Source organism: Pseudomonas grimontii, from assembly GCF_007858185.1.
GTDB lineage: Bacteria > Pseudomonadota > Gammaproteobacteria > Pseudomonadales > Pseudomonadaceae > Aquipseudomonas > Aquipseudomonas grimontii.
The window spans coordinates 1-57,671 of record NZ_VFES01000020.1 but is presented as its reverse complement, the minus strand read 5'-3'; the positions used below and the strand labels follow the sequence as shown (position 1 = coordinate 57,671).

43 protein-coding genes (1 of these 43 running past the window's edge) are annotated in these 57,671 nt (G+C 60.9%); 24 read left to right on the top strand and 19 right to left on the bottom strand.

The genetic code is table 11. The features are described 5' to 3' along the window. From FIV39_RS25745 to treR, 5 genes are all read right to left on the bottom strand, one after another. Positions 1-420: the 5' end (the start) of an autotransporter family protein gene (locus FIV39_RS25745; RefSeq protein ID WP_090400659.1), read on the bottom strand. Its footprint begins 1,884 nt before the window's first position; 420 of the gene's 2,304 nt are visible here — the first part of the coding sequence; its start codon is at positions 418-420; the stop codon falls past the left edge of the window. A gap of 327 nt (positions 421-747) precedes the next feature. Continuing rightward, a complete protein-coding gene (locus tag FIV39_RS25740) occupies positions 748-1,527 on the bottom strand; it encodes an alpha/beta hydrolase (protein ID WP_090400658.1) in 780 nt (259 codons plus the stop codon). Positions 1,528-1,720: 193 nt separating this feature from the next. Beyond that, complete coding sequence (locus tag FIV39_RS25735; protein ID WP_090400657.1) at positions 1,721-3,793, bottom strand: TerD family protein; 2,073 nt, start codon at positions 3,791-3,793, stop codon at positions 1,721-1,723. Positions 3,794-4,028: 235 nt separating this feature from the next. Continuing rightward, positions 4,029-7,082: a membrane-targeted effector domain-containing toxin gene (locus FIV39_RS25730; protein WP_090400656.1), complete on the bottom strand. Its 3,054-nt coding sequence runs from the start codon at positions 7,080-7,082 to the stop codon at positions 4,029-4,031. Positions 7,083-7,148: 66 nt separating this feature from the next. Then, on the bottom strand, positions 7,149-7,853 hold the full coding sequence (treR, locus tag FIV39_RS25725; protein ID WP_090400655.1) for a trehalose operon repressor: 705 nt from the start codon (positions 7,851-7,853) through the stop codon (positions 7,149-7,151). 222 nt (positions 7,854-8,075) lie between these two features. Between treR and treP the strand changes: the two genes are divergently transcribed. The 5 genes from treP (at position 8,076) to FIV39_RS25700 (ending at position 15,617) form a co-directional block, all read left to right on the top strand. Continuing rightward, positions 8,076-9,518, top strand: coding sequence for a PTS system trehalose-specific EIIBC component (gene treP, locus FIV39_RS25720; RefSeq protein ID WP_090400654.1), 1,443 nt, complete (start codon positions 8,076-8,078; stop codon positions 9,516-9,518). Positions 9,519-9,612: 94 nt separating this feature from the next. Further along, entirely contained in the window at positions 9,613-11,259 is a 1,647-nt protein-coding gene (gene treC, locus FIV39_RS25715; RefSeq protein ID WP_090400653.1) for an alpha,alpha-phosphotrehalase, read from the top strand. Between the two features lie 164 nt (positions 11,260-11,423). Further along, complete coding sequence (locus FIV39_RS25710; RefSeq protein WP_090400652.1) at positions 11,424-12,644, top strand: maltoporin; 1,221 nt, start codon at positions 11,424-11,426, stop codon at positions 12,642-12,644. A 163-nt stretch (positions 12,645-12,807) separates the two neighbouring features. Then, the gene (gene ptsP, locus FIV39_RS25705) at positions 12,808-15,333 is read left to right on the top strand and encodes a phosphoenolpyruvate--protein phosphotransferase (RefSeq protein WP_090400651.1); all 2,526 of its coding nucleotides are present in this window, start codon (positions 12,808-12,810) and stop codon (positions 15,331-15,333) included. Between the two features lie 2 nt (positions 15,334-15,335). Further along, a complete protein-coding gene (locus FIV39_RS25700; protein WP_090400650.1) occupies positions 15,336-15,617 on the top strand; it encodes a PTS transporter subunit EIIB in 282 nt (93 codons plus the stop codon). 140 nt (positions 15,618-15,757) lie between these two features. Here FIV39_RS25700 and mltF read toward each other — a convergent pair whose 3' ends face one another. Next, positions 15,758-17,218, bottom strand: a complete 1,461-nt coding sequence (mltF, locus tag FIV39_RS25695; protein ID WP_090400649.1) for a membrane-bound lytic murein transglycosylase MltF — start codon at positions 17,216-17,218, stop codon at positions 15,758-15,760. A gap of 286 nt (positions 17,219-17,504) precedes the next feature. On the opposite strand from mltF, the gene purL reads away from it, so the two are divergent. Further along, the gene (purL, locus tag FIV39_RS25690) at positions 17,505-21,401 is read left to right on the top strand and encodes a phosphoribosylformylglycinamidine synthase (protein ID WP_090400648.1); all 3,897 of its coding nucleotides are present in this window, start codon (positions 17,505-17,507) and stop codon (positions 21,399-21,401) included. Between the two features lie 4 nt (positions 21,402-21,405). Beyond that, positions 21,406-21,717: an NGG1p interacting factor NIF3 gene (locus FIV39_RS25685; RefSeq protein WP_090400647.1), complete on the top strand. Its 312-nt coding sequence runs from the start codon at positions 21,406-21,408 to the stop codon at positions 21,715-21,717. A 132-nt stretch (positions 21,718-21,849) separates the two neighbouring features. Here FIV39_RS25685 and FIV39_RS25680 read toward each other — a convergent pair whose 3' ends face one another. The 8 genes from FIV39_RS25680 to FIV39_RS25645 all read right to left on the bottom strand — a co-directional run bounded on the left by FIV39_RS25680 (position 21,850) and on the right by FIV39_RS25645 (position 36,184). Further along, positions 21,850-27,591, bottom strand: a complete 5,742-nt coding sequence (locus FIV39_RS25680) for a membrane-targeted effector domain-containing toxin (protein WP_186731561.1) — start codon at positions 27,589-27,591, stop codon at positions 21,850-21,852. Between the two features lie 81 nt (positions 27,592-27,672). Next, entirely contained in the window at positions 27,673-29,379 is a 1,707-nt protein-coding gene (gene nagE, locus FIV39_RS25675) for an N-acetylglucosamine-specific PTS transporter subunit IIBC (protein ID WP_090400645.1), read from the bottom strand. Positions 29,380-29,405: 26 nt separating this feature from the next. Continuing rightward, positions 29,406-31,916: a phosphoenolpyruvate--protein phosphotransferase gene (gene ptsP / locus FIV39_RS25670; protein WP_146371642.1), complete on the bottom strand. Its 2,511-nt coding sequence runs from the start codon at positions 31,914-31,916 to the stop codon at positions 29,406-29,408. A 36-nt stretch (positions 31,917-31,952) separates the two neighbouring features. Beyond that, positions 31,953-32,975 (bottom strand): SIS domain-containing protein, encoded by a 1,023-nt coding sequence (locus FIV39_RS25665; protein ID WP_090400644.1) that lies wholly within the window; start codon positions 32,973-32,975, stop codon positions 31,953-31,955. Then, entirely contained in the window at positions 32,956-34,062 is a 1,107-nt protein-coding gene (gene nagA, locus FIV39_RS25660) for an N-acetylglucosamine-6-phosphate deacetylase (protein WP_090400643.1), read from the bottom strand. The genes FIV39_RS25665 and nagA overlap by 20 nt, the downstream gene beginning before the upstream one ends. Before the next feature lie 10 nt (positions 34,063-34,072). Then, a complete protein-coding gene (locus FIV39_RS25655; RefSeq protein WP_090400642.1) occupies positions 34,073-34,831 on the bottom strand; it encodes a GntR family transcriptional regulator in 759 nt (252 codons plus the stop codon). Positions 34,832-35,094: 263 nt separating this feature from the next. Further along, positions 35,095-35,598: a L,D-transpeptidase family protein gene (locus FIV39_RS25650; RefSeq protein ID WP_027605448.1), complete on the bottom strand. Its 504-nt coding sequence runs from the start codon at positions 35,596-35,598 to the stop codon at positions 35,095-35,097. Positions 35,599-35,635: 37 nt separating this feature from the next. After that, on the bottom strand, positions 35,636-36,184 hold the full coding sequence (locus tag FIV39_RS25645; RefSeq protein WP_090400641.1) for an NUDIX hydrolase: 549 nt from the start codon (positions 36,182-36,184) through the stop codon (positions 35,636-35,638). Between the two features lie 146 nt (positions 36,185-36,330). On the opposite strand from FIV39_RS25645, the gene FIV39_RS25640 reads away from it, so the two are divergent. From FIV39_RS25640 to purT, 5 genes are all read left to right on the top strand, one after another. Then, positions 36,331-36,933 carry a CoA pyrophosphatase gene (locus tag FIV39_RS25640; protein WP_071489281.1) on the top strand — a complete coding sequence of 201 codons (603 nt, stop codon included), beginning with the start codon at positions 36,331-36,333 and terminating at the stop codon, positions 36,931-36,933. Between the two features lie 35 nt (positions 36,934-36,968). Then, a complete protein-coding gene (locus FIV39_RS25635) occupies positions 36,969-37,493 on the top strand; it encodes a gamma carbonic anhydrase family protein (protein ID WP_090400640.1) in 525 nt (174 codons plus the stop codon). Further along, a complete protein-coding gene (locus tag FIV39_RS25630) occupies positions 37,490-37,705 on the top strand; it encodes a DUF1289 domain-containing protein (protein WP_090400639.1) in 216 nt (71 codons plus the stop codon). The genes FIV39_RS25635 and FIV39_RS25630 overlap by 4 nt, the downstream gene beginning before the upstream one ends. Before the next feature lie 310 nt (positions 37,706-38,015). Beyond that, positions 38,016-38,483, top strand: a complete 468-nt coding sequence (locus tag FIV39_RS25625) for a VUT family protein (protein ID WP_027605452.1) — start codon at positions 38,016-38,018, stop codon at positions 38,481-38,483. 69 nt (positions 38,484-38,552) lie between these two features. After that, positions 38,553-39,734, top strand: coding sequence for a formate-dependent phosphoribosylglycinamide formyltransferase (gene purT / locus FIV39_RS25620; protein WP_090400638.1), 1,182 nt, complete (start codon positions 38,553-38,555; stop codon positions 39,732-39,734). 98 nt (positions 39,735-39,832) lie between these two features. Here the strand turns inward: purT and FIV39_RS25615 are convergent, their stop codons facing one another. The 3 genes from FIV39_RS25615 to FIV39_RS25605 all read right to left on the bottom strand — a co-directional run bounded on the left by FIV39_RS25615 (position 39,833) and on the right by FIV39_RS25605 (position 43,407). Then, the gene (locus tag FIV39_RS25615) at positions 39,833-41,143 is read right to left on the bottom strand and encodes an MFS transporter (protein ID WP_090400637.1); all 1,311 of its coding nucleotides are present in this window, start codon (positions 41,141-41,143) and stop codon (positions 39,833-39,835) included. Positions 41,144-41,343: 200 nt separating this feature from the next. Then, positions 41,344-42,582, bottom strand: coding sequence for a transporter associated domain-containing protein (locus FIV39_RS25610; RefSeq protein ID WP_090400636.1), 1,239 nt, complete (start codon positions 42,580-42,582; stop codon positions 41,344-41,346). Positions 42,583-42,594: 12 nt separating this feature from the next. Next, positions 42,595-43,407: a cytochrome C assembly family protein gene (locus FIV39_RS25605; protein ID WP_090400635.1), complete on the bottom strand. Its 813-nt coding sequence runs from the start codon at positions 43,405-43,407 to the stop codon at positions 42,595-42,597. A 234-nt stretch (positions 43,408-43,641) separates the two neighbouring features. On the opposite strand from FIV39_RS25605, the gene ffh reads away from it, so the two are divergent. From ffh to FIV39_RS25555, 10 genes are all read left to right on the top strand, one after another. Continuing rightward, the gene (gene ffh / locus FIV39_RS25600; RefSeq protein ID WP_024077237.1) at positions 43,642-45,018 is read left to right on the top strand and encodes a signal recognition particle protein; all 1,377 of its coding nucleotides are present in this window, start codon (positions 43,642-43,644) and stop codon (positions 45,016-45,018) included. A 251-nt stretch (positions 45,019-45,269) separates the two neighbouring features. Continuing rightward, complete coding sequence (gene rpsP / locus FIV39_RS25595; protein WP_003238923.1) at positions 45,270-45,521, top strand: 30S ribosomal protein S16; 252 nt, start codon at positions 45,270-45,272, stop codon at positions 45,519-45,521. Positions 45,522-45,526: 5 nt separating this feature from the next. Beyond that, entirely contained in the window at positions 45,527-46,063 is a 537-nt protein-coding gene (gene rimM / locus FIV39_RS25590; RefSeq protein WP_053135622.1) for a ribosome maturation factor RimM, read from the top strand. Continuing rightward, positions 46,045-46,818 carry a tRNA (guanosine(37)-N1)-methyltransferase TrmD gene (gene trmD, locus FIV39_RS25585; protein ID WP_184743990.1) on the top strand — a complete coding sequence of 258 codons (774 nt, stop codon included), beginning with the start codon at positions 46,045-46,047 and terminating at the stop codon, positions 46,816-46,818. Before rimM ends, trmD begins: the two co-directional genes overlap by 19 nt. Before the next feature lie 45 nt (positions 46,819-46,863). Then, positions 46,864-47,214 carry a 50S ribosomal protein L19 gene (rplS, locus tag FIV39_RS25580; protein ID WP_003175895.1) on the top strand — a complete coding sequence of 117 codons (351 nt, stop codon included), beginning with the start codon at positions 46,864-46,866 and terminating at the stop codon, positions 47,212-47,214. Positions 47,215-47,394: 180 nt separating this feature from the next. Continuing rightward, positions 47,395-48,291 (top strand): site-specific tyrosine recombinase XerD, encoded by an 897-nt coding sequence (gene xerD / locus FIV39_RS25575; RefSeq protein ID WP_090400634.1) that lies wholly within the window; start codon positions 47,395-47,397, stop codon positions 48,289-48,291. Between the two features lie 142 nt (positions 48,292-48,433). Next, a complete protein-coding gene (locus FIV39_RS25570; protein ID WP_003175893.1) occupies positions 48,434-49,165 on the top strand; it encodes a thioredoxin fold domain-containing protein in 732 nt (243 codons plus the stop codon). Between the two features lie 129 nt (positions 49,166-49,294). Next, positions 49,295-50,599, top strand: coding sequence for a homoserine dehydrogenase (locus tag FIV39_RS25565; protein ID WP_074847565.1), 1,305 nt, complete (start codon positions 49,295-49,297; stop codon positions 50,597-50,599). Positions 50,600-50,702: 103 nt separating this feature from the next. Then, a complete protein-coding gene (thrC, locus tag FIV39_RS25560) occupies positions 50,703-52,112 on the top strand; it encodes a threonine synthase (protein WP_090400633.1) in 1,410 nt (469 codons plus the stop codon). 294 nt (positions 52,113-52,406) lie between these two features. Next, the gene (locus FIV39_RS25555; protein ID WP_090400632.1) at positions 52,407-52,691 is read left to right on the top strand and encodes a DUF3509 domain-containing protein; all 285 of its coding nucleotides are present in this window, start codon (positions 52,407-52,409) and stop codon (positions 52,689-52,691) included. Between the two features lie 170 nt (positions 52,692-52,861). Here FIV39_RS25555 and FIV39_RS25550 read toward each other — a convergent pair whose 3' ends face one another. Together FIV39_RS25550 and FIV39_RS25545 are read right to left on the bottom strand one after the other, a co-directional pair. Next, positions 52,862-53,746 (bottom strand): TIGR02285 family protein, encoded by an 885-nt coding sequence (locus tag FIV39_RS25550; protein WP_090400631.1) that lies wholly within the window; start codon positions 53,744-53,746, stop codon positions 52,862-52,864. Then, positions 53,746-54,945, bottom strand: coding sequence for a CaiB/BaiF CoA transferase family protein (locus tag FIV39_RS25545; RefSeq protein WP_090400630.1), 1,200 nt, complete (start codon positions 54,943-54,945; stop codon positions 53,746-53,748). The genes FIV39_RS25550 and FIV39_RS25545 overlap by 1 nt, the downstream gene beginning before the upstream one ends. A 148-nt stretch (positions 54,946-55,093) precedes the next feature. Here FIV39_RS25545 and FIV39_RS25540 point away from each other — a divergent pair, with 148 nt between their 5' ends. After that, positions 55,094-55,636 (top strand): YaeQ family protein, encoded by a 543-nt coding sequence (locus FIV39_RS25540; protein ID WP_090400629.1) that lies wholly within the window; start codon positions 55,094-55,096, stop codon positions 55,634-55,636. Between the two features lie 98 nt (positions 55,637-55,734). Next, positions 55,735-57,444 carry a single-stranded-DNA-specific exonuclease RecJ gene (recJ, locus tag FIV39_RS25535; protein WP_090400628.1) on the top strand — a complete coding sequence of 570 codons (1,710 nt, stop codon included), beginning with the start codon at positions 55,735-55,737 and terminating at the stop codon, positions 57,442-57,444. Positions 57,445-57,671 lie beyond the last annotated feature (227 nt).

Genomic DNA, 57,671 nt, shown 5'->3' with positions numbered 1-57,671 from the left:
GCCAGTCACAGTGATGTTGCCGTTGTTGTTCACTTCACCAGCGATCTTTGCCAGATACAGGTCCAGCCCGACGACGGCGTTGCCGCTCACCGTAATGTCGCCATTATTTACCAAGTCGCCACCGACGTTGGAATTGAGGGTCATGGCGATACCGGACGGGAAGTCGGTGGGGTTGGCAGCCGTCAGGTTGATGTTGCCCTGGTTGACCAGGTTGCCCGCCAGCGTCACGTTGTTCAGCGCTACACCTGCGTTTTGCGACGTCCCGGTGAAGGTGGCGTTATTAAAAACATCATCGGAGCTGCTGTAACCCCCGGTGCTCAGGTCGTGGTTGAGGTCGGGTGCGGGTGCGGCATGGACCGTGGCAGTGGTAGCCGCGACGGACAGCGCCAACAACGAGCGGCGCAGGTGGGAAATGTTCAAGGCAGTATCCTTACAGGGCAGAAACTGACAGGGAACAACCCACGCGTCAGCGTCTGTTTTAGGCATCCCTGCCAGCTTGTCAGTGAAGTGCTGATTCAAGCGCGTTCAAATTTACACGATGCTTGTAGGGCAATTCATCATAAAAACAACAAATGACGAGAAAAAAGCTAAAAAGTGCGACGCTACAGATGTTTTTTGAGCCTTTTCTGGGTTGTTCAGCAATAATCTGAACTTTAGAGGGGTGTTGCGGTCTCGCCCGGAGCAGGCATTAGGGGGAATAGCATTCGGATGTTTTTAACCGGTCTACCCACCCTGAATTCCAGCATTTTAATGTGCTAAAGGAGTTTTAGCCCATTGGCTCCATATCGCTTCCCACCCACTATCATGGCTCACACCTGGTACATGGACGCTTTGGGAGAGGGGCGAGCCAAGCGCCTGTTGGTACCTGTCAGCTAAAGTAGCTGGAATAATCAGGTCTGCTTCTCCGATGAGATGGCGCTGGGGTATCAAGGCGAGTCGATTACGATAGTCCAGCGGGTCCAGTGAACCGTCGAGTGGCGACAGTCCTTTCATCTTCGCCCACAGACGTGGACTGAGATTGCCAGCAAGGGTTTGCACCTGGGTAACATCATTGCGCTGCGCCGCTAACAATAATGCTAGAGCGGCTCCACCTGAATACCCCACTAGTTCGAACTCACTATTGCCATATCGCTGTTTTATTTGGTCCAACGCCTGGCTGAGGCGGGTGACCACTTCCTGAGAAAATCGTCGATGGGTCCAGAGTGCTGATTGACAGGCTGCGGCCATGACGAACTGGCAGGGGCGTGCCAGGTACGCATTCGGTGTCGGATCATCGACCGCCAGCCGTGGCACTAGCAGATTGTGCGGGCTCGGATCCAGGCTGGGTTGAGTGGCCGTCGCCCAGGCGTGGCCATCACCTTCCAGGTAAACACGCAGGCGAGTCATCTTTTCTGCAGTGCGCGGCGCAAGTATGACGAGGGGGAAGGCGTGTCCCGGCAGGACCTCCAATTGCCGGTCGTGCTCTTCAGCCAGTTGTTGCAGTGCCTCGCGCGGCGATTGGCAGGCGATGAGAAGCGCGCTGATCATCACCATCCAGGCTTTATTGAAACCGGCCAATTTCCGACGATAGGGAAAGTGTCTACTCATCATATGTCACAACACAGCTTGGCAATGGAGGCATCGGCAGCAGTCAGTTATGACTGGCTGGCATTTTTTTTGGGGTAGAAAGTTCCGACGCAAGCGCTGTTGTTTTCAATGAACGGCAGGGCTGGCATAGGTATTAAAGGAACTGAGATCGAATCAAATCCGTATCGAACGGTGTTATTCCTTGATCAGGCGCAAACACCGCCTGTGCCTGCTGCGTTGAAGCCACTCGTTCTCCCCGTGCTCGAGCATGTAAATCGAACAGCGTCTCCAGATCCGGCCTTGGGGTGTGTACCAAAGCTCGCAGCATCAACGATACCCCACTGAGGTTGTTCTGGACGTTGTTCCACCACGGAGACGAAGTGAGCCCCAGGTCGGCCCAAATCATGCGTCGCTCCTGCAGGTCCATCACGAATGGCAGGCAGATTGCTGTGTTGGAAGCGATATCGATACGGTCGAACACGGAGCGCGGCTCGAACACTTCACCCGACGCCACGTCGACGCGGGCCATCCAGCCAGCGAAGCATTCTGGAAGATCGCAGTACGGCTGTTGGGTGAATGAGTTGATAGACGTGACGACATAACGGACACCCTTCTCGACAAGGACGTCGAGGTCAAGGTCGATGAACTCCGAAGCCCCCTTGGGCGCATCGACGATGTCGCCACTGTGGTAGCCACCGAAGCCCTTCAGGTTGTAGTACGCGACTGTTTGTTTGAACACGAAGTTGGCGTCGAAAAATGCTGCGGACAAGTCGATGTCCGTGCGTTCACGCCCGTTTTTCCACCACAGGAACAGGCGGATGAAACGTGTGTCAGGCATAGGTAGCCGACTGCCACGCACCAGCGTACGTAGCGACTTCGATGAGGCACGTTGCGCCAGTGGCACCCTGTATTCGCGTAATGCTGGATCGATGAAGCAGCGGCCTAGTGGCGGCAGTGAAGTAAAACGCGTTACGAGAGCGTCCTCGCAGATGCTGGCTGCACGAGCCAGCACGGCGGGAGCGAGAGGTTCACGTCGATCCTTGATCCCATAGATTTTGGCAAACGCACCTTTTGGTGTGAAGGCCCGCAAGGGGAGGGGACGCGGAGCACGTAGGTGGGCCAGCAACTGCAGCAGAACAGGAGAGGACACCTGGGCAGCAACCGCCTCAAACGCGTCGAGAACCGGCTCTGGTTCCGTCGCACGCCGCAGGGCCACGTCCAGCCGTCGTGCGAACTCACCAGGACGGCTCTGTAATATCGGCGTAAGCGTGGCGATGTGGCGCTGGGCAAGTAATGTTTCGACACGTGATCCAAATGAAGCGGGCGCCTCGTTGCGCCGTGCTGCCGTGATCGCGGCCAGTGCTCGTGGGTACTTATCGGCGTAGTCGCCCGGATGCAGTACTTCAGCCAAGCGTTTCCAACGCTCGGCATGTCGCATCACGTCTTCTGCCGCGTTGGGTATGTGGTCGAGCAGGCGCAACAACAGACGGCGCATCGAGCGCTTCATCGCGGTGAAACGGGTCGAAGCGGTCGTCAGTGACACGTCCCCTCCATTCAGCGCGACCGCGAGTCGTAGCACGTCAGTCGCCGTTTCGACGTTTCGCTCCAGGAAGGCGTCTACTCGTGCATCGCCGGCCACATGCAGGATAAGTGCGCCGCCAACCTGTGCACGGATTTCCCGGAACGGGACGGCCTCAGGCAGTAGACGGAACACATCGCTTTTGTACTCTCGGATAAACCAGGCGACATCGGCAGTTTCCTCTTCGGAGAGCGAGGTGCGCGATGAAACGAGCGGCCCGAGCAGTGACTCGAATTCGGAGACGCTTCCCGGTTCGATAACGCGGGATATGAAGTTGCCTTCCAGCATTGGAGGTCGAGCGAGCTCAGCCGGTGGTAAACGCCGAAGCGTGAGGTAGTGCACGACGGCGTTAAGGTACAACTGCGCCTCTGAGGCCGTCAGAACCTGCTCTGGAAAGTCAGGATAAAACGGCCTGTGGTGTACATGAGCGCCAGTTTCCCGCCTAAGGACTCCGACAATTTCGCGCAGCCAGTGCTTGAGTTCTGGCGCTGACAACAGGCCGATTTGCTCAATCAGAGGCTCTGATAGTACGCATCGGAACGCCGTGACTTCACGAACAGCCGACGCGACCTGAGCGCGCGTGGCACCGCCAGTGCCCATCGGGACGTGAACTTTGCTACGGCGACGCAGGAACAGCCCCTGATTCATGCTTGATTTTCTCCTTAGGCCGTCGTCGTGGACGAGCTGTTGCATCGTTCTACAGCTGATGTAAAAACGCCTGCAAGAAGCAGGCGCGGTGTGGAGAGCGAAACCCCTAGGTCATAGGAGGTTAGAAGGAAGGTGTTCCATAGCCACGAACGCATTCTACGTAAGGCTGTATCTGTTTGTCAGGTCGCTGAGGATCTCAACGGTAACAAGCTGCTTCGCCTACGTGCTCGAAGGCTTAGCGCGGCAGCCTGCTTTGCAGGCTCATCCCGGTGTGGTTGAGCGCTCGGGACAATCTGTCCAATGTGGGGAAATGCACCTGGTGCACCAGCGGCCAGGTGGGGCGTTCAATGACGAAACTGCCATCGGCCAATCGTGCAATTGGGGTCATGACGATACCCTGGCTTCGACTGTGGTGGTACAGGGTGTATGAACCTTGGGACTCATCGATCAAATACATGCCCTTGCGGAACAGCAGTCGCTGGTTCTGCAGGACGGTGCGCTGTACCGGTGGTGCCTCGACCTGTACGCGCAGGTCGGCGTGCAGGGTGTCGAAGCTGTCGTCCGGACCACCTTCCGGCGCTATCACGTCGTGATCGACTTCGATGCCAGGGTCCATGCGCAGATCGTTACCTTGCCCTGGGTATACCTCTTCAATACGTAGTCCGATCCCTCCCTCCAGTTCGCTGAGGCCTGCCACTTCCCTGAACGTGTTAGTGCTGGTGGAATGGGTCATGAGCAGCCATTTACCCCCCCTATTCAGGGCTCTGTCGGCGCGAAAAATTGTGTGACTCAGGTAGTTCCTCGCCATTTGCTCTGTGCGACTGACGAGGGGATCGGGGTATTTGAAGTGGGCGGCACAGTCGATGGCCTGGACGCGAATGCCATTGCTCCTGGCGGTTTTGACCAGTTCAAGTTCATTGAATTGTCCGGTGGGGTCGGTACTCATTCTGCTCAAGCTGGCTTCCAGGTCTTCCGACATGAACCCGTGCTGGAAGTAATAATTCAGGTCGTCTTGGGTGAAGTCGTTGAGCAAGCGTCGCATGTAGACGGTCTTGACGCCCTTGCGGGCAAGCAGCGGCATGTTCTCGATGATCAGGCGTGTGCTGGTGACGCGGTCCAGGGTTTCGCCGATGACGACGCCTGGCAAATCCTCCGGCAAACTTTCGATCAGCTCACTGAATGAAGTTGAAGGTTCAACCGCCGGAATGACCGGACGTTGCGGCAAGCGCGGCCAGGACAGTTCACGGTAGAAATTTTTGGCCGACTGCACCAGTTTGCCGTGGATGCCGCCGAAGTAGTGGGTGTAGCGGTCTATGTGCAGGAAGCGGCTGTGAATGTGGATCTCGTTGAGCCCAAGCGCCCACTTTCTCAGCTCTGGACGTGTCGAGGGCGGGGCGTCGAACTCGGTGGTGACCCGGCGAGTCGCGGTCGATGTTGTGGGTTCGGTTGCAGCCGGTAGTCTCGCGGGCGGTGCCTCTGGAACCGGCCGAACCTTGGCTGCTTTGCTGGAGTTACCGCCTCCACCCTTCAACCCCCGGCTACCGCGCAGCGGTTCCCACTTGCCCAGTTCGTTCACGCGTACCGGTATGGAACCGGAGAAGCTATTGGGGTTGGCCGGGTCGACGATGGCCCAGTGGCTTGGGCCGTTGAGGTCGTTTTCATACCGGATGTAATAGGGCTTATCGTTCATCATCATTGCGGTTTGAGGCATACCGTCCGACGTTTTCAGGGTATAGACCTGATAGAACTTTCCAGGCGCGGTGTTGAGGGTTTCGCCTTCCAGTATCAGGTTGCTCTCATAATGATCTGGTACTTCGTTTGTCGCGACCGGCTCATGGGGTTCCGGGGCTTCCACGGATACCTCTGCGAAGCTGTCCGAGGCCTCGGCGATATCCGGCAGTACCCCGTCGACTTTCAACAAGCCCAGATTGAACAGGCTATCGATAGCACTGAACACCGCACCTTGCTCCCCGGCCCGGCGTTCCTCCAGAGTTCTGCCGTTGACGGCCTGGTCGATATTGAGCCCCAGGCTGGCCACGCTGGCGCCGATCACCACCAGTGCCACCGGCCCGCCCACCACCGCCATGGGGCCGAAGAGTTTACTGAAGGCGTTCAGGTAGCCGACCCAAAGTTTTTTGCGCAGTTCGCCGTTGCTGTGCAGGCAGAAGTCAGCATCATTTTTCATGCGTGCCTTGCTGGAGCGGGCCAACCAGGTAAACGCATCGCCCTCGATGGACTGGTCCGCCTGATTAATCAGGTGGTGATTCCACTGGCCCCAGGTCACGAACAACTGATCGATCATCGCATTCAGGCCCTTGTCCACCCAGTCCGGCGGCAGCGTACCGGTCAGGGCCTGGGCGGTGCGGTAAATCAGCACCGGGGTCACCAGCATCTGCTTCCAGGTCACGGCGTCGGTATCATCCTGTTGGATCTGGGCCGACAGCGGAAAGTGCGTCATGAACTGTGCACGATTTTCCGGATGGTTGGTTTGACACAGAAGCCAGAAGTGCAGGTCGGCAGGCGTCTGGAAGCAGTGGAAGGCTTGGGCTTCGCCAGGCACATAGACAATTTGCCGGCCGTCGCTGTCGATGATACGCAGGGTATCGCTGGCGATATGCCCGCCAATATCCAGCGCCGCCAACCTCAGGCCCGGCGTGGCGGGCGCCTCGGTTTGCAGGTTGGCGACGGTCGGTGGCCAGCTCAGGTCGCTGGCAACGGCTTTGATCGCCGTCTGGAACTGCGCATCGGTCAGGTGCCTGGCCCGCCGGGCTTGCAGGGCCTGGGCGAGGAAGTTGACCTTGGCCAGTGTGCGGAAGTCGTCTTGGTGAGTGCCCCAGAAGTTGTCCATGTGGGCGGCATAGCGCTCGCTGAAGTTGATGTCCCAGAAGTCGTTGAGCACCGCGCTGGCGGACAGGCGTACTTCGTTACTGCCATCGAAAAGACGTGCGTCGGGCCCCACGCTATAGAAACCGCCGTCACCGTCGAGCAGGTCGGCATTGTCCTGGTCATGAAGGCTGAAACGGTGAATCACCAGTTGTGACAGGGTCATGGATTCCAACGGTTTTTCGTTATGGACCCAGCCGGTAAATGCTTGGGAGTCACCTATGCCACCCTTGAATCGGTGCCAGTACACCTGCTCAGGGTTCAGGCCTGCGAGGTCATGCCGGGCGAGAATTTCTCGGGCTGTGTCGGCCGCCAGCTTCTGCATGTTCGGGCAGGTGTCGAGCACCGCAGGTGCCAGGGCCTTGAGCTGTTGTTGGGCGGCGGGGGAGGTATCGGTAATCGGCATGCTGTTCTCCTGGGGCGATGGAGAAAAAAGCATGCCGGGACGACTGGGCAATGAAGCGGTAGATAGTTAGCGTCGAGCGATGTCGGAGAAGTAGAACTTGTCCAGCGTATGCCGCGACTCGGTGTATTCGAACTGCCGCCCATCCGCCAGAAACGTCTGGTTGCTTACCACGATCACGTGGCTCTGGCCGTCCAGGTCCAGGTGCAACTGATCATCCTTGCCCCGTGGCAATGCTTCGATGGTGCGCTGGGCGTAGCTGATCTGCAGCTGCAGGGTCTGCTCGATAAAGGCGTAGATCGACTGCTCGGCGATCGCGCGGTCGAGCCCTGGGATCAGGTCGGCGACGAAGTGGTTGATGTCGAGGATCACCCGCTTGCCACCGATGCGCCGTACCCGTTTGATGCGCGTGATCAGGCTGCCGGCTTCGGCTTCGATGTGCTCCAGCAGTGGCCCCTCCAGTGGGATCTGCGTGAACTCGACCACGTCGGTGCGTACGTCATCCCCCAGGTCCGCATGGGTTTCGCCGAAGCTGACAATCCCGCCCAACTGGAACTCGATGGGGTTGGGCGACAGCACGAATGTGCCTTTGCCATGGATCTTCTGCGCAAACCCACGCTCCTGCAGCTGCTCGATCGCCCGACGCACGGTGCCACGGCTGGCCTGGTAGCTGTCCATCAATTCGGTTTCGGAGGGCAGGCGCGTGCCGCGTTGCAGGCGTTCGGTGGTGATGCTGGCAAGCAGATCGGTATAGATCTGGTTGTATTTGCTCATGGGATGGCTCTGTGCCCGTCTTTATGAAGGTGAACTGCGCGTTCAAGGCAGGAACCTTAGAGGCAGAGGGTGGGTTTGTCCATTGGGCCTTGGAAAACCCAAATCAATATTTACAACTCGTACAGACGAGTTGTTGCTTTAACTCGTCTGTACGAGTACTTTTGGCTTCGGCGTGCTGCCAATGACTGCCCCCAATAAAAAAAATCAAAGTGGAAACCAAGCATGAGCCACGACTATTCGAACATTGCCCGCGAGATCCTCGAGCACCTCGGGGGCAGCGACAACCTTGAGCAAGCTGCCCACTGCGTGACCCGCCTGCGCCTGGCGCTCAAGGATCCGGGCCTGGTCAACAACAGTGCGTTGAACCAGGTCGATCTGGTCAAGGGCTCGTTCTTCACCGGCGGCCTGTTCCAGGTGGTGATCGGCCCTGGTGAAGTGGAAAAGGTCTACGCCGCCCTGCGCGAACAGACCGGCCTCGCCGCCGCCACCATCGCCGACGTGAAGAAGAAGGGCGCCGACAAGACCAACGCCATGCAGCGTCTGGTGCGGGTGTTTTCCGATGTGTTCATGCCGATCCTGCCTGCGCTGATCATTGCCGGCCTGCTCATGGGCGTGAACAACCTGATGGGCGCCAAGGGCATGTTCATCGAGGGCCAGACGCTGCTGGAGGCTTATCCGAACCTGGATGGCCTGTGGAGCCTGATCAACCTGATGGCCAACACCTCGTTCGTGTTCCTGCCGGCGTTGGTGGGCTGGTCGGCGGCCAAGCGCTTTGGCGGCAGTGAAATCCTCGGCATTGTGCTCGGCCTGATGCTGGTGCACCCGGACCTGCTTAACGCCTGGAACTACGGTAAGGCGGTCGCCGGCCTCGACGGCCAGAGCCTGCCGTACTTCGATATTTTCGGTTGGTTCAAGATCGAGAAAGTCGGCTACCAGGGGCAGATCCTGCCGATCCTGATGGCGGCGTATGTGATGAGCGTCATCGAGAAATGGCTGCGCGCTCGCGTGCCCAACGCCATTCAACTGCTGGTCGTGCCGATCACCACCATCGTCGTTACCGGCGTGCTGGCGTTGGCGATCATCGGCCCGGTGACCCGTCATCTCGGCATCCTGATTACCGAAGGCGTGGTCACCCTGTTTGACCTGGCACCGATGGTTGGCGGAGCGATTTTCGGTCTGCTGTACGCGCCGCTGGTGATCACCGGCATGCACCACATGTTCCTCGCCGTCGACTTGCAATTGATCTCCACCCAGGGCGGCACTTTTATCTGGCCGATGATCGTGATGTCCAACCTGGCCCAGGGCAGCGCCGCGCTCGCGGTGTTCTACACCACCCGCAATGCGCGGGATAAAAGCATGGCCTCGACCTCAGCGATTTCCGCTTACTTCGGCATCACTGAACCGGCGATGTTCGGGGTGAACCTGCGCTTCAAGTTTCCGTTTTATGCGGCCCTGGTGGGCTCGGCGCTGGGCAGTATTTTCCTGTCGCTGAACAAGGTGCAGGCCTCGGCCATCGGCGTCGGTGGCTTGCCTGGGTTTATCTCGATCGTGCCGCAATCCATCTCGATGTTTGTGATCGGGATGGTCATCGCGATTGTCGTGCCGTTTGTACTGACCTGTGCGTTGAGCATGAAGATTGTTCGGCCCGGTTATCGCGTCGCCTGAACTATCGCTATCGGGGGCAAGCTCCCTCCCACAGGGGGCTTGCCCCCGATTAGGCCAGAGAGGCCTGCACAAAACTCTACTGAAGGAACCCACCATGCAAGACTGGCAACACTCGGTGATCTACCAGATCTACCCCAAAAGCTTCCATAGCCACGCGGGTAACGCCACCGGTGACCTGCTGGGCATCGTGGACAAACTCGACTACCTGAAATGGCTGGGCGTGGATTGCCTGTGGATCACGCCGTTCCTGCGCTCGCCGCAACGCGACAACGGCTACGACATCAGCGACTACTACGCGATCGACCCCAGCTACGGGACCATGGCCGACTGCGACCTGCTGATCAGCGAAGCGGCCAAGCGCGGTATCAAGCTGATGCTCGACATTGTGGTCAACCACACGTCCATCGAGCATGAGTGGTTCCAGCAGGCGCGCAGCAGCCTCGACAACCCCTACCGCGACTTCTACATCTGGCGCGACCAGCCGAACAACTGGGAATCCAAGTTCGGCGGTTCGGCCTGGGAATACGAGGCGCAAACCGGCCAGTACTTCCTGCACCTGTTCGACCACACCCAGGCCGACCTCAATTGGGATAACCCCAAGGTGCGTGCCGAGGTGTTCAAGTTGATGCGCTTCTGGCGCGACAAGGGCGTGGGTGGTTTCCGCCTGGACGTGATCAACCTGATCTCCAAGCCCGCCGACTTCCCCGAAGACAACAGCGACGGCCGCCGCTTCTACACCGACGGCCCGAACGTGCATGAATACCTGCAGGAGATGCACCGCGAAGTCTTTGACGGCCATGCCTTGATCAACGTCGGCGAGATGTCGTCCACCAGCCTGGAACATTGCATCCGCTACTCGAATCCTGAGTCGAAAGAGCTGTCGATGACTTTCAACTTTCATCACCTGAAAGTCGATTACCCGAACCTGCAGAAATGGGTGAAGGCTGACTTCGATTTCCTCCAACTCAAGCAGATCCTCTCCGACTGGCAACAGGGCATGCAGGCCGGTGGCGGCTGGAACGCGCTGTTCTGGTGTAACCACGATCAACCCCGGGTGGTCTCGCGGTTTGGCGACGACGGTGAGTACCGCGTGGTCTCGGCGAAGATGCTCGCCACCGCGCTGCACTTCCTCCAGGGCACGCCGTTTGTGTACCAGGGCGAAGAGCTGGGCATGACCAATCCGGGCTTTGACAGCATCGATCAGTACCGCGATGTGGAGACCCTGAACATCTTCCGCCTCCAGCGCGATGCGGGTGAATCCGCAGCGGCGAGCATGGCGGCGATCATGCAGAAGTCCCGCGACAACGGCCGCACGCCGATGCAGTGGAGCGCGCAACCCAATGCGGGTTTCAGCACTGGCGAGCCCTGGATCGGCATCCCGGCGAATGCAGTGCAGATCAACGTTGAACACCAACTCGATGATCCCGACTCCGTGCTGCATCACTATCGCGCGCTGATCGCCTTGCGTCGTCATGAACCGCTGATTCAAGAGGGCGTTTACCGCCAACTGCTGCAAGACCATTTGCAGGTCTGGGCGTACCTGCGCGAAGGCCACGGCGAGCGCTTGCTGGTGCTGAATAACTTCTACGGCCAGCCCTGCGAAATCCAGCTGCCCGATCACGTCATCAGCGCCGCTACCGAGCAACGCCTGCTGATCAGCAACTACCGCGACTGCCCGCAACGCACGGCTACGGTCGTCCTGCGTCCCTACGAATCGTTCGTGCTGCACCTGATCGGTTGATACGCCTCCTGTAGGAGCGAGCTTGCTCGCGAAAAACCTGAGAGCGCCGCGTTAAACCAGTATCGCTGCGTAATCGTTAGCGTTCTTCGCGAGCAAGCTCGCTCTTACGGGGAATCGTGTCGTGCAAGGACAGTAATAAAACAATAAAAATAGAAGGAGCATTCATGAAAACAACAATAAAGCTGGGCCTTGTTGCATCCTGCCTGAGCCTGCCATTCGGTGCGCAGGCCCTGGAATTTGCCGGTTACTTACGCAGCGGCGCTGGGACGTCAACAGGCAGCGGCAAGCAGCAATGTTTCCAACTGCCGGGGGCACAAACCAAGTACCGATTGGGCAACGAATGCGAGCAGTACGCCGAACTGGAATTGCGCCAGGACCTGCTGACCCTCGACGACGGCTCGGTGCTCAGCGTCGACGCCATGGCGTCGCTCTACAACAAGTACGACCGCGCCCTTAAATTCCAGGGTGAAGACAACGGCTCGGCGCGTATGCCGCAGATGTATGCGCAGTGGTCGAACCTGCCGGCCCTCAATGGCGGTTCGCTGTGGGCCGGTCGGCGTTACTACAAACGCAATGACATCCATATTTCCGACTTCTACTACTGGAACCAGAGCGCCACCGGCGGCGGCATCGAGGACGTGCTGATCGGCGACCTCAAATACAGCTACGCCATCTCGCGCAAGGACAACCTGTACCAGAAGGAATACGCCACCCGTCATGACTTCAACGTGGCGGGCTTCAAGACCAACCCCGGTGGCGAGCTGGAGCTGGGCTTGAGCTATATCGAAAAGGCCGGCGGGCGCGACACCAACAGCGGTTGGGCGCTCACCGCGCAGCATGTGCAAAAACCCTTTCTGGGCGGCAAGAACAAATTCGCCCTGCAGTACGGCGAAGGTCCCGGCACCGGCCTGGGCTACACCGGCAATACCTTCCTGGATAACAGCAGCAAAAGTTATCGCGCCGTGGAGTTCTTCGACTGGCAAGTGACCCCGCGCTTTGGTGGGCAGATCGAAGCGGTGTACCAGAAGGATATTCGCCCCGGCAGCCAGGACCAGACCTGGATGTCCATCGGCGTACGCCCCGCGTATGCGATCAGCGAACAATTCAAACTGGTCACCGAGCTTGGGCATGATCAGGTCGATGCCACCGGCGGCACGCGCAAGCTGAGCAAATTTACCTTCGCCCCGACCTGGTCGCCCAAGGGCACGGATTTCTGGGCGCGGCCGGAAGTGCGGTTGTACTACACCTATGCGACCTGGAACGAAGCGGCCAAGCGCGCAGCGAATGAACTGGCGGCAGGCTCGGCGTTGTCCGATACCGGCGCCTATGGCACCGCGCGGCATGGGTCGAACGTTGGCGTGCAAGTCGAATACTGGTGGAAATAAGTGTGGGCGGGGGCTTGCCTCCGATAGCGATGTGTCAGGCGGCACAGGTATTGGCTGACCCTCTGCCATCGGGGGCAAGCCCCCTCCCACAGTTGATCCCTGTCATCCATGGGATGTGTATCCACCCAATGGTTTTTTACAGAACAAAACAGCAGGTGAAGTCATGACCGCAACTCAACCCCTGGAATTGCTGGCGCCCTTGTCGGGTGTGCTGCTGGCACTGGACAAGGTGCCTGACCCGGTGTTCGCCAGCCGCATGATCGGCGACGGCCTGTGCATCGATCCCACCTCGCAGACCCTGTGCGCGCCGCTGGCCGGCGTGATCAGCAATATCCAGGACAGTGGGCATGCGGTCAGCGTCACCGACGACAACGGCGTGCAGGTACTGATGCATATCGGCTTGGACACCGTGAGCCTGGCGGGCAAGGGTTTCACCCGCCTGGTCGAGGAAGGCCAGCGAGTGGAAGCCGGGCAAGCACTGATCGAATTCGATGCCGACTACGTGGCGCTCAACGCCCGCAGTTTGCTGACCTTGATGCTGGTGGTCAGCGGCGAACCGTTCACACCGTTGGCAAGCGGCCTGGTGGAACGGGGCCAGCCGGTGTTGCAGGTATCGTCCGGCAACCGGGTAGAGGAGGCCGATGAGGAGGAGGCCGATGCACGCTTCTCCAAGCCGTTGACCTTGCCCAACGCCAACGGTTTGCACGCGCGCCCGGCAGCGGTATTGGCCCAGGCGGCGAAAGGTTTTAACGCGAGCATTTACCTGCACAAGCAAACCCAAAGTGCCAACGCCAAGTCGCTGGTGGCGATCATGGCACTGCAAACCGTACAGGGCGATACCTTGCAAGTGAGTGCGGCAGGTGACGATGCCGATGCGGCGATCAAGGCGCTGGTCGCGCTGTTGGCTGAAGGCTGCGGCGAGGCAATCGCGGCGCCGTCGGTACCGCTTGAAGCGCGCGTGCCGGCGTCGTCGGCGACGCTGTTGCGAGGTGTTTGCGCATCGCCAGGGTCTGCGTTTGGCCAAGTGGTTCAGGTCGCTGAGCCCGAGCTGAAGGTGACTGAGCAGGGGGCGGGAGAAACCCTCGAACGCGCTGCGTTGGCACGTGGCTTGTTGGCTGCAAGCGAAGCGCTGCAAGCCTTGCAAACCCAGGCGGCAGGCAGTGCCCAGGCGCAGATTTTCCGCGCCCATCAGGAATTGCTCGAAGACCCTACGCTGTTGGAACAAGCCCATGGCCTGCTGGCCGAAGGCAAGAGCGCCGCGTTTGCCTGGAACAGCGCCACGGTCGCCACCGCCAAACTGTTCCAGGGCCTGGGCAATGCCCTGTTGGCCGAACGCGCGGCGGACCTGGCGGATGTTGGCCAGCGTGTGCTGAAACAGATTCTCGGTATTCAAGACCGCGCCTGGGACCTGCCCGACTGCGCGATCCTGGTCGCCGAACAACTGACGCCTTCGCAAACCGCCAGCCTCGACACCCAAAAGGTGCTGGGGTTTGTCACCGTCGGCGGCGGGGCGACCAGTCATGTCGCGATCCTTGCGCGTGCCCTTGGCCTGCCTGCCATGTGCGGGGTTGGGCCTGAAGTGCTGGCGCTGGCCAACGGCAAACAGGTCCTGCTCGACGCTGACACAGGTGAACTGCACCTGGACCCCAACCCGGCCGAGATCGAACAGCTGGAAACCGCGCGTAAGCAGCAAGTGCTGCGACGTCAGCATGATGTGGCGCAGGCTTCAGTGCCTGCGATTACCCGCGACGGCCATCACGTCGAGGTGACCGCCAACGTCGCGTCGTTGCAGGAGGTGGAGCAAGCCCTGGCCCTGGGCGGCGAAGGCGTCGGCCTGTTGCGGTCGGAATTCCTGTACCTGGATCGCAATCGCGCGCCAAGCCTGGATGAGCAGGCCGCTACCTACAGCGCCATCGCCCGCGCCCTGGGTTCCGAGCGCAATCTGGTGGTGCGGACCCTGGATGTCGGCGGCGATAAACCGCTGGCGTATGTGCCGATGGACAGCGAAACCAACCCGTTCCTGGGCCTGCGCGGGATACGCCTGTGCCTGGAGCGCCCGGGGCTGTTGCGTGAACAATTGCGCGCGATCCTTGCGAGTGCCGGGCTGGCACGCCTGCATATCATGTTGCCGATGGTCAGCCTGCTGTCGGAGCTGCATCTGGCGCGCAAGATTCTTGAAGAGGAAGCCCAGGCCCTTGGGCTGCGCGAGTTGCCCAAGCTGGGCATCATGATCGAGGTGCCGTCGGCGGCCCTGATGGCGGATATGTTTGCGCCCCATGTGGACTTCTTCTCCATCGGCACCAATGACTTGACCCAATACACCCTGGCCATGGACCGCGATCACCCGCGCCTGGCCAGCCAGGCCGACAGCTTTCACCCGGCGGTGCTGCGTCTGATCGCCACCACCGTCAAGGCCGCCCATGCCCATGGCAAGTGGGTGGGCGTATGCGGTGCGTTGGCCTCCGAAGCACTGGCGGTGCCCGTGTTGATCGGGCTGGGCGTGGATGAGTTGTCGGTCAGTGTGCCGCTGATCCCCACCATCAAGGCCACTGTGCGCGAGCTGGACCTGTCCGACTGCCAGACCATCGCCCATCAGGTACTGGGCCTGGAAGAAGCCGCCCAGGTGCGCGAGGCCTTGCGCCTGTACCACGCGGCTACTGTTGAAACCTCACCTGTCGTGGAGCAATGAGCATGTTCGAGAAATTGCAGCGGGCGTTCTGGAAAGCCCTGACCCCGGATTTGATTGCCGAGACGGTAGTGACTACTCCGACGCAGGGGCTGTTGTCGGCCGATGTGCTGAGTGCGTTGGGCGGTGCGGATAACCTCAAGTCGCAACAGCGTGTGGCGCTGACGCGGGTGAGGGTGCAATTGCAGGATACGGGGCGGCTGGATGAGGCGGCGTTGAAAGCGGCGGGTGTGCCAGGTGTGATGGTGTTGGCGGGAGGAGTGGTACACCTGATCACCGGCCTCTGATACCAGTGGAGATCCAAATGTGGGAGGGGGCTTGCCCCCGATGGCGGTGTATCAGTCAGCCTATGCAGTGGCTGACACTATGCCATCGGGAGCAAGTCGAATCGTCGCACCACCCCTCTCACATTGGCTTTTCAGTGTTCTTATAACTGCGGGGTGTCTTCCGGCGGCTTGGTTTTATCCACACCCGGCACATGCAAATTGCCCTCGACCACCTGGTTGCCCTCCAGCTGCGGCTGGGTCACCCACGTCAGGATGTCGTAGTAACGCCGGATGTTCGCCACAAAGTGCACCGGTTCGCCGCCCCGGGCGTAGCCGTAGCGGGTCTTGCTGTACCACTGCTTCTGCGACAGGCGCGGCAGCATCTTCTTCACATCCAGCCACTTGTTCGGGTTCAGCCCTTCCTTTTTCGCCAAAGTGCGTGCGTCGTCCAGATGGCCGGTGCCGACGTTATAAGCGGCGAGGGCGAACCAGGTACGGTCGGGCTCGGCGATGCTGTCGTCCAGTTCGTCCTTGATCTTGGCCAGGTACTTGGCGCCGCCCATGATGCTTTGCTTGGCATCCAGACGGTTGGACACACCCATGGCCTGGGCGGTGTTCTGGGTCAGCATCATCAGGCCGCGCATGCCGGTCTTGGAAGTGACCGCTGGTTGCCACAGCGATTCCTGATAGCCGATAGCCGCGAGCAGGCGCCAATCGACTTTTTCTTCCTTGGCGTAGGCGCGAAAGTGCTTCTCGTATTTGGGGAGCCGCTGCTGCAAATGCTGGGCGAAGGTGTAGGCACCGACATAGCCGAGTACATCGACGTGCCCGTAATAGCGGTCTTTAAGGCGTTGCAGGGTGCCGTTCTTTTCTACCTTGTCGAGGTAGCTGTTGATCTCGTTGAGCAGGCTGTTGTCTTCACCGGCCGCCACGGCCCAGCTCTGGTGGCTGGCATCACCGAGGTCGAACGCCACGCGCACGTTGGGGAAATACACCTGGTTCATCGCCACTTCGTTGGAGTCCACCAGGGTCAGGTCGATTTGCCCCTCATCCACCATGCGCAGCAGGTCGACTACCTCAACCGCGTCGGATTCTTCGTATTCGATGGCAGGATTTTGCTTTTTCAGTTCCGCCAATTGCTCGGCATGGGTGCTGCCCTTGAGCACCATGATCTTCTTGCCCGCCAGGTCCGCCGCATTAGTGGGGCGCGACTGGCCGTTGCGGTAGATGATCTGCGGGGTCACTTCCAGGTACGGGTGGGAAAAGCGTACCTGCTTCAGGCGCTGCTCGCTGCTGACCAGGCCGGCGGCGGCGAGGACCGGGCCGTTGGGTTTGCCCAACTGGCCGAACAGGTCGTCGAGGTTGTCGGCGGTCTCGATCTCCAGCTTCACCCCCAGGTCATCGGCAAAACGCTTGACCAGTTCGTATTCGAAACCGGTTTCACCGTTGCGGTCCTGGAAATACGTGGCCGGGCTGTTTCGGGTAATCACCCGCAATACGCCATCCTCCTTGATTCGCTCGAGCGTGCTGGGTTTATCAACACAGGCGCTGAGCATCAGGAAGAGTCCGGTTGCGATGAGCCATCTGGCGCATCGCGGGCGCAAAGCAGTTGGGGAGAACATCTGCGCAGTATACGCAAACGACCCACGGCGCCATATCTCGACAGCGGCGGACTTGTCTGCTAGCACCGCCAAAACTGTGCTGCAGCCCGCAGAAACGTGGCTTGGCGCCCGATTGTGACGGTTAAAATAACTGCGCGGAATGCCTTGGATAACGCCCCGATAGCGTGCAAACCGTGCCAACTGACGTTCGGCAGCAGCCAGCGGTGCCGTTTCGGGTGCCGTTGGCGCAGGTTTACGCTAGAATGCACGGCCTCAAAGCACACCCCTTCCCGAGGCTGTCCCGAAGATGTTGATCCTGCGCGGCGCTCCTGCCCTTTCTGCCTTTCGCCACAGCAAACTCCTTGAACAACTGAACCAGAAGGTTCCAGCGGTTACAGGCCTGTATGCTGAATTTGCTCACTTCGCCGACGTTACCGGCGTCTTGACCGCCGACGAACAGCAAGTGCTCGCACGCCTTCTGAAGTACGGCCCAAGCGTTCCCGTTCAAGAGCCGACCGGCCGCTTGTTCCTGGTTCTGCCACGGTTCGGCACCATCTCGCCCTGGTCGAGCAAGGCCAGCGATATCGCCCGCAACTGCGGCCTGGAGAAGATCCAGCGCCTGGAGCGTGGTATCGCTTTCTACGTCGCCGGCCAGTTCAGCGACGTCGAGGCCGAGCTGATCGCCAGCAGCCTGCACGACCGCATGACCCAGATCATCGTCGGCCAGCTGGAACAGGCTGCCGGCTTGTTCAGCCACGCCGAGCCCAAGCCGCTGACCGCGATTGACGTGCTTGGCGGTGGCCGCGCCGCCCTCGAGAAGGCCAACACCGAACTGGGCCTGGCCCTGGCCGAAGACGAGATCGACTACCTGGTCAACGCCTTCACCGGTCTCAAGCGCAACCCCCACGACATCGAACTGATGATGTTCGCCCAGGCCAACTCCGAGCATTGCCGTCACAAGATCTTCAACGCCAGTTGGGACATCGACGGCGAGAGCCAGGAAAAAAGCCTGTTCGGCATGATCAAGAACACCTACGTGATGCACAGCGAAGGCGTTCTGTCGGCTTATAAGGATAACGCCTCGGTGATCGTCGGCTCGGTTGCCGGCCGTTTCTTCCCGGACCCCGAAACCCGCCAATACGGCGCGGTGCAGGAGCCGGTGCATATCCTGATGAAGGTCGAGACCCACAACCACCCGACCGCGATTGCCCCGTTCCCGGGCGCAGCCACCGGTTCCGGCGGCGAGATCCGCGACGAAGGTGCCACCGGCCGTGGCGCCAAGCCAAAGGCCGGCCTGACCGGTTTCACCGTGTCCAACCTGCAGATCCCGGGCTTCGAACAGCCATGGGAAGTGCCGTACGGCAAGCCCGAGCGCATCGTTACCGCGCTGGACATCATGATCGAAGGCCCGCTGGGCGGCGCCGCGTTCAACAACGAATTCGGGCGTCCGGCGCTGACCGGTTATTTCCGTACCTTCGAACAATCCATCACCACCCCGCGTGGCGATGAAGTGCGCGGCTACCACAAGCCGATCATGTTGGCCGGCGGCATGGGCAACATCCGTGAAGAACACGTCAAGAAAGGCGAGATCCTGGTCGGCTCCAAGCTGATCGTGCTCGGCGGCCCGGCGATGTTGATCGGCCTGGGCGGCGGCGCTGCCTCCTCCATGGCCACCGGCACCAGCTCGGCCGACCTCGACTTCGCTTCCGTACAGCGCGAAAACCCTGAGATGGAACGCCGTTGCCAGGAAGTCATCGACCGTTGCTGGCAGTTGGGTGACAAGAACCCGATCAGCTTCATCCACGACGTCGGCGCCGGCGGTTTGTCCAACGCCTTCCCGGAGCTGGTCAACGATGGCGACCGCGGTGGCCGCTTCGAACTGCGCAACATTCCAAACGACGAGCCGGGCATGGCCCCGCACGAGATCTGGAGCAACGAATCCCAGGAACGCTACGTACTGGCGGTCGGCCCTGAAGACTTCGCGCGCTTCCAGGCCATCTGCGAACGCGAGCGTTGCCCGTTTGCCGTGGTCGGCGAAGCCACTGCCGAGCCGCAACTGACGGTCACCGACAGCCACTTCGGCAACAGCCCGGTGGACATGCCCCTCGAAGTGCTGCTGGGCAAAGCCCCGCGCATGCACCGTTCGGCCGTGCGTGAAGCCGAGCTGGGCGATGATTTCGACCCAAGCGCCCTGGACCTGGCCGACAGCATCGAACGCGTGCTGCACCACCCGGCCGTGGCGAGCAAAAGTTTCCTGATCACCATCGGCGACCGCACCATCACCGGGCTGGTGGCCCGTGACCAAATGGTCGGCCCATGGCAGGTTCCGGTGGCCGACGTTGCCGTCACCGCCACCAGCTTCGACGTCTACACCGGTGAAGCCATGGCCATGGGCGAGCGCACGCCGCTGGCCCTGCTGGACGCCCCGGCGTCGGGCCGCATGGCCATTGGTGAAACCCTCACCAACATCGCCGCGTCGCGCATCGGCAAGCTGTCCGACATCAAGCTGTCGGCCAACTGGATGTCCGCTGCTGGTCACCCAGGTGAAGATGCGCGTCTGTACGACACGGTAAAAGCGGTCGGCATGGAGCTGTGCCCGGAGCTGGGCATCACCATTCCGGTGGGCAAGGACTCCATGTCCATGGCCACCCGTTGGAACGATGAAGGCGTGGACAAGAGCGTCACCTCGCCGCTGTCGCTGATCGTCACCGGCTTTGCGCCGGTCACCGACATTCGCCAGACCCTGACCCCGCAACTGCGCATGGACAAGGGCACCACCGACCTGATCCTGATCGACCTGGGCCGTGGCCAGAACCGCATGGGCGCCTCGATCCTCGCGCAAACCCACGGCAAGCTCGGCAAACACGCGCCGGACGTGGATGACGCCGAAGACCTGAAAGCCTTCTTCGCCGTGATCCAGGGCCTCAACGCCGACGGCCACCTGCTGGCTTACCACGACCGTTCCGACGGTGGTTTGCTGACCAGCGTTGTCGAGATGGCGTTTGCCGGTCACTGCGGCCTGAACATCGTGCTCGACAGCGTTGCCGAGGACGCCTCTGAAATCAACGGCATCCTCTTCAACGAAGAGTTGGGCGCCGTGATCCAGGTGCGCCAGGACGCTACCCCGGATGTACTCGCACAGTTCAGCGCCGCTGGCCTGGACGACTGCGTGGCGGTAATCGGCCAGCCGATCAACAACGGTGAAATCAACATCTCGTTCAACGGCGACACCGTGTTTGCCGGCCAGCGCCGCCTGCTGCAACGCCAGTGGTCCGAGACCAGCTACCAGATCCAACGCCTGCGTGACAACGCCGACTGCGCCGAGCAGGAATTCGACGTGATCCTGGAAGAAGACAACCCAGGCCTGAGCACCAAGCTCAGCTTCGACGTCAACCAGGACATCGCCGCGCCGTACATCAAGAAAGGCATCCGCCCACAAGTTGCCGTGCTGCGTGAGCAGGGCGTCAACGGCCAGGTGGAAATGGCGGCCGCGTTCGACCGCGCCGGCTTCAATGCGATCGACGTGCACATGAGCGACATCCTCGCCGGTCGCGTTGACCTCAACGAGTTCAAAGGCCTGGTGGCCTGCGGTGGTTTCTCCTACGGCGACGTACTGGGTGCCGGTGAAGGCTGGGCCAAATCGGCCTTGTTCAACAGCCGTGCCCGCGACGCGTTCCAGGGCTTCTTCGAACGCAACGACAGCTTCACCCTGGGTGTGTGCAACGGTTGCCAGATGATGTCCAACCTCCACGAACTGATCCCGGGCAGCGAGTTCTGGCCGCACTTCGTGCGTAACCGTTCCGAGCAGTTCGAAGCCCGTGTCGCCATGGTGCAGGTGCAAGAGTCCAACTCGATTTTCCTGCAAGGCATGGCCGGTTCGCGCATGCCAATCGCCATCGCCCACGGTGAAGGCCATGCCGAGTTCGAAAGCGAAGAAGCCTTGCTCGAAGCCGACCTGTCCGGTTGCGTGGCCATGCGTTTCGTCGACAACCACGGCAAAGTCACCGAAAGCTACCCGGCCAACCCGAACGGCTCGCCGCGCGGGATCACCGGCCTCACCAGCCGCGACGGTCGCGTCACCATCATGATGCCGCACCCGGAGCGGGTGTTCCGCGCCGTGCAGAACTCGTGGCGCCCCGAGGAGTGGGATGAAGACGGTGCGTGGATGCGCATGTTCCGCAACGCCCGCGTGTGGGTGAACTAAGGCCGTGTACAAGCTTGCCTTCTTTGTGCCCGACAGCCATGTGGAGACGGTGAAAACCGCCGTCTTCAAAGCTGGCGGCGGGCGCATCGGCGACTACGACAGCTGCGCCTGGCAAGTGCTGGGCCAGGGCCAGTTTCGCGCGTTGGACGGCAGTAAGCCGTTTATCGGGCAAGTGGGCCAGGTTGAAGTGGTTGAAGAGTGGAAGGTTGAGCTGGTGGTGGCGAACGAGTTGATCGTGGCTGTTGTGGCTGCGTTGAAGCTGAGCCATCCCTACGAGACACCGGCGTATGAGGTGTGGCAGTTGGCGGATTTCTGATCCGTTGGCTGCATAAACAAGAAACCCGCTGGGCCAGTTTGGCCAGCGGGTTTTTTGTTGGCTGCGAACGCTTCATCGGCAGCAAGGCGAATCGTCCCACCGTTGAGCGAGTTCACTGGCCAGGGCGGGCCGTTATGGCGCAGGTGTCAGTTGCACCTCGGCACGAATGGTATCGATCAAGGTGGTCTGGTGGGCAAAGCGCTGTTGCGCCATGCCCCAGCGATCAATGAAAAACATCCCCTGATCGTCCACCTGGATTGGGGTCGAGACGATCTCGCCGCTTCTGGATTTGTGCAGCAGGTTGGTTTCTGCCATCGACGGATGTTCGACCAGGAAGTGCCCGGTAGCTTTCAGCCGGGTTCTGTCCAGAGGCACGAAGGCGTCTGGTTCACGTGTGCCGGCCACGCCGAGGTCCAACGTAAAGTCACTGCGTAATGCCGTCCAACGGGTTTTCAAGTGGGTTTCCCAACGGCCAGGGCGGATGTTGCTCGACATATTGGGTGGGACATCGCGGATATGCAGGCCGACAGCACCTTGCAGATCGGCCAGGCCGGGCACTTGCTGGTAAGTATTGGTATGAGTGTTGCCGATGAAAGCCACCCACTGGTGGGGGCCATTTGCCGCCTGGTCCGCCTTGATGACCTGTGAGGCGAAGTAACTGAACATTTCGTGGCGAGCCCCGGGGCCCGCACCTTCTACGTGGTAGCTGGCGCTGCAATCGAGCGCGCGTACTCGAATGCCGTATTTGTTGGCGACCTGGACCACCTGCGAATAGGTATTGGGACCGCTGTAGAACGGCATGTGGCCGGTGTCCTGAAGCCTGAGATAGTCATGCAGGTCGCGTGGCATTTTTGCTGTCCGAAAGAACGTATCCAGGTCTGCCTGGTGCAGATCGGTGAGCAGGTGTTCAACGTAGAGGGTTTTGACCTCCAGCGTCTTGAGTTTTTTCATATGCTCTATCAGGAACGCCTTGCCGGATTGGGCACTGTGGGCCTCACCGATGACCAGTCCCGGCAGCTTGCTCTTGCCGAACGTGTCAAGGAAGAGCTCCGGCTGGGCTTGCGTACTCAGCGCTGAAAGATCGGCGCGAGCAGGTAGCTCCTCAGGGCTGCTTAGAAACTGTTTGGCGGCGTTGTGCAGGCGCTCTCGGGTGCTCTTGAAGGCAAAGAACGCTTCTCGCTGGTTTGGGGCTGGCAAGTAATGGGTATCCAGGCCATAGGGTTCGGTTGACTGTGTGCGGATGCTCTCGCGCAGGGAAGGCGCGATATCGTATTCGCTGTAATGCCCAATGGCGGGTAATGCTGCCGCGCCGGACGGGCCAGGCTGCTCGACAGCTTTGTACGAGGTGGGCAAGGCCAGGCGGTAATCACCTTTGGCGAGGGCATCGCCGGCGATGTTGCCCGGGCTGTCGACCCAGATGCCCGCAGGCTGGCCGAGACCGACATCTTCAACCCGCAGGGCGACGGCCTTGTGCAAGTCGGCCAAGCCAGGTTTTTGATTGAAGGTGGTCATGCGCGATGGGTCCACCAAGGCGATCCAGCGCTCGTTCGGCAGGTCTTCGATATCGCCTTCCAACACCTTGTGCGAGTAGTAGTTCCTGAGGAAGTTGTCGCGTGGGGTGGTGGGTGGGGTATCCCCAACACTCAGTGCATCGTCCAGTTGGTAGGACGTTGAAGCGTCGACGGCATAGACTTTCATGCCTTTCTTTTGAGCTTCGCGCATCAGGCTGAGGTAAGAGAACTCGGCGTTCTCGGTAAACCCCAGGGTTTTGTCGATGACTTTCAAGTGCCGCTCAATATTTTTCCAGGACTTTCCTCTATTGAATCTTTGCAGTTTCTCGCGGAAGACGTCGCCGGGCAGGTACTCCACGTACAGGCGTTTGAAGCCTTTTTGTATCAGGGCCTCCATGTTATCGATCAACAGCTGTTTGCTGGCGATGGAACCCGGTACTGCACCAATGATCAGGTTCGGGTTGGCCGTGAAGGCGGCGCTGTCGGTGAGTACCGGCAAAGAAGTCGTCGCTTCGACAACCGGCACCTGCGCGCGGGGAGCAGCAGGAGTACGAGCGTTGAAGAAGTCTTCTGCATCCTTGGTCAGATGATTGACCTTTTGCTGATAAACCTCGAGTGCAGGCTGCAGGTCCCTGGCCACGATACCGCGAATGACGCCAGGATTATCCGGGAGCCAATCATTTGCAGCCGCGAGCACCTCTGGCGTGTCGGGGTTCACAACGTGTTTCAGGTTGTCCTGGTACTTGGCCGGCATCTCATAGTGCTTGAGCCTGTCAGGAGACTCCGCGACTTTTTCATACTTGGGCGCGCCGCCTGCCACGCCGGTTCGTTTCCACACCCCCTGGGCATCGGGCGCGGCCAGGCGCGTGGTCGAGACCAGCTTGCCGGTGACCGGGTCAAGACGATACAGCAAGTAACGGCCAATCGGGTCAGGGGCCTTGGGCGCCCAGAGCAGTTCGCCATTGAACAAGGCCGGCTGCATGCCGGCTGGGGCGAGGGGGGCAGGTTCCAGCGGGCTGATCAGTTTCAGGGAGGGTGTGCGCGTAAGGCGTTTGCCTGAGCCACTCAGCGCGGGTTGCACAGCTGCTTCGCCCAGGCGCTTGAGTGAGCCAAGCGCTGGTCGCAGGTCGGTGAACAGCGCGCCGGCACTGTTGAGCAGGTAACCCATGAAATGTTCCAGCGCTTTTGCGTTATCCCCTTGATGATAAGCGTGCAGCGCGAGCATGCCATCCTTGAACGCCAGCAACAGGCCGGCGCTCAGGCTCAGGATGGGGAATGGCGCAGTGGCGACAGCCGTAACCCACTCCACGCAGGTCCATAAGATGCCGCTGATCATTTGCACGCGGCTGACCGTGGTGGCCTCCACATCGTCGATGATGCGCTGCAGCTTCATGTTGTAGAGGTCTTTGCGCAAATCGGGCAGCGGCGTTTGTGCGTGACGCGAGTCGTACCGTGCGGGGCTGACAGTGGTTCTGTCCAGATGCTCGGGCAGCTGCTCCTTGGCCTTTTCCAGAAAGGCCTGGACTCTGGCCCTGGATGGGGTGGCGACGCGCGAGGTGAGGTACTGGATCATCCCCGAGGTCTTTTTCAGCAGGTAGTTGAACAGTTTGGCTTCGCGCCAGCTGGTACCGTCCGGTGCATTGGGGGTATAGAGCAGCGTTGGGTTGTCGCCATGACTGAACAGGTAGGTGCCCATCACCCAATCGCCATCAATCATCAGCCGGTGAATGGCATAGTCGCGACGGGTTTGTGCCGATGTACTGCCCATGGTCGCGATGCTGCGTTCCAGCCAGTGCAAATCGACACTGGCGATATGGCCCTGCAATTGACATTCAAGCGCCGCGTTCTGCATGCGCATTTGGGTCAGAACCAGCGTGGCATTGCGCCGCAGCTCATAGCCTGGGCTGTCAGTGTTCAGTAGCCGGGTCTTGATCTCGTTGGTGTAGCGTTGACCGATCCAGACGCCGGTGATCGAGCGCGCGACCTTTTCCGCCGTCAGCTGGCTGAGGTCCACCTTGTCCGGCCCTTTGAAACGCGCGGAGCGGGAGAATTTCTCGTCGAGAAAACCAATGCCATCGGCGTATCCGTCGCGGTAGAGCTGGGTATAGGAAATAGGCGCGGGTGTGGAAGTGCCGACCAATGAGGGCGGTGAGTAGGCCCACACAGTGTCCGGGTCGACCTCAACGTGAGGGTGACCGAGCAGTGTGTTCAGCTGGGTCCTGGCCTGTTCATGCAAGTAGTCGGTAAAGGTGGGGACGCTCGCTTCAGACAGCGGAAAGTCGTTATAGGTACGCGTTCCACCTTCGGCGTCCTCCGCCAGTTTCAGCAGTTTGCGGCGAGTACCGGCAGGCGCGGAACGGTACCAACCGGGAGTACTGAACTCATAGTCATCGACACGGGTGGCCAGTACATGGGCCGCCATGTCCTTGAGGCAATCGGTGTGGCTGTTGCTCCGACCGAAGGTGACTTCCTCGTGCTCAAGGTCCTGAGGCTTGAAGCTCAAGCCGCTGAGTACCTGCTTCATCTTGTTGCGAAAACGCAGGGCAACGCGGCTGATCAGGTAATCGGTCATGGTACCGGTTGGCGCTTTGAGGCCGTTGTCCAGGGTCCAGCCGAGGATATGACTCTGGCAGGCCGCTTCACTGTTGAAGGCCTGGAATTGTTGCTCGCGTGGGGCATCGGGCGTGCATAGCAGCACGCGTATGACCACATCCTCGGCGTTGCGCTGGCGCAGCACCCACAGGTCCTGCAACTGGGCTTCATGCAGTGACAGGGTCGAGGCGCTCAGGCCGGTACCGCTGCCTTGGCGCAGGCTTTGGATCAGGGTGTAGTCGTTTTCGCTGAGGTGGCCTTGCAATAGCGCCGTATAGGCCAGTGCGCTGATTCTGAGATCAAGCATGGCTTCGATGGCTTGGCTGACTTCAGGCTTGGCATGCAGTTGTTTTTGCAGCTCGCCAAAATCGATACGCGGTTGCAGCGTACCCAACTGCTCCAGCAGCCAGGCGGGCGTCAGGTGGTTGTGCGCCGGCGCCAGCGGTGCGCCGTTGCAGGTCAGCGTGGTCTTTTTCAGGAAGTCGGAGTCGAGGTGTTCATCGCCTGTATGCAGGCCGCGCAGAGCCAGTTCGACCAGGCTTCGGTCGTGCTCATATTCGCCGATGGGGTCCAGAACACGGCGAGTATTGACCTCTATCTGCTGCGGGTCGAGATCGTGGATTTCCAGGTCGTCGTTCAAGCGTTCCAGCCATTGGTAACGGGCCAGGGCGTCTGGCGTGGTGACCGGCCCCAATAGGTCCAGCAGGTGTTGCCGGGCTTCGTTATAGCGGCGCAAATGGTCGGCCAGCAGTGTGCGGTGCGCTTCGTTGGCGCTGCGGTACCACTCTGGCGCGCTGTGGCGCAGCCATCCGTCCAAAAGCACCTGGGCACGCCATTCAAGGCGGGCAGTCAGGTCGGGCAGGGCATCGTTAATGGCGCGGTCCAGCGCATCGATCAACTGGCCTGCGTCGTTGTGAGGGTTGTCGACCAGGCTCAAGGCCCGGTCAATGTCCTTGCCTCGTTTGGTGATCAGCGCGTTGTAGGTATGTTCGAACAGTGGCGCAGCGTCGATAGGCACCAGCGTCAATGGCCAGATCGCCTCAGGGCTGATGGCGTGATAACGCACCGGAAGCAGGCTCAGGACATCACGGCGTTCACCGGCGTTATCCAGGCTTGATCGCAGCCGGTTGTTGAGGTCGGTCAGTGAGTCGAAGGCTTCGATTCCGCGTGACGGTGTGAACAACATCACCCTGCCCACTGCCGCATTGGCCGTCAGTTCGGTCACCACTGGGCTGGATTTTTCGGTGACGATAAAGGCTCCGGCCAGCTCGACGGTCTGGTCCTGGTACTCCATGGTCAGTGCGTATTGGCCGGGGCGTAGCGTCGGGCCCAGCGAGAGGCGATCGAGCATGGCCCGCTCTTGCGGATGCAACAGGCGGTCCGTCTCTCCCAGGGCCGCCTCGTTGGCCAAGGCCGTGTAACCCGCTTCATACGTCATGAAGGCTTTTTGGCTTTTGCCATCGATTTGCTCACGCAGGTCCATCGCCAGTAACTGGGTGTTCAGCGACGACTTGAGGCTGGCCAACAGCGCCAGCCCCGCAGGGCTGTTCAGCTCGCTGTGGGTTAACGCCGAGTAGAGTGTCCGGCCTTTGTTCAGGACCTGTGTGCGGTGTTCTTGTAGAAGACGGTTCACGCGCTCCAGATACGCCAACGCGGCGGACGCCTTCTGCTCTGGCAGCAGCGGTGTATCAACCTTGAGCAGGTGATGGCCGATCAGGTTGAGCGAGCCTTTGATCTCATCAAAGGACAGGGGGGTAGTGGAAGTGCTCACGGGCACGGGCTCCATGCTGAGGGTATGAACCCTCAGCATGGACAGCGGCGCCCCGGCCGGGGCGGTAGATAGGTAGCGGTGTCAGGCGTCGGCACGCACCGCAGGGCGATTGGCCAGGGCCTGGAGTGCATCGCTCAACCCCTGGGCCTGCTCGCCGATCAACAGGTGCCACACGCCTTTTTCAAGCTGGCTGACACCCTGGCAACCGAGGGCGGTGAGCTGTGGCTGCGACAGCGCCTTTTCATCCGCCAGTTGCAGGCGAATGCGGGTCATGGCGACGCAGTCCAGTTGCAGCACATTGTCGCGGCCGCCCAGCGCATCGAGCCATTGTTGCGCCTGGGGCGTGGCAACGCTGGCGGCTTGAGGTGCCGCAGTGGCGGTCGACAGCGACGCAGGGGCAAACGTTGGCATGGCCAGGCGGATCTCATCGGCGATGCTGTCGGCCATCGGCCCGACCACCACCTGCAAGCTGCCACCGTTACCGGGGCGCACCACGGCCATCGCACCGAGGGCTTTCAGCTCGGCATCCACGGCCTTGTTGCGGTCGACCATATCCAGGCGCAGGCGCGTGGTACAGGCGCCGACGCTGAGCAGGTTGTCGGCACCGCCCAGGGCGCGGATGTAGGCCCCGGCGCGCTGGTTGTCAGTCATGGTTTCGGCCTGCGCGACCTGGATGTCCTCACGCCCCGGTGTCTTCAGGTTGAAGCGGCGGATGCAGTAGTTGAACACGCTGTAGTAGATCACCGCGTACGCCAGGCCCACCGGGATCACCCGCCAGCCATTGGTGGACCTGCCCCAGCCGAGGACCATGTCGATGAACCCACCGGAGAAGGTAAAGCCCAGGTGGATGTTCAGCAGGTTGGTCACTGCCATCGACAGGCCGGTCAGCAATGCATGCAGCAGATACAGGAACGGCGCTAGGAACATGAAGGCAAACTCAATCGGCTCGGTCACGCCGGTCAAAAACGAGGTCAACGCCATCGACAGGAAGATCCCGCCCATCACCTTGCGCCGTTCCGGCAGGGCGTTGCGGTACATCGCCAGGCACGCGGCGGGCAGGCCGAACAGCATCACCGGGAACATGCCGGTCATGAACTGGCCACCTTTGGGGTCGCCGGCGAAATAGCGGGTCAGGTCGCCGGTCACCACTGCCCCCGTTACCGGGTCGGTGAAGGTGCCGAACACGAACCAGGCCATGTTGTTGAGGATGTGATGCAGGCCGGTGACGATCAGCAGGCGGTTGAACACGCCGAAGACAAAGGCGCCGAAGCTGCCGCTCTCCATCAGCAACACACCGAAGCTGTTGATGCCGTGCTGGATCGGCGGCCAGATCAGGCCAAAGATTACCCCCAGGGCGACGGCCGAGAACCCGGTGACAATCGGCACAAACCGTCGCCCGCCGAAGAACGCCAGGTATTCCGGCAGCTTTATGTCCTTGAAACGGTTGTACAGCGCACCGGCCATCAAGCCGCTGGCAATACCGGCGAGCATGCCCATGTTGATGCTGCTGTCCATCACCTTGAGCGTGGAGACCATCACCAGGTAACCAATTGCACCGGCAAGTCCCGCCGTACCGTTATTGTCGCGGGCAAAGCCCACGGCGATACCGATGGCGAAGATCAGTGCCAGGTTGGCGAAGATCGCCTGGCCGGCATCGTGCATCACCGCGATGTTCAACAGGTCGGTGTCACCCAATCGCAGCAGCAGGCCGGCAATCGGCAAGATGGCGATGGGCAGCATCAGCGCGCGGCCCAGGCGTTGCAGCCCTTCGATAAAAAGTTGGTACATGGCGGGTCTCCTTTTTCTTGTTGTTGTCAGCTCAGCGGCCAGTGGTGTTGACAGGCTTGGCGAACTGCCCTGGCGCTGCTCAGGTCAAGCAGGCCTTGGCTGAGTTGCCGGCATTGCGCCGCGTCCAGGTGGCGGACGCGGTCCTTGATTTCTGCGATTTGCGGCGGGCTGACGGACAGCTCGCTGACGCCCAGGCCGATCAGCGCCGGGGTCGCCAGCGGGTCGGACGCCAAGGCGCCGCACACGCCGACCCAACGCCCGTGTTTGGACGCGCCGGTGCAGGTCTGGGCGATCAATCGGAGCAAGGCTGGGTGCAAGGCATCGACACGCGCGGCGAGGCCGGCGTGGTCGCGGTCCATGGCCAGGGTGTACTGGGACAGGTCATTGGTGCCGATGGACAGGAAGTCCGCGTACTCGGCCAATTGCTCGGCCATCAGCGCCGCGGCGGGCACTTCGATCATCACCCCCAGCTCGGGGCGTTGGGTCAGTTCCAATTCGGCACACAACTCATCCAGGCGCTGGCGAATCTGCAGCAGTTCGTCGACTTCGCTGACCATCGGCAGCAGGATGCGGCAGCGCGCCAACGGCGAAACCTGCAGCAGCGCCCGCAGTTGCTGGTCGAGCAGTTCCGGACGTACCTGGGCCATGCGGATACCGCGCAGGCCCAGCACCGGGTTGGCTTCGACGGGCAGCGGCAGGTAGTCGAGCTGCTTGTCGCCGCCGACGTCGATGGTGCGGATGATCACGGATTTGTCCCCCATGGCGTCCAGCACGGCTTGATAGGCGTGGCGTTGTTCCTGTTCATCCGGCGCGGTGCGGCGGTCGACAAAAAGGAATTCGGTGCGCAGCAGGCCGACGCCATCGGCGCCGTTTTCAAACGCTATGTGCGCCTCGGCACTCGACGCCACATTGGCGGCGACTTCGATGCTCACGCCGTCGCGGGTCAGGGCCGGCGATTGGGCTTGGGCCTGCTGTTGCTGGCGGCGCAGTTTTTGTGCGTCACGCATCTGGTGTACTTCGGCATGGCGCGCCTCGCTGGGGGCCAGCTCCAGGCGGCCGTTGACCGCGTCGAGCACCACGCGCTGGCCTTGAGGCACAGCGAGCACTTCAGCACCCAGGGCGACCACGCAAGGCAAGCCCTTGCCCCGCGCCAGGATCGCCACATGGGAGGTGGCGCCGCCTTCGGCCATGCAGATCCCGGCAGTCTGTTGCGCGCTCAGTTGCAGCAAATCCGAAGGGGTTAGTTCATGGGCACTGACAATCGCCCCCGCAGGCAATTCGAAATGCCAGGCTTCGCCCAACAGTGCGCGCAGGACCCGTTGTTGCAGGTCGCGCAGGTCGTTGGCGCGTTCGGCGAACAGCGGTTTACCCAGGGCCAGTAATACCGCGCACTGCGCCTGGATCGCATCGCGCCAGGCGTGGGTGGCGGCGCTGCCGTGTTCGATGGCATCGGTGGCGGCCTCCAGCAGGGCGGGGTCTTCGAGCAGGGCCAAGTGGGCGGCGAAGATCTCTTCTTCTTCGACGGCCTTGCGTTGGCGAGCGTGGTCCAGGGTGCTGCGGATTTCACCGCGCACCTGCTCCAGGGCCGTGTCCAGGCGTTGCAGTTGTTCGTCGGTGACGTGATTGCCGGGGTCTGACGGCAACTCGATAGCCGCCAACCGGAACAACGGCCCGCAGACCAGGCCCGGTGCCGCACACACGCCCTGCAGCACATCAACTTCAGTATTTACCCGGCGTGGCATGGCGACGACCGGTGCGTGGTGGTCTTCCTTAATGGCGGCGGACAAGGCCGCGACCAGCGCCTGCAGCGCGGCCTCGGCGTCCTTGCCGCGACAGCTCACGCGCACCTCGTCACCTTCACCAATGCCCAGCCCCATCAGGCCGATCAGGCTGTCGCAAGCCGCCGACTTGGCGCCGAAGTGCACCTTTGCCTGGCTGCTGAAACCCTGGGCGGTCTTGCGGACTAACGCCGCTGGCCGTGCGTGCAGGCCGCCACGGTGAGTCACGCGCACGCTGGCGCTGACTTCGGCGACGGCGTCATCCACAGCCGTTTGCAGTGGCGCGGTGGCACGTGGCACGACCTGCAACAGCGGTTCGCCCAGCTTGACGGTTTTCGCGGCAAGCGGGCGCAGTTCAAAGTGTTCACCATTGGTGAGGATGATCAGGCTGATCAGGCTTTTGCACTGGCGGGCGATACGGTCCAGATCAAAGCGCACCAGCGCCTGCCCATTGCAGACCCGGGCGCCTTGCTTGACCAGCAGGGCAAACCCTTCGCCGTTCAATTCGACCGTGTCGATGCCGATGTGCAGCAGCACTTCGGCGCCGTTGTCGGCACGAATCGTCAAGGCATGGCCGGTGCGGGCGACATGGATGACCACGCCATCACACGGCGCATGCAGGCAATCGTTGAGCGGGTCGATAGCCGTGCCGTCGCCCATGGCGCCGCTGGCGAACACCTCGTCAGGCACGTTGCCCAGGGCCAGCACCGGCCCACTGAGGGGGGCGCTGAGGGTCAGTTCATTATTGTTGTTGGACATGGGCACGGTACTCATCAGGAAAACGCGGCAATCGACTCAGTGAGTGCGGGTGACTTTGCTCAGGTGGCGCGGCTGGTCCGGGTCCATGCCCCGGGCGACCGCGAGTCCCGCAGCCATGACGTAGAAACTCATGATCGCCAGGATCGGGTCGAGGCTCGGGTGTTCGGCGCGGCTCAGGGTCAGGTCGCGTTCGGCGATATCGTCCGGCGCGGCGAGCAGCACGCGGGCACCGCGTTGACGCATATCGGCGGCCAGGCTCAACAAGCCGGCTTGCTCGGCACCCCGTGGCGCGAACACCAGCAGCGGGTAGTCCGCGCCGATCAAGGCCATCGGCCCGTGGCGCACCTCGGCGCTGCTGAAGGCTTCGGCCTGGATCGCCGAGGTTTCCTTGAGCTTGAGCGCGGCTTCCTGGGCGATGGCAAAACCGGCGCCACGGCCGATCACCATCAGTTGCTGGCAGCCACGCAGCGCCTCGATGGCGTGCGTCCAGTCCTGCCCGGCGGCTTCACGCAGGCCTGCGGGCAGGGCCTGGCAGGCTTGCAGCAAGTCGGGCTCCTGGTTCCAGTGGCCGATCAACAGTGCGCTGGCGCTGAGGGTGGCGATAAAGCTTTTGGTCGCGGCCACGCTGAGTTCCGGCCCGGCGCACAGCGGCACATGGAATTCGCAGGCGGCTTCCAGCGGAGAGTCTTCGGCGTTGACCAGCGAAATGCTCAAGGCACCCCGTTTGCGCAGCAGGCGCAGGCTGTTGACCAGGTCCGGGCTTTGCCCCGACTGGGAGAAACCGAACGCCACTTGGCCGCTGACTTTCATCGGCGCTTGCAACAAGGTCACCACCGACATCGGCAACGACGCCACCGGAATGCCGACATGCTGCATGGCCAGGTAGGCGAAGTAGCTGGCGGCGTGGTCCGAACTGCCGCGCGCAATGGTCATCGCCACTTGTGGCGGTTGGCGGCGCAGGCGGCCGGCGACGTCCTCCAGCAGCGGGTCCAGGCGTTGCAGTTGCGCCGCGACGGCGTCACAGGAGGCCAAGGCCTCTTCAAGCATTTTTGAAGACAATGGTTTCTCCTTCGACCATGACGTCGGTGAGGTGCAGGAAGCGGTCCAGGCGCACGCAGTCGGCGAAGCTGCCGGGTTGCAGGCGGCCGCGTTCTTCCAGGCCCAGGTAGTCCGCCGGAAATTGCGACAGGCGTTGTGAGGCTTCGCTGATGGGCAGGCCGATTTTCACCAGGTTGCGCAACGCCTGATCCATGGTCAGGGTGCTGCCGGCCAGGGTGCCGTCGGCCAGGCGTACGCCGCCCAGGCATTTGGTCACGGTGTGGCTGCCCAGCTTGTACTCGCCGTCGGGCATGCCGGCGGCGGCGGTGGAGTCGGTGACGCAGTACAGGCACGGGATCGCGCGCAGGGCCACGCGCATGGCGCCGGGGTGCACGTGGAGCAAGTCCGGGATCAGCTCGGCGTATTTGGCATGGGCCAGCGCCGCGCCGACGATCCCGGGTTCACGGTGATGCAACGGGCTCATGGCGTTGTACAAATGGGTGAAGCTGGTGGCGCCGGCAGCGAGGGCGGCGACGCCTTCCTCATAGCTGCCCAAGGTGTGACCGATCTGCATGCGCACGCCGCGCTCGCTGAGGGCGCGGATCAGGGCGTCGTGGCCGGCGATTTCCGGGGCGATGGTGATCACCCGGATCGGCGCCAGGCGCAGGTAGGCTTCGACTTCGGCCATCAATGCGGTGTGGGCGAAGTTGGGTTGCGCGCCGAGTTTTCCCGGATTGATGTAGGGACCTTCCAGGTGCACGCCAAGTACCCGGGCGCTGCCGGCAGGGCGCTGCTCGCAGAAGTTGCCGAGCTGGCCCAGTACGCTGGAGATTTCATCCACCGGCGCGGTCATGGTGGTGGCCAACAGCGACGTCGTACCAAAACGCACGTGGGTGCGGGTGATGGTCTCGAAGGCGTCGGCGCCCTCCATGATGTCTTTACCGCCACCGCCGTGGACGTGCAGGTCGATAAAGCCCGGCAGCAGATAGGGCAAGTCGTTTTCAGCCGGGTCGCAAGGCTCGCCTTCAATGGCGATGACCTTGCCGTGCTGGTGCACCAGGCGGCCGCGAATCCAGCCGTGGGGCGTGAGGATATTGTCTTCGGACATGGGCAGTTCTCTAAGGCCGCAACTCGGCGGCAAAGTCATAACGGCGAAGCTCTGCGACAAAGTCGTAGTAGTCGTTGCGGCAGTAGGTGTCGGTGATTTCGATCGGCGTGTTGTCGGCGGTGTAGCCGACACGGGTCATCAGCAGCATGGCGGTGCCGGGGGCGATGCCCACCAGTCTGGCGAACTCGTCCGAGGCGTTGATCGCCTGGATATGTTGCAAGGCGCGGACGATGGGTTTGCCGATGCCTTCCAGGTATTCGTACAACGAATTACCGATGGCTTGCGGCTGCGGCAGCACCGAGGCCGGCATGGCGGTCATCTCGATCGCCATCACCGTGTCGTCGGCCTTACGCAGGCGTTTGAGACGCGCGACTTTGTCGGTCGGTGACAGGCACAGGCGGATCAGTTCTTCATGGGTCGGCGGGGTGATTTCGCGCTCCAGCCATTGGGAGCTGGGCACAAAGCCCTTGAGGCGCAACATCTCGCTGAACCCCGACAAGCGCGACAGCGGCTGCTCCAGGCGTGGCGTGATAAACGTGCCGGAGCCCTGGCTGCGGCGGATCAGGCCTTGGGCGAACAATACTTCCAACGCTTTACGGGCGGTCACCCGCGAAATGCTCAACTGTTCGCTGAGGGCGCGTTCCGAGGGCAGGGCCTGTTCGGATTTCCACTGCCCGGCATGGATCGCCGCTTCCAGGTTGCGGGCCAATTGCAGGTACAGCGGCGTGGATTGTTTGTCGTCGGGACGCAGCGTCAGGATGGGGTTCATCTATGAGGTTTCCGATGCGGTTATTGGAGTGTTGTCGCCCGGTATTGGCCGGAAATTAATACCACTTAAATACCATGTCAATGCAGCTAAAACGGTGCAGGTGCCGGTTTCAGGGCACCTTAATGGTGCTGGGTATCAAGTGGTATTAGAGAGGTCTGTATCGAGCGCAGAGGTGCGCAGCCCGCTCGGTGAATTGGTATTCACCGGCACGCGTTGGCGGGGGAGGGAAATATTTTTTAATTAAATTACGAACGGTCGAAGATTTACGGGCGGATCTCGATCAGCGTGCCGTCCTTGACCAGGTTCCAGACTTCGCGCATGTCGACGTTACGCATGCCGATGCAGCCGTCGGTCCAGTCCAGGGTGTGGAACCACTGCTCCGGGTACTCTTCGGTGTCGGGCGTGCCGTGGATCATGATCATGCTGCCGGGCTTCACGCCTTCGCGGCGGGCGCGGGCGGCGTCGCTGATATTGGGGTAGGAGATGTGCATGGACAGGTAGTAGCGGTCGCTGGTCTTGCGCCAGTCGATCCAGTACAGGCCTTCCGGGGTGCGGCGGTCGCCCTCGATCAGCTTGTGGCCCTTGGGGTTTTTGCCCAGGGAAATCCGGTAGGTCTTGAGGGGCTTTCCGTCGTTGATCAACTGCAATTGATGGGCGGACTTGAGCACCAGGACTTTTTCGACCGTCTTGCCGCCCAGGGTTTCCACGGTAGAGGCTGGCGACAGCGTGGCGAACGACAGGCAGATCAGAGCAAGCAACCAACGCATTAAAACGGTATCCCTGTGGCGACGAGCTGCCGAACGGTTATTGGGCGGGCTTTGAAAGAGGTGGCACGGCTTCGCTGCGCACCGGGAACGACTGCTGGCGGCGGTCAGCGAAAAAGTATTCTAGGGTACGCCCGACCGTACGGAAAGCCAGCTCGGACCAAGGGATGTCAGCCTCATCGAACAGCTGCACTTCAAGGCTTTCGGGGCCAGCGGCGAAGTCCAGGTCGACCAGTTCGGCACGGTAGAAGATATGCACCTGGCTGATGTGCGGCACATCGATCAGGGTGTAGATGCTCAGGTTGCATACGCGGGCACAGGCTTCTTCGAGGGTTTCGCGCAGGGCGGCCTGTTCCACGGTCTCGCCGTTTTCCATAAAGCCTGCGGGCAGGGTCCAGTAACCCAGGCGCGGCTCAATGGCGCGGCGGCACAGCAGCACCTTATCGCCCCACACCGGCACGGTACCGGCGACGATATTGGGGTTCTGGTAGTGAATGGTCGAACAGTGATCACACACAAACCGCAGGCGGGCGTCGCCTTCGGGAATGCGTTGGGTAACCGGTTTACCGCACTGGCTGCAGAAATTCATGCTGGGGTTCCTGGAAAGTGCGTCTATCTTGGCTTGGCCGGCAGGGCCCTGCAAGTTGTCGTTTAGCGACATGCCTCGGGTTTTGGGGTTGGGCACCCGGCGGCTTTGGTGCATGATGCAAGGTAGCCAACAGACCGAGATGACTCATGCTGGACGAGCTACTTCGCCGGGTAAGCAATCACACCCCCCACACGCTGGAAACCGACGGGCGTTTCCCCGAGGCCGCGGTGCTGGTGCCGATTACCCGCAGTGACGAACCTGAGCTGATCCTGACCCTGCGCGCCAGCGGCCTGTCGACCCATGGTGGCGAAGTGGCCTTTCCCGGCGGGCGTCGCGACCCCGAAGACCCGGACCTGATCTTTACCGCCCTGCGTGAAGCCGAAGAAGAAATCGGCCTGCCCCCCGGCCTGGTGGAAGTCATCGGCCCGCTGAGCCCGCTGATCTCCCTGCACGGCATCCGGGTCACGCCCTATGTGGGGGTAATCCCCGATTACGTCGAATACCTGGCCAACGATGCCGAGATTGCCGCCGTCTTCAGCGTGCCCCTGGATTTTTTCCGACAGGACCCGCGCGAACATACCCACCGAATCGATTACCAGGGCCGCAGTTGGTACGTGCCCAGCTATCGCTTCGGCGAATACAAGATCTGGGGCCTGACGGCAATCATGATCGTCGAGTTGATCAACCTGCTTTATGACGACGCCAAGATCAGCCTGCACCAGCCGCCCAAGAGCTTCATCAATACCTAAGCCGTCGCTTGAACGGCCAGCCGTGAGGGAAAACCATGAAATACCGCCTGGGCGACGCCCGCGTCGAGACGCATCCACACAGCTGGGTGGCGCCGAATGCCACGCTGGTGGGCAAGGTCAAGCTGGAGGAGGGCGCCAACGTCTGGTTCAACGCGGTGCTGCGCGGCGACAACGAGCTGATCCTGATCGGCAGGAACAGCAACGTGCAGGACGGCAGCGTGATGCACACCGACATGGGCTACCCACTCACCCTGGGCACCGGCGTGACCATCGGCCATAACGCCATGTTGCACGGCTGCACGGTCGACGATTACAGCCTGATCGGTATCAACGCGGTGATCCTCAACGGCGCGAAGATCGGCAAGCACTGCATCATCGGCGCCAATTCGTTGATCGGTGAAGGCAAGGAAATCCCCGATGGTTCCCTGGTGATGGGCTCGCCGGGCAAAGTGGTGCGTGAATTGACTGACGCGCAAAAACGCATGCTCGAAGCCAGCGCCGCACACTACGTGCATAACGCCCAGCGTTACGCACGGGATCTGGTTGAGCAGGAAGAATGAGTGCAGTTGAACGCCCCGTCGCCTCGCCGTGCGTGAGCATTTGCGCGCTGGATGATGACGATATTTGCACCGGCTGCCAGCGCACCGTGGATGAAATCACGCGCTGGAGCCGCATGGACAATTCCGAGCGCCGAGTGGTGTTGGGGTTGTGTCATGAGCGGGCGGTGGCGGGTGGGTTGGTGTTTATGGTTTCTGGTAAATCCGGCGCCTGATAGATCGCCATCGGGGGCTTGCCCCCGATGAGCATGAGTATCTACACAACTTCAATAGAATAGTGCGCAGCTGTCGAGCCTTGGCGAGGCTGCGTCAGGCGCGCTGCCGATTCAGGCTCGAGGCGCGGCCGACGCAGCCTCGCTTGCGCTCGGCAGCTGCTACGGATTTGCGCGGTGTTGGATAAGACGGTATCTACGCAGAAGGCTCGCTCAAGTTGTGTAGATACCCATGCCCCGATGAGGCCCTCCCAGACGACATATTTCCAAATGTGAAGTACCCTGTGCCCCTTGTTCACAGGTCCCTCGCCCCATGCTCTTCCTGATCGCCTACATCAGCAGCGTCGTGCTGATCAACTTCGCCTTCTCCACCGCCCCGCACCTGGATGTCATCTGGTCGGCCTGGGGTGGCCTGGTGTTTATCCTGCGTGACATGGTGCAAACCCGCTTCGGCCACGGTGCGATCATCGCCATGCTGGCGGCGCTGGCGTTGTCATATATCACCTCCGACCCGTCCATCGCCCTGGCCAGCGCCACGGCGTTCGCGGTGTCGGAATGCATCGACTGGCTGGTGTTCAGCATCACCAAGCGCCCGCTCCACGACCGCCTGTGGATAAGTTCGGCGCTGAGCATTCCCCTCGACACGTTTATCTTTTTCGGCCTGATCGGCGCACTCACACCTGCCGTGGTGGGCACGGCCCTGGCGTCGAAATTCGCCGGGGTCACGGTGGTGTGGCTGATCATGGCCTGGCGTATCCGCAAGCGGGCCGTCGCCAACTGAGGCCAATTTTTACAGTTCATGTAAAATGCCGGCCTTTCTCCCCATGATCCGCTCCCCTGAGGACCTGAGATGACCCGAATCGGAACTCCATTGTCGCCAACCGCGACCCGCGTTTTGCTGTGTGGCTGCGGTGAGCTGGGCAAGGAAGTGGTGATCGAACTGCAACGCCTGGGCGTTGAAGTGATTGCCGTGGATCGCTACGCGAATGCGCCCGCCATGCAGGTTGCCCACCGCAGCCATGTGATCAACATGCTTGACGGTGCCGCCCTGCGTGCGGTGATCGAAGCGGAAAAACCGCACTTCATCGTGCCGGAAATCGAAGCCATCGCCACCGCCACCCTGGTGGAGCTGGAGGCCGAAGGTTTCACCGTGATCCCGACCGCCCGCGCCACGTCGCTGACCATGAACCGCGAAGGTATCCGTCGCCTGGCCGCTGAAGAGCTGGACTTGCCGACCTCGCCGTACCACTTCGCCGACACCTTCGAAGACTACAGCAAGGCCGTCCAGGACCTGGGCTTCCCGTGCGTGGTCAAGCCGGTGATGAGTTCGTCGGGCAAGGGCCAGAGCCTGCTGCGCAATGCTGACGATGTACAGAAAGCCTGGGACTACGCCCAGGAAGGCGGGCGTGCCGGTAAAGGCCGGGTGATCATTGAGGGCTTTATCGATTTCGACTATGAAATCACCCTGCTGACTGTGCGTCACATCGGCGGCACCACCTTCTGTGCGCCGGTCGGCCATCGTCAGGAGAAGGGCGACTACCAGGAATCCTGGCAGCCGCAAGCCATGAGCCCGATTGCCCTGGCTGAGTCCGAGCGCGTGGCCAAGGCGGTGACCGAGGCGTTGGGCGGTCGTGGCCTGTTTGGGGTGGAGCTGTTCATCAAGGGCGATCAGGTGTGGTTCAGCGAAGTGTCGCCGCGCCCCCATGACACCGGTCTGGTGACCCTGATTTCCCAGGACCTGTCGCAGTTTGCCCTGCATGCGCGCGCCATCCTGGGCCTGCCAATCCCGTTGATCCGTCAGTTCGGGCCTTCGGCTTCGGCGGTGATTCTGGTGGAGGGGCAGTCGACCCAGACCGCATTCGCCAACCTCGGCGCCGCCTTGAGCGAGCCGGACACGGCGTTGCGTCTGTTTGGCAAGCCGCAAGTGAATGGCCAGCGCCGCATGGGCGTGGCATTGGCGCGGGATGAGTCGATTGAAGCGGCTCGGGCCAAGGCGACACGTGCTTCCCAAGCGGTCGTGGTAGAGCTCTAAAAGCATCGGGGCGATACGACGGTCCGACAAGCCCCCTTCCACACTTTGAAGTGTGAACCTTCAAATGTGGGAGGGGGCTTGCCCCCGATAACTGTTTATCAGGCAACCTTGTTCAAATCATTATCCCGCGTCTCTTTCAGGCACAGCACAGCAATCAAGCTGAGTAACGCTGCCGCCGACACATACCCGCCGACATAACTCAGCCCACCCATTGCCACCAGCTTGGTTGCGAAGAACGGTGCGGCCGAAGCGCCCACAATCCCACCCAGGTTATACGCCGCCGAAGCCCCGGTATAACGCACGCGAGTCGGGAACAGTTCCGGCAGCATTGCGCCCATCGGCGCGAAGGTCACGCCCATCAGGAACAGCTCCAGGGCCAAAAACAGCGCTACGGCCCAGGTCGAGCCGTGGGTCAGCAGGGGCTCCATGGTGAAGCCCGACAGAATCGCCAGGACCGCGCCGACGATCAGCACCGGCTTGCGCCCGTAGCGATCACTGGCCAAGGCCGCCAGCGGCGTGGCCAGGCCCATGAACAGCACTGCAAAGCACAGCAATCCGAGGAACGTCTCGCGGCTGTAGCCCAGCGTCGAAACGCCGTAGCTCAGGGAAAAGGCCGTCGTGATGTAGAACAGTGCGTAACACACCACCATCGACATGGCGCCCAGCAGTACCGGCAACCAATGCTGGCTGAACAGTTCCACCAGCGGCACTTTCACCGGGGCTTCTTTCGCCACGGCATTGGCGAACACTGGGGTTTCATGCAGCTTCAAGCGCGCATACAGGCCGACCATCACCAATGCTGCGCTGAGGATGAACGGGATACGCCAGCCCCAACTACGGAACTGCTCGTCATTCAGGCTCATGGCCAGGATCAGGAACAAACCGTTGGCCGCCAGGAATCCGATCGACGGGCCCAGTTGCGGGAACATGCCGAACCAGGCGCGCTTGCCCTTGGGCGCGTTCTCGGTGGCCAGCAATGCCGCGCCACCCCACTCGCCGCCAAGGCCCAGGCCCTGGCCGAAACGCAGCACGCACAACAGGATAGGCGCCCAGGCACCGATGCTGTCATAACCGGGAAGCAAGCCGATCAGCGTGGTGCACACGCCCATCAACAGCAGCGAGGCCACCAGGGTCGACTTACGGCCGATGCGGTCGCCGAAGTGGCCGAACAGCGCCGAGCCCAACGGACGGGCGATAAAGGCGATGCCGAAGGTCAGGAACGACGCCAGCATCTGCGCGGTACCGGAGGTCTGCGGAAAGAACACCGGCCCGATCACCAGTGCGGCAGCCGTGGCGTAGATATAGAAGTCGTAGAACTCGATGGCGGTGCCGACGATGCTTGCGGTGGCGACACGTGCGGTCGAGTTGGTCGGGGCGGCGGTCGCAGCCTCGTTATAGGTGGTGCTCATGGAGGTATCCCTGACGGTCGTTGCGCGTTTGGACGCGGATTATTATTGGTCGAACACCCATGGATCAGGGTTGTATGCGGTCGGGCGAAGCTTGGGTAAGCCGCAGGGATTATAGGAAGGGGTCTGGAATTACAACAAGAGCCGACACGCCGCAAATCAAAATGTGGGAGGGGGGCTTGGAACTGTTTACCGTCAGGCAGTTACGCGGCGACGGGTATCCGGCTGGTATGCCAGATCAACACCTTGCTCACCCGGTTGTCCTCGGTCTCGAGGATTTCCAGGCGGTAGCGGCCGATCTTCAGGCACACCGCGCAATCCGGAATGGTTTCCAGGGCTTCGGTGACCAGGCCGTTGAGGGTCTTGGGGCCGTCGCTGGGCAGGTGCCAGCCCAGGCTCTTGTTCAACTCGCGGATCGAAGCGGCGCCGTCGATGATATAGCGGCCATCCGGCTGCGCTTCAATATGCGGGTTGTCCGCACTTTGCTCGTTTTCGAATTCGCCGACGATTTCTTCGAGAATATCTTCCAGGGTGACGATACCCAGTACTTCGCCGTATTCATCCACCACCATGCCCAGGCGTCGCTGCTGTTTGTGGAAGTTCAGCAGTTGCAGTTGCAGGGGCGTGCTTTCGGGGACGAAGTAGGGTTCGTAGGAGGCCTCGAGCAAGGCGTCCTTGGTCAGGCTGGCGTCCGGCAGCAGGTGCTGGATCAGCCGGGTATTCAGTACGGCTTCGACTTGGTTGATGTCACTGTGGAACACCGGCAGGCGAGTGCGCGGAGAGGTCCGCAGCTGCTCGATGATCTCTTCGATCGAGTCATCCAGGTTGATACCGTCCACTTCGCTGCGGGGCACCAGGATGTCATTGACGGTGATGTTGTCCAGGGCGTGGATGCCCGGCATGCCTGGGCTGCGGTCTTTGTCGGCCTCGGGCTCCGGTTCATCGTCGTGGTCGGGCTGTGGCTCGTCGCTGTTTTTGACCACGCCGGCCTTTCGGGCAAACGGGCGCAGCAGCAACAGGCTGATGCCATTGAGCAGCCAGGCGGCGGGATAGAGGATTTTCAATGGCACGCCCAGCAGCGTGTTGCCAAAACCCAGCACCGCTTGCGGATGGCGGGTTGCCAGGGCCCGGGGCAGGTAGTCGGCCAGGATCAGCAGAACGGCGCAGGAGATCAGCCAACCAAGCCATGGGCCGTTTTGTGCCCAGGCATAAATTGCCAGTAGGGTGCAGAGGATCACCACGGCCGCGCGGCACAGGCTGTTGCACAGGATCAGGCTGTGGCGCGGGAAGCTCAGGCGGGCGGCGGCTTTGTCGCCCTGGCGTGTACCGGGGCGCAGTGCCAGCAGGTGTTGTTGTGCGGCTTCGATGGCGGTAAACAGCGCCGCCCATAACACCAGCAAGGCGATTACCGCGAGCATCGGCCCCAGGGGCAAGTTGTCCATTTTTGCTGCCCGTCAGATATGCAGGATGTATTCGCGAACCAGCTTGCTGCCGAAATAGGCCAGCATCAGCAGGCAGAAACCGGCCAGGGTCCAGCGGATCGCCTTGTGCCCGCGCCAGCCGAGGCGGTTGCGGCCCCACAGCAATACGCTGAACACCACCCAGGCCAGGCACGCCAGCAGGGTCTTGTGCACCAGGTGCTGGGCAAACAGGTTTTCGACGAACAGCCAACCGGAAATCAGCGACAGCGACAGCAGCGTCCAACCGGCCCACAGGAAACCGAACAGCAGGCTTTCCATGGTTTGCAGCGGCGGGAAGTTCTTGATCAGCCCGGAAGGGTGCTTGTGCTTGAGCTGGTGGTCCTGCAACAGCAGGAGCAAGGCCTGGAACACCGCGATGGTGAACATGCCGTAGGCCAGGATCGACAGCAGGATATGGGCGAGGATGCCTGGCTCCTCATCGATCACCTGCACCGTACCGGTGGGGGCGAACTGCGCGAGCAGCACCGTCAGCACGCCCAACGGGAAGAGCAGGACCAGCAGGTTCTCGACGGGAATCCGATAACAGGCCATCAGCGTCAGCGCAATGACCGCCGCCGCGATCAGGCTGGCGGCGCTGAAGAAGTCCAGGCCCAGGCCAACCGGCGTCATCAGGTGAGTGAACAGGCTCGCTGCATGGGCCAGCAGGGCGAGGACGCCAAGGCCGACCAACAGGCGTTTGTCCGCCTTGGCGCCTTGGGCCAGACGAGAGCCCTGATAGAGGGTCGCAGCGGCATACAAGATGGCGGCGGCGAGGCTGGGTAGCAAACTGGGTGACAAGGGGACCATAAATCCTGATAGACAAGCCCGAAAGGCGCTGAGTTTGGCATACACCTGCGTTCCACGAAAGACTCCAGGGCCAGACAGCGGGTGTGCATGGGCGCAGTCTTCGCTATAATCCGCGACCTGCCCACGCCGCAGGCTTGCCGAGCGCTGTTTTTAATAGCGATTTACCACAGCCTGGGCCGCCATTACCTCGGTCTACCAATGCATTTCGATGAATAGGGCCTGAAAGGATCGCGCATGTTTGAAAACTTGACTGACCGTCTCTCGCAGACGCTGCGCCACGTAACCGGCAAGGCCAAGCTGACCGAGGACAATATTAAAGACACCCTGCGCGAAGTGCGCATGGCGTTGCTGGAAGCCGACGTCGCCTTGCCTGTGGTCAAGGACTTCGTCAACTCGGTCAAGGAGCGCGCGGTCGGCACTGAAGTGTCCCGCAGCCTGACCCCGGGCCAGGCCTTTGTGAAGATCGTCCAGGCCGAACTCGAAAGCCTGATGGGCGCGGCCAACGAAGACCTGAACCTCAGCGCCGTGCCACCGGCCGTCGTGTTGATGGCCGGCCTGCAAGGTGCGGGTAAGACCACCACCGCCGGCAAGCTGGCGCGCTTCCTTAAAGAGCGCAAGAAGAAGTCCGTGATGGTGGTGTCGGCCGACGTGTACCGTCCGGCGGCCATCAAGCAGCTCGAAATGCTCGCGGGCGAAGTGGGCGTGACCTTCTTCCCGTCCGACCTGAGCCAGAAGCCGGTCGACATCGCCAACGCAGCTATTAAAGAAGCCCGGCTGAAGTTCATCGACGTGGTTATCGTCGACACCGCCGGTCGCCTGCACATCGATGAAGAGATGATGGGTGAGATCAAGGCGCTGCATGCCGCGATCAACCCGGTCGAGACGTTGTTCGTGGTCGACGCCATGACCGGCCAGGATGCGGCCAATACCGCCAAGGCCTTCGGCGACGCACTGCCGCTGACCGGCGTGATCCTCACCAAGGTCGACGGCGACGCCCGTGGCGGTGCCGCGCTGTCGGTGCGTGCCATCACCGGCAAGCCGATCAAGTTCATCGGTATGGGCGAGAAGAGCGACGCGCTCGAACCGTTCCACCCTGAGCGTATTGCCTCGCGTATCCTCGGCATGGGTGACGTGCTCAGCCTGATCGAACAGGCCGAAGCCACCCTCGACAAGGACAAGGCCGATAAACTGGCCAAGAAGCTGAAGAAGGGCAAGGGCTTCGACCTCGAAGACTTCCGCGACCAGTTGCAACAAATGAAGAACATGGGCGGCCTCGGCGGCCTGATGGACAAGCTGCCGAACATCGGCGGTGTGAACCTGGCGCAAATGGGCAATGCCCAGGGCGCGGCAGAGAAGCAGTTCAAGCAGATGGAAGCCATCATCAACTCCATGACCCCGGCCGAGCGCCGCGACCCTGAGCTGATCAGCGGTTCGCGCAAGCGTCGGATCGCCATGGGTTCCGGCACCCAGGTGCAGGACATCGGTCGCTTGATCAAGCAGCACAAGCAGATGCAGAAGATGATGAAGAAATTCTCCGCCAAGGGCGGAATGGCCAAGATGATGCGCGGCATGGGCGGTATGTTGCCCGGCGGCGGCATGCCCAAGATGTAAAGATTTCGAGCAGGAGCCCAGCTCCTGCTCCGACCCACAGGGATGTGGGATCTCCAGCAAACCCGCCGTTGGCGGGGGCTGACCTGCCGTTTTAACCGACGGCTCTATAGCAGATCTGAATGGTACGCTGATAGGCGCCAGAAAAAGACATTTGCAAAAGTCGGGATATTCCTTAGAATATGCGGCCTTTCGGGCACCTATGCCCGCTGTGCATTTAGATTTGCAGCACCGACTACAGGAACGATGTTCACATGCTAACAATCCGTCTTGCCCTTGGCGGCTCCAAAAAGCGCCCGTTTTACCACTTGACCGTAACTGACAGCCGCAACCCACGTGACGGCTCTCACAAGGAACAAGTTGGTTTCTTCAACCCGATCGCTCGTGGTCAAGAAGTCCGCCTGTCCGTGAACCAAGAGCGCGTAGCCTACTGGCTGAGCGTTGGTGCACAACCGTCTGAGCGTGTTGCCAAGTTGTTGAAGGACTCGGCTAAGGCCGCAGCCTGAGCAATATGAACGCGACGCCAGCTGTTGCTGATGATTTGATCGTTATCGGCAAGATTTATTCTGTTCATGGCGTTCGCGGCGAAGTGAAGGTGTATTCCTTTACTGATCCGACTGAAAACCTGTTGCAGTACAAAACCTGGACGCTCAAGCGCGAAGGTAGTGTGAAACAGGTCGAGCTGGTCAGTGGACGCGGGAGCGATAAGTTCCTGGTCGCAAAGCTCAAGGGTCTTGATGACCGTGAAGAAGCTCGTCTTCTGGCCGGTTATGAGATCTGCGTGCCGCGCAACCTGTTCCCTGAATTGACCGACGGCGAGTACTACTGGTACCAGCTGGAAGGTTTGAAGGTTATTGATCAACTCGGGCAATTGTTCGGGAAAATCGATCATCTTCTGGAAACCGGCGCCAATGATGTAATGGTGGTCAAGCCTTGCGCTGGCAGCCTGGATGATCGCGAGCGCCTGTTGCCCTATACCGAGCAATGCGTGTTGGCCGTCGACCTGGCAGCGGGCGAGATGAAGGTGGAATGGGACGCGGACTTCTAAGCGTGGCTAATTTGCGCATTGAAGTGATCAGTTTGTTTCCCGAGATGTTCTCCGCCATCAGCGAGTACGGCATCACCAGTCGGGCGGTGAAACAGGGGCTGTTGCAGCTCACCTGTTGGAACCCGCGAGACTACACGACGGATCGACATCACACTGTGGACGATCGCCCATTTGGCGGTGGCCCGGGCATGGTGATGAAGATCAAGCCCCTGGAAGACGCGTTGGCTCAGGCCAAGGTCGCTGCCGGGGAGAAGGCGAAGGTAATTTACCTGTCCCCTCAAGGCCGCCAGCTGAAACAGGCTGGGGTGCGCGAACTGGCGAATGAGGAAGCACTGATCCTGATTGCCGGTCGCTATGAAGGCATTGACGAGCGTTTTATTGATGCTCATGTCGATGAAGAGTGGTCGATTGGGGACTATGTCCTGTCTGGCGGCGAGCTGCCGGCGATGGTCCTGATAGATGCGGTTACACGACTGCTGCCTGGAGCTTTAGGGCATGCGGACTCCGCGGAGGAAGATTCCTTCACGGATGGTTTGCTGGATTGCCCGCACTACACCCGACCGGAGGTGTATGCGGATCAGCGTGTTCCCGACGTATTGCTAAGTGGCAATCACGCACACATCCGGCGTTGGCGTTTACAGCAGTCCCTTGGTCGGACCTATGAACGACGCGCCGATCTTCTGGAAAGCCGCTCGCTTTCTGGAGAAGAGAAGAAGCTGCTCGAGGAATACATCCTCGCGCGGGACGATAGTTAACAACGTATCGATGGTAGGTCCATTGACTTACCTTAGGAGCACAGCATGACTAACAAAATCATCCTTGCACTCGAAGCAGAGCAGATGACCAAAGAGATCCCTACCTTTGCCCCAGGCGACACCATTGTCGTTCAGGTGAAAGTGAAGGAAGGCGACCGTTCGCGTCTGCAAGCGTTCGAAGGCGTGGTAATCGCCAAGCGTAACCGTGGTGTGAACAGTGCTTTCACTGTTCGTAAAATCTCCAACGGTGTTGGCGTAGAGCGTACTTTCCAGACCTACAGCCCGCAAATCGACAGCATGGCCGTTAAGCGTCGCGGTGACGTACGTAAAGCCAAGCTGTACTACCTGCGTGACCTGTCCGGTAAAGCAGCTCGCATCAAGGAAAAACTGGCTTAAGTCCAGCTTCCCGATGCAGAAAAAAGCAGCCTGCGGGCTGCTTTTTTGTGCCCGCGATTTGAGCTCTGCCTCTGGCGGAAAATGCGCCCTGCTGCGACGGTTCATACCTTCAAGCGTGTGTGCATGGCTGGGCTGCGATAGGATCTACCCGTTACCAGTACTTTCCTTATCCGAGCCCTCATGCCTGCCATTGACCACCCCCTGATCGACCGCTTCCTCGACGCCCTCTGGCTGGAAAAAGGCCTGTCAGACAACACCCGCCAGGCCTACCGCAGCGACCTGGCGCTGTTCAACGGCTGGTTGCAGGAGAAACACCTGGAACTGATCAATGCCGGCCGCGAGTTGATCCTCGATCACCTGGCCTGGCGCCTGGAGCAGAACTACAAACCCCGTTCCACTGCACGATTTCTCTCCGGTGTGCGGGGTTTTTATCGCTATTTGCTGAGGGAGAAGCTGATCGCCCTCGATCCGACCCTGCAAATCGATATGCCGCAACTGGGTAGGCCTTTACCTAAATCCCTGTCAGAAGCTGATGTCGATGCCTTGCTCGCTGCGCCCGACCTCAGCGAAGCCATCGGCCAGCGTGACCGCGCCATGCTGGAAGTCTTGTATGCCTGCGGCCTGCGGGTCACGGAGCTGATCAGCCTGACCCTGGAGCAAGTCAATCTGCGTCAGGGTGTGCTGCGGGTGATGGGCAAGGGTAGCAAGGAACGGCTGGTGCCGATGGGGGAGGAAGCGATTGTGTGGATCGAGCGCTATATGCGCGATGCCCGTAGCGAGCTGCTTGGCGGGCGTCCCAGCGATGTGCTGTTTCCCAGTCAGCGTGGCGAGCAGATGACCCGCCAGACGTTCTGGCATCGCATCAAGCACCAGGCCAAGGTGGCGGGGATCGGCAAGAGCCTGTCGCCCCACACCTTGCGCCATGCATTCGCCACCCATTTGCTCAACCACGGTGCGGATTTGCGCGTCGTGCAAATGCTGCTCGGGCACAGCGACTTATCCACCACTCAGATCTACACCCACGTGGCGCGTGCGCGATTGCAGGATATGCACGCCAAGCACCACCCGCGAGGCTGAAAACCGCCAATTTATTCCGCCACGGGCTGCCCTGCGGCCCAACTGTGGTAGGCTTTGCCGGTTAGCAAAGGGGACGGCCCGCACCCGTGTTTCCGTATCGGCGTACCTGCCCCCGTCCCTGCATCTGCCTTCAGGAGTTTCCATGCGCTTGACCCAGATTATTGCCGCCGCAGCCATTGCGTTGGTTTCCACCTTTGCCGTTGCCGATGATGCTGCCGAGCAGACCATCCGCAAGAGCCTGGCCAACCTGCAGCTCGACACCCCGATCGAAAGCATCAGCGCCAGCCCGATGGCCGGCCTGTATGAAGTCAAGCTCAAGGGCAGCCGCGTGCTGTACGCCAGTGCGGACGGTCAGTACATCGTCCAGGGTTACCTGTTCCAGCTCAAGGACGGCAAGCCGGTCAACCTGACCGAGAAAGCCGAGCGCCTGGGCGTATCCAAGCTGATCAACGGCATCCCGGTGGCTGAAACCGTGGTTTACCCGGCCATCGGCGAGACCAAGACCCATATCACCGTGTTCACCGACACCACCTGCCCGTACTGCCATAAGTTGCACGCCGAAGTGCCTGCGCTGAACAAGCTGGGTGTGGAAGTACGCTACGTAGCGTTCCCGCGCCAGGGCCTGGGTTCGCCGGGCGACGAGCAGCTGCAAGCCGTATGGTGCTCGGCCGACAAGAAAGCGGCCATGGACAAGATGGTCGATGGCAAGGAAATCAAGGCCGCCAAGTGCGCCAACCCGGTGTCGAAGCAGTTTGCCCTGGGCCAGTCCATCGGCGTCAACGGTACACCGGCCATCGTTTTGGCTGACGGCCAGGTGATTCCGGGCTACCAGCCAGCACCACAAGTTGCCAAACTGGCGCTGAGTGCCAAATAAACCAGCATCGTCGAACCTTTGACGATCATGGCCCGTGGATAAGTCGACGGGCCATTAATTGAAAGCCGCAGTTGTGCGGCTGTTTTCCACGGCCGACCTAGCGTCGGCCGTTTCATGGGGAGTTCTTCAGTGAAACCGGTCAAAGTAGGCATCTGTGGGTTAGGGACCGTCGGTGGCGGTACCTTCAACGTACTTCAGCGTAATGCTGAAGAAATTTCCCGCCGTGCAGGGCGTGGGATTGAAGTGGCGCAAATCGCCACGCGTTCGCCAAAGCCTCAGTTCCAAACGACCGGTATTGCGATTACCAACGATGTCTTCGCCGTGGCCACCAACCCTGAAATCGATATTGTCATCGAACTGGTAGGCGGTTACACCGTGGCTCGCGAGCTGGTGCTCAAGGCTATCGAGAACGGCAAGCACGTGGTCACCGCCAACAAGGCGCTGATCGCCGTACACGGCAACGAGATCTTCGCCAAGGCCCGCGAGAAGGGCGTGATCGTCGCGTTCGAAGCCGCGGTTGCCGGTGGCATCCCGGTGATCAAGGCGATCCGTGAAGGCCTGTCCGCCAACCGCATCAACTGGGTGGCCGGCATCATCAACGGCACTGGTAACTTCATCCTCACCGAAATGCGCGAGAAGGGCCGTACCTTCGAAGACGTGCTGGCCGAAGCCCAGGCCCTGGGTTACGCCGAAGCCGACCCGACATTCGACGTGGAAGGCATCGACGCGGCGCACAAGCTGACCATCCTGGCGTCCATCGCCTTTGGTATCCCGCTGCAATTCGACAAGGCCTACACCGAAGGCATCACCAAGCTGACCACGGCCGACGTGAACTACGCCGAAGCCCTGGGCTACCGCATCAAGCACCTCGGTGTCGCGCGTAGCACCCCGGCGGGTATCGAGTTGCGTGTGCACCCGACGCTGATCCCGGCCGACCGCCTGATCGCCAACGTCAATGGCGTGATGAACGCCGTGATGGTCAACGGTGACGCGGCCGGCTCCACCCTGTTCTACGGCGCCGGTGCCGGCATGGAGCCGACCGCGTCGTCGGTGATCGCCGACCTGGTGGACGTGGTTCGCGCCATGACCAGCGACCCGGAAAACCGCGTGCCGCACCTGGCCTTCCAGCCGGATTCGCTGTCGGCCCACCCGATCCTGCCGATCGAGGCATGCGAAAGCGCCTACTACCTGCGCATCCAGGCCAAGGATCACCCGGGCGTATTGGCCCAGGTGGCCAGCATCCTGTCGGAGCGCGGTATCAACATCGAGTCGATCATGCAGAAGGAAGTCGAGGAACAGAACGGCCAGGTGCCGATGATCCTGCTGACCCACCGCGTGCTTGAGCAGCATATCAACGATGCCATCCAGTCACTGGAAGCTCTCCAGGGTGTGGTTGGGCCGGTAGTACGGATTCGCGTCGAACATTTGAATTAATTCAGCTGCAAGCGCCAAGTTGCAAGCTTCAAGTAGAAGCAGATCTGCTCTAACTTGAAGCTTGTCACTTGAAGCTTGAAGCCCAAACCGAAGGTTTGCCCCTATGCGCTACATCAGCACCCGCGGCCAGGCACCGGCCCTGAATTTCGAAGACGTTTTGCTGGCAGGCCTTGCCACTGACGGCGGCCTGTACGTGCCGGAAAACCTGCCACGTTTTACCCAGGAAGAAATCGCTTCGTGGGCCGGCCTGCCGTATCACGAGTTGGCGTTCCGGGTGATGCGCCCGTTCGTCACCGGCAGCATCCCCGATGCGGATTTCAAAAAGATTCTGGAAGAGACGTATGGCGTGTTTTCCCACAGCGCCATCGCCCCTCTGCGCCAGCTCAACGGCAACGAATGGGTGCTTGAGCTGTTCCATGGCCCGACCCTGGCGTTCAAGGACTTTGCCCTGCAACTGCTGGGTCGCCTGCTGGACTACGTGCTGGAGAAGCGCGGCGAGCGCGTGGTGATCATCGGTGCCACCTCGGGTGATACCGGTTCGGCCGCCATCGAAGGCTGCAAGCACTGCGAAAACGTCGACATCTTCATCCTGCACCCGCACAAGCGTGTGTCGGAAGTACAGCGTCGCCAGATGACCACCATCTTCGGCGAGAACATCCATAACATCGCCATCGAAGGCAACTTCGATGACTGCCAGGAAATGGTCAAGAACAGCTTCGCCGACCAGGGCTTCCTCAAAGGCACGCGACTGGTGGCGGTGAACTCGATCAACTGGGCGCGGATCATGGCCCAGATCGTTTACTACTTCCACGCTTCGCTGCAGTTGGGCGGCCCGGCGCGTTCGGTGTCGTTCTCGGTGCCGACCGGCAACTTCGGCGACATCTTCGCCGGTTACCTGGCCCGTAACATGGGCCTGCCGATCAACCAGTTGATCGTCGCCACCAACCGCAACGACATCCTGCACCGCTTCATGAGCGGCAACCAGTACGTCAAGGAAACCCTGCACGCCACCCTGTCGCCGTCCATGGACATCATGGTGTCGTCGAACTTCGAGCGCCTGCTGTTCGACATGCACGGTCGCAACGGCGCAGCCATTGCCGGCTTGATGGACACCTTCAAGAGCGGCGGCGGTTTCAGCGTTGATGAAGAGCGTTGGACCGAAACCCGCAAGCTGTTCGACTCCCTGGCCGTGGACGACGCGCAGACCTGCGAAACCATCGCCGACGTCTACGCCCAGACCGGCGAGCTGCTCGACCCGCACACCGCTATTGGTGTGAAGGCCGCCCGCGAATGCCGTCGCAGCCTGGATATCCCGATGGTGATCCTCGGCACCGCCCATCCGGTCAAATTCCCGGAAGCGGTGGAGAAGGCTGGTGTCGGCAAGGCGCTGGAACTGCCGGTGCATCTGACCGACCTGTTCGAGCGTGAAGAGCGTTGCACGGTGCTGCCGAATGACTTGAAGGCGATGCAGGCGTTTGTCAGCCAGCATGGCAACCGTGGTAAGCCTTTGTAAGGCAAGTCACGAAGACAAAAACGCCGCTTTCCCTTCCTTGGGTCAGCGGCGTTTTTTGTTTCTGGCAGGCCCGGCCTCAGCGCCTGGCAAACCCCAAGAACAGCAGCCCATTGCAGAAGCATTTATGTGCCGCCGTTTTTTGCCTGTCATGTTGCAAGCGCATGCTGGAGACGTCATCCCCCGACAACCCCACATAAACGAAAAAGCGAACTTTCCTACGTCACAACCAGTCACTTAGGATAGATGCAGCTCCCGTTTACAAGAATGTTTGCGAACTATTGAGTGGTGATCGAGATGGAAAGTATCAGCCTATTGCTCGAAGAAGCACTGAGCCCGTATCAGGTGACGTTGACCACTGCCGGTGTGCAGGGCGAGTGCCTGGTAACCGTGAAGAACCCCGCCGGCGCGATCATGGTCGAGCGTGAAGTCGACCGGGCGCAATTGCTCGATAAGCGCGTATTGGTGGATGTGGTGGATTGCCTGCTGCGCGACCTCAAGATCGCTGAAGGACGCCTGGAGCCCTCGGTCATCGCAGCCTTGCGCAACGCGGCCCAGACTCGCAGCGCTGCCGTTGCATGAAGAATTGTTTATAGATGGAAACTTCCTAGGTCATGGCCGGTCAGATTTCGTAACAGCAAGAGCAAACATTGTGCTCCGGTGTTTGTGCCTTGTTGTACTGGTCTCTGTAGGCCACGTTTAACCCCGAAGTGTCTCCCCACTCTTCGGGGTTTCTTTTTGCCTGCGATTTGTCACGGCTCTGGCGAGTCCTGGAAAAAGCTCGGGTTGTCTCGCAGGTAATGTTCACGCATGACAGGGTCCAGCCAGGCGGCATAGGACTGCTGTACTTGTTCCAGCGCAATGCTGAGCAGAACCTGGTTGATCTGTTCCATGACCTCGCGCCCTTGAGGCGTATCCGAACAGCCGATATGCGTGCGTTGGTAAGGCGCCGTGCCCTTGATGGGGTAGAAGCTGAGGTCGTCGGCAGCGATCCCCTGTTGCATCGCGTGGTAGCGGATTTCCGGCCAATAACCCAGCACCGCCTCCAGCCGGCCCAGGCGCTGCATCTGCAGCAAGCTGCCAAGGGCATCGTTGCCGTAGTGCAGTGCCAGTTTGTGCGGGTCGGCCAGTTTCAGCCGCTCATCGATAACGGGGCCGTAGCTGCGCTCCGCGATCGCGCCAACCCTTGCCTTATCGGCGTCGAAGAAAGCCTGCAGGTCAAACTGGCTGTCCACGATAAACGGCGCCAGGGCGTCCTGCTGGCTGCGTCGGATCGTGATGCCATTGCTGGCGACCACAAACGCCTGGCTGGAAAATACGATGTACCTGGCCCGCTCGGCCGTCCACAGCAACGATGGATCGCAGGTGAGCGTTGGCTCGCGAAGCATCTGCATGCCGCGCGCGCGATTGACGTGCAGTATCTGGTGGCGATAGTCGGGCAAGTGCTCGATCAATATCGGCAGCAATTGGTCCAGCGCACCCTGGCCTTTGCGCGGCCCTTCGAAAATGGTCAGCGGCGGCAAGTCGCGCAACAACCAGATCAACGTATCCCCGGCATTCGCCGACACGGGCCAGCCGCCAGCCATCATGACGGCCAGGTACAGCGCAATGAGCCAGTGTTTGCAACGATGGGGCATCAGATTGCGCCTTTCTCACGCAAGCGGACAATGGCAGCGGCGTCGTATCCCAGCTCGCCCAACACCACGCCGTTGTGTTCACCCAGTTGCGGTCCCACCCATTCGCAACTGCCCGGTGTGTCCGACAGCCTGGGCACGATGCCCGGCATCTTGAAGTCCTTGCCGCCGGGAAGCTGTGCCTTGAGGAACATCTCGCGCGCAAGGAATTGCGGGTCGCCCAGCATGTCTTCGGCGCTGTAGATACGGCTGGCGGGCACCTCAGCCTTGTTGAGTTGTTCCACCACCTGCTCCAGCGGCAGCGAGTTCACCCAGCGATCGATCACGCCATAGAGTTCATCGCGACGGCTATCGCGCCCGTCATTGCTGGCCAGTTGTGGGTCGTTCGCCAGGTCGTCACGGCCGATGGCGCTCATGAACCGTTTGAAGATGGCATCACCGTTGGCGCCAATCTGTACGTGCTTGCCGTCCGCACTGGTGTGGATCGACGACGGCGTAATGCCGGGCATGATGTTGCCGGTGCGTTCGCGAATAAACCCGAACACGTCGAACTCGGGGATCATGCTTTCCATCATGGCGAAGATGGCTTCATACAGCGCCACATCCACCACCTGGCCGACGCCACCGTTGACCTCGCGATGACGCAGCGCCATCAACGCACCGATTACCGCCCACAGCGCGGCGATGGAGTCGCCAATGGAGATCCCGGTGCGCACCGGCGGGCGGTCCTCGAAACCGGTGATATAGCGCAGCCCGCCCATGGACTCGCCCACTGCGCCAAACCCCGGCTGGTCTTTCATCGGCCCGGTCTGGCCAAAACCCGAGAGGCGCACCATCACCAGTTTCGGGTTCAGCGCGTGCAGGGTCTCCCAGCTCAGGCCAAGCTTCTCCAGTACGCCGGGGCGAAAGTTCTCGATCAGGATGTCGGCGTCGGCCAGCAACTGCTTGAGAATCGCCAGACCGTCCGGGTGCTTGAGGTTCAACGTCAGCGACTTTTTGTTGCGCGCCTGCACAAACCACCACAGCGAGGTGCCTTCATACAGCTTGCGCCATTTGCGCAGCGGGTCGCCGCCATCCGGGGATTCGACCTTGATCACCTCGGCGCCGAACTCAGCGCAGATGCGTGAGGCAAACGGGCCGGCGATCAGGGTGCCGAGTTCGATGACTTTCAGGCCGGCAAGCGGTTTGGCATTAAACGACATGGGGATCCTTTCGGGCGCGGAACGGGTGTGTGATGCCTTTTAACATAGGCGAGTGGCGCAGGGATAAGGATGATGCAGCGCAGGATTCGGTGAATGACCTCGCCATCGGTTAGACTGGCCGCCTTTCCCTGTCTCTAGAAGCCCGTTCATGGCCCAGCCGTCCACGACCTACAAATTCGAACTCAACCTCACCGACCTCGACCGTTCGGTGTACGAGAGCGTCAAGCAGACCATCGCTCGCCACCCCTCGGAAACCGAAGAGCGCATGACCGTGCGTCTGTTGGCCTACGCCCTTTTTTACAACGAACAGTTGGCGTTCGGTCGTGGTCTGTCAGATGTAGACGAGCCAGCCCTGTGGGAAAAAAGCCTGGACGATCGGGTTTTGCATTGGATCGAAGTCGGCCAGCCGGATGCCGACCGACTGACCTGGTGCTCGCGCCGCACTGAGCGCACCAGCCTGCTGGCATACGGCAGCTTGCGCGTTTGGGAAGGCAAGGTGGTGCCGGTGGCGAACAACCTGAAGAATGTGCACATCGCGGCGGTGCCCCAGGAGATTCTGGAGGTTCTGGCCAAGGACATGCCCCGCGTGATCAAGTGGGACGTGATGATCAGTGAAGGCACGGTCTTCGTCACCGACGACCGTGGCCAGCACGAAGTGCAATTGCAGTGGCTGGTTGGCGAACGCGGTTGAATTGGAGCTGCAAGCCTCAAGCCTCAAGCTACAAGCTTGAAGCTTGAAGCTTGAAGCTTGCAGCTAATATCCCCCTACAGAGAACTCCCCAACGTCCCATGCGTATCGATCCCCGCCCGTTGCCCGCCGTCATGCCCTTCCTTGGTGAATTGCCACCGCTGTTGACCCGTCTTTACGCCGCTCGTGGCGTGCAGTCCGAGGCCGAGCTGGACAAGAGCCTGGCGCGGTTGATTCCCTATCAGCAACTAAAGGGCATCGACGCGGCGGTGGACTTGCTGGTGACGGCATTGGAGCAGCGCCAGCGCATCCTCATCGTCGGTGACTTCGACGCCGATGGTGCCACTGCCAGCACCGTAGGCACCCTGGGCCTGCGTTTGCTCGGTGCGGCCCATGTCGACTACCTGGTGCCCAACCGCTTCGAATACGGCTACGGCCTGACCCCGGAGATCGTCGCCGTGGCCTTGCAGCGCGAGCCGCAGTTGCTGATCACCGTGGACAATGGCATCTCCAGTGTCGAAGGCGTGGCGGCGGCGAAAGCGGCGGGGTTGCAGGTATTGGTGACCGATCACCACTTGCCTGGGGATGAGCTGCCGGCGGCGGATGCCATCGTCAACCCGAACCAGTCGGGCTGTGAGTTCCCAAGCAAGGCGCTGGCCGGCGTGGGGGTGATCTTCTATGTGCTGATGGCCCTGCGCGCGCGCCTGCGCAGTTTGGGCTGGTACGAGAACACGCCTCAACCGAATATCGGCGAGCTGCTCGACCTGGTTGCACTGGGCAGCGTCGCCGACGTGGTGCCCCTGGACGCCAATAACCGCATCCTCGTGCATCAGGGCTTGGAGCGTATTCGCGCCGGTCGCGCGCGGCCGGGGATCAAGGCGATCCTCGAAGTGGCCAAGCGCGATGCGGCGCGTATAACCTCCACCGATCTCGGCTTTATCCTCGGGCCACGCTTGAACGCCGCTGGGCGCCTGGATGATATGAGCCTGGGCATCGAATGCCTGCTCACCACGGATTTTGCCGCGGCACGGGAAATGGCTGCGCAATTGGACGGCATGAACCAGGACCGAAAATCCATCGAACAAGGCATGCAGCGCGAGGCCCTGGCCCAGCTCAAGGACTTGCCGGTGGAGTCGATGCCCTATGGCTTGTGCCTGTTCGATCCGGACTGGCACCAGGGTGTGATCGGCATTCTTGCCTCGCGCATGAAGGAGCGGTACTTTCGCCCGACCATCGCCTTCGCCGATGCCGGTGATGGGCTGCTGAAGGGCTCTGGACGCTCCGTGCAAGGCTTTCACATCCGCGATGCCCTGGCGGTGGTCGCGAGCCAGCATCCCAACCTGATCGCCAAATACGGCGGCCACGCCATGGCGGCGGGGTTGACCTTGCTGGAGGAAAATTTCCCACTGTTTGCCGAAGCTTTTGATGCCGAAGTGCGTCGGCAACTGCGTGAAGAAGACCTCACCGGGCGCCTGCTGTCAGACGGCACCCTGGCGGTGGAAGAGTTTCACCTGGAACTGGCGCGCGCATTGCGGCATGCCGGGCCGTGGGGTCAGCACTTTCCCGAGCCGCTGTTCCATGGTGTGTTTCAGCTGGTGGAACAGCGGGTGGTAGGGGAGCGGCACTTGAAAGTGGTACTCAAGAGTGAGTGCGGGTCGGTGAAACTCGATGGCATTGCGTTTGGGGTGGATCGTGAGGTCTGGCCTAATCCGACGGTGCGCTGGGTGGAGTTGGCCTACAAGCTGGATGTGAATGAGTTTCGTGGCAATGAAACCGTGCAACTGATGATCGCGCATATCGAACCGCGTTAAATCTCACTGACACCACAAACAACTGTGGGAGGGGGCTTGCCCCGATAGCGGTGTTTCAGTCAGCTTACCTCTAGCTGACCCACCGTCATCGGGGGCAAGCCCCCATATGCGCTAACCATATCTCAAAAGCTATAGTAAAAACTGCCTCGCTATAGGAAGTGACTAGCAGTGACAGACGCCACGCAAAAACTGAATGAAGACTGGCCAAAACTCCTGGCGCTGTTGCC

Excerpts from the sequence above, each read along its gene's own strand:
- FIV39_RS25740 (WP_090400658.1), bottom strand. The coding sequence starts at position 1,527 with ATGATCAGCGCGCTTCTCATCGCCTGCCAATCGCCGCGCGAGGCACTG.
- FIV39_RS25735 (WP_090400657.1), bottom strand. The coding sequence starts at position 3,793 with ATGAATCAGGGGCTGTTCCTGCGTCGCCGTAGCAAAGTTCACGTCCCG.
- FIV39_RS25730 (WP_090400656.1), bottom strand. The coding sequence starts at position 7,082 with ATGCCGATTACCGATACCTCCCCCGCCGCCCAACAACAGCTCAAGGCC.
- treR (WP_090400655.1), bottom strand. The coding sequence starts at position 7,853 with ATGAGCAAATACAACCAGATCTATACCGATCTGCTTGCCAGCATCACC.
- treP (WP_090400654.1), top strand. The coding sequence starts at position 8,076 with ATGAGCCACGACTATTCGAACATTGCCCGCGAGATCCTCGAGCACCTC.
- treC (WP_090400653.1), top strand. The coding sequence starts at position 9,613 with ATGCAAGACTGGCAACACTCGGTGATCTACCAGATCTACCCCAAAAGC.
- FIV39_RS25710 (WP_090400652.1), top strand. The coding sequence starts at position 11,424 with ATGAAAACAACAATAAAGCTGGGCCTTGTTGCATCCTGCCTGAGCCTG.
- ptsP (WP_090400651.1), top strand. The coding sequence starts at position 12,808 with ATGACCGCAACTCAACCCCTGGAATTGCTGGCGCCCTTGTCGGGTGTG.
- FIV39_RS25700 (WP_090400650.1), top strand. The coding sequence starts at position 15,336 with ATGTTCGAGAAATTGCAGCGGGCGTTCTGGAAAGCCCTGACCCCGGAT.
- mltF (WP_090400649.1), bottom strand. The coding sequence starts at position 17,218 with ATGTTCTCCCCAACTGCTTTGCGCCCGCGATGCGCCAGATGGCTCATC.
- purL (WP_090400648.1), top strand. The coding sequence starts at position 17,505 with ATGTTGATCCTGCGCGGCGCTCCTGCCCTTTCTGCCTTTCGCCACAGC.
- nagE (WP_090400645.1), bottom strand. The coding sequence starts at position 29,379 with ATGTACCAACTTTTTATCGAAGGGCTGCAACGCCTGGGCCGCGCGCTG.
- ptsP (WP_146371642.1), bottom strand. The coding sequence starts at position 31,916 with ATGTCCAACAACAATAATGAACTGACCCTCAGCGCCCCCCTCAGTGGG.
- nagA (WP_090400643.1), bottom strand. The coding sequence starts at position 34,062 with ATGTCCGAAGACAATATCCTCACGCCCCACGGCTGGATTCGCGGCCGC.
- FIV39_RS25655 (WP_090400642.1), bottom strand. The coding sequence starts at position 34,831 with ATGAACCCCATCCTGACGCTGCGTCCCGACGACAAACAATCCACGCCG.
- FIV39_RS25650 (WP_027605448.1), bottom strand. The coding sequence starts at position 35,598 with ATGCGTTGGTTGCTTGCTCTGATCTGCCTGTCGTTCGCCACGCTGTCG.
- FIV39_RS25645 (WP_090400641.1), bottom strand. The coding sequence starts at position 36,184 with ATGAATTTCTGCAGCCAGTGCGGTAAACCGGTTACCCAACGCATTCCC.
- FIV39_RS25640 (WP_071489281.1), top strand. The coding sequence starts at position 36,331 with ATGCTGGACGAGCTACTTCGCCGGGTAAGCAATCACACCCCCCACACG.
- FIV39_RS25635 (WP_090400640.1), top strand. The coding sequence starts at position 36,969 with ATGAAATACCGCCTGGGCGACGCCCGCGTCGAGACGCATCCACACAGC.
- FIV39_RS25630 (WP_090400639.1), top strand. The coding sequence starts at position 37,490 with ATGAGTGCAGTTGAACGCCCCGTCGCCTCGCCGTGCGTGAGCATTTGC.
- FIV39_RS25625 (WP_027605452.1), top strand. The coding sequence starts at position 38,016 with ATGCTCTTCCTGATCGCCTACATCAGCAGCGTCGTGCTGATCAACTTC.
- purT (WP_090400638.1), top strand. The coding sequence starts at position 38,553 with ATGACCCGAATCGGAACTCCATTGTCGCCAACCGCGACCCGCGTTTTG.
- FIV39_RS25615 (WP_090400637.1), bottom strand. The coding sequence starts at position 41,143 with ATGAGCACCACCTATAACGAGGCTGCGACCGCCGCCCCGACCAACTCG.
- FIV39_RS25610 (WP_090400636.1), bottom strand. The coding sequence starts at position 42,582 with ATGGACAACTTGCCCCTGGGGCCGATGCTCGCGGTAATCGCCTTGCTG.
- FIV39_RS25605 (WP_090400635.1), bottom strand. The coding sequence starts at position 43,407 with ATGGTCCCCTTGTCACCCAGTTTGCTACCCAGCCTCGCCGCCGCCATC.
- ffh (WP_024077237.1), top strand. The coding sequence starts at position 43,642 with ATGTTTGAAAACTTGACTGACCGTCTCTCGCAGACGCTGCGCCACGTA.
- rpsP (WP_003238923.1), top strand. The coding sequence starts at position 45,270 with ATGCTAACAATCCGTCTTGCCCTTGGCGGCTCCAAAAAGCGCCCGTTT.
- rimM (WP_053135622.1), top strand. The coding sequence starts at position 45,527 with ATGAACGCGACGCCAGCTGTTGCTGATGATTTGATCGTTATCGGCAAG.
- trmD (WP_184743990.1), top strand. The coding sequence starts at position 46,045 with ATGGGACGCGGACTTCTAAGCGTGGCTAATTTGCGCATTGAAGTGATC.
- rplS (WP_003175895.1), top strand. The coding sequence starts at position 46,864 with ATGACTAACAAAATCATCCTTGCACTCGAAGCAGAGCAGATGACCAAA.
- xerD (WP_090400634.1), top strand. The coding sequence starts at position 47,395 with ATGCCTGCCATTGACCACCCCCTGATCGACCGCTTCCTCGACGCCCTC.
- FIV39_RS25570 (WP_003175893.1), top strand. The coding sequence starts at position 48,434 with ATGCGCTTGACCCAGATTATTGCCGCCGCAGCCATTGCGTTGGTTTCC.
- thrC (WP_090400633.1), top strand. The coding sequence starts at position 50,703 with ATGCGCTACATCAGCACCCGCGGCCAGGCACCGGCCCTGAATTTCGAA.
- FIV39_RS25555 (WP_090400632.1), top strand. The coding sequence starts at position 52,407 with ATGGAAAGTATCAGCCTATTGCTCGAAGAAGCACTGAGCCCGTATCAG.
- FIV39_RS25550 (WP_090400631.1), bottom strand. The coding sequence starts at position 53,746 with ATGCCCCATCGTTGCAAACACTGGCTCATTGCGCTGTACCTGGCCGTC.
- FIV39_RS25545 (WP_090400630.1), bottom strand. The coding sequence starts at position 54,945 with ATGTCGTTTAATGCCAAACCGCTTGCCGGCCTGAAAGTCATCGAACTC.
- FIV39_RS25540 (WP_090400629.1), top strand. The coding sequence starts at position 55,094 with ATGGCCCAGCCGTCCACGACCTACAAATTCGAACTCAACCTCACCGAC.
- recJ (WP_090400628.1), top strand. The coding sequence starts at position 55,735 with ATGCGTATCGATCCCCGCCCGTTGCCCGCCGTCATGCCCTTCCTTGGT.